The sequence below is a fragment of the Eudoraea sp. genome, assembly GCF_049669105.1.
GTDB lineage: Bacteria > Bacteroidota > Bacteroidia > Flavobacteriales > Flavobacteriaceae > Eudoraea.
In genome coordinates, this window is the sequence record NZ_JBATKE010000207.1 from 1 (window position 1) to 42284 (window position 42284).

At 37.7% G+C, this 42284-nt stretch carries 49 protein-coding genes; 24 read left to right on the plus strand and 25 right to left on the minus strand.

The features are described 5' to 3' along the window. The first annotated feature begins 37 nt into the window (after positions 1 to 37). The 4 genes from WBM60_RS15700 (at position 38) to WBM60_RS15715 (ending at position 3604) form a co-directional block, all read left to right on the plus strand. A complete protein-coding gene (locus tag WBM60_RS15700; protein WP_424283311.1) occupies positions 38 to 1372 on the plus strand; it encodes an MATE family efflux transporter in 1335 nt (444 codons plus the stop codon). Positions 1373 to 1392: 20 nt separating this feature from the next. Beyond that, positions 1393 to 2160: an enoyl-CoA hydratase/isomerase family protein gene (locus WBM60_RS15705; protein WP_424279083.1), complete on the plus strand. Its 768-nt coding sequence runs from the start codon at positions 1393 to 1395 to the stop codon at positions 2158 to 2160. Between the two features lie 201 nt (positions 2161 to 2361). Further along, positions 2362 to 2811 carry a 6-pyruvoyl trahydropterin synthase family protein gene (locus tag WBM60_RS15710; protein WP_299158853.1) on the plus strand — a complete coding sequence of 150 codons (450 nt, stop codon included), beginning with the start codon at positions 2362 to 2364 and terminating at the stop codon, positions 2809 to 2811. Positions 2812 to 2836: 25 nt separating this feature from the next. Next, complete coding sequence (locus WBM60_RS15715) at positions 2837 to 3604, plus strand: UDP-2,3-diacylglucosamine diphosphatase (RefSeq protein ID WP_424262781.1); 768 nt, start codon at positions 2837 to 2839, stop codon at positions 3602 to 3604. A 6-nt stretch (positions 3605 to 3610) separates the two neighbouring features. Here the strand turns inward: WBM60_RS15715 and recJ are convergent, their stop codons facing one another. Together recJ and WBM60_RS15725 are read right to left on the minus strand one after the other, a co-directional pair. After that, the gene (gene recJ / locus WBM60_RS15720) at positions 3611 to 5299 is read right to left on the minus strand and encodes a single-stranded-DNA-specific exonuclease RecJ (RefSeq protein ID WP_424283312.1); all 1689 of its coding nucleotides are present in this window, start codon (positions 5297 to 5299) and stop codon (positions 3611 to 3613) included. Between the two features lie 113 nt (positions 5300 to 5412). After that, positions 5413 to 5841: an OsmC family protein gene (locus WBM60_RS15725; protein ID WP_424262785.1), complete on the minus strand. Its 429-nt coding sequence runs from the start codon at positions 5839 to 5841 to the stop codon at positions 5413 to 5415. A gap of 39 nt (positions 5842 to 5880) precedes the next feature. Here WBM60_RS15725 and WBM60_RS15730 point away from each other — a divergent pair, with 39 nt between their 5' ends. Next, complete coding sequence (locus WBM60_RS15730; RefSeq protein ID WP_424262787.1) at positions 5881 to 6471, plus strand: carboxymuconolactone decarboxylase family protein; 591 nt, start codon at positions 5881 to 5883, stop codon at positions 6469 to 6471. Positions 6472 to 6530: 59 nt separating this feature from the next. On the opposite strand, the gene rsmI is transcribed toward WBM60_RS15730, so the two are convergent. Both rsmI and WBM60_RS15740 read right to left on the minus strand, forming a co-directional pair. Then, the gene (gene rsmI / locus WBM60_RS15735; RefSeq protein ID WP_424262789.1) at positions 6531 to 7208 is read right to left on the minus strand and encodes a 16S rRNA (cytidine(1402)-2'-O)-methyltransferase; all 678 of its coding nucleotides are present in this window, start codon (positions 7206 to 7208) and stop codon (positions 6531 to 6533) included. An 81-nt stretch (positions 7209 to 7289) separates the two neighbouring features. Next, positions 7290 to 7985 (minus strand): hypothetical protein, encoded by a 696-nt coding sequence (locus tag WBM60_RS15740; protein WP_424262791.1) that lies wholly within the window; start codon positions 7983 to 7985, stop codon positions 7290 to 7292. A 106-nt stretch (positions 7986 to 8091) separates the two neighbouring features. Here WBM60_RS15740 and WBM60_RS15745 point away from each other — a divergent pair, with 106 nt between their 5' ends. From WBM60_RS15745 to arfB, 7 genes are all read left to right on the plus strand, one after another. Beyond that, the gene (locus WBM60_RS15745; protein WP_424262793.1) at positions 8092 to 8736 is read left to right on the plus strand and encodes a thymidine kinase; all 645 of its coding nucleotides are present in this window, start codon (positions 8092 to 8094) and stop codon (positions 8734 to 8736) included. After that, positions 8729 to 9838: an alanine racemase gene (alr, locus tag WBM60_RS15750; RefSeq protein ID WP_424277383.1), complete on the plus strand. Its 1110-nt coding sequence runs from the start codon at positions 8729 to 8731 to the stop codon at positions 9836 to 9838. The genes WBM60_RS15745 and alr overlap by 8 nt, the downstream gene beginning before the upstream one ends. Before the next feature lie 83 nt (positions 9839 to 9921). Next, positions 9922 to 10323, plus strand: coding sequence for a large conductance mechanosensitive channel protein MscL (gene mscL / locus WBM60_RS15755; RefSeq protein ID WP_424262797.1), 402 nt, complete (start codon positions 9922 to 9924; stop codon positions 10321 to 10323). Positions 10324 to 10528: 205 nt separating this feature from the next. After that, the gene (locus WBM60_RS15760; RefSeq protein ID WP_424277384.1) at positions 10529 to 11518 is read left to right on the plus strand and encodes an aspartate-semialdehyde dehydrogenase; all 990 of its coding nucleotides are present in this window, start codon (positions 10529 to 10531) and stop codon (positions 11516 to 11518) included. Positions 11519 to 11607: 89 nt separating this feature from the next. Beyond that, positions 11608 to 13764, plus strand: a complete 2157-nt coding sequence (locus WBM60_RS15765) for a prolyl oligopeptidase family serine peptidase (protein WP_424259585.1) — start codon at positions 11608 to 11610, stop codon at positions 13762 to 13764. Positions 13765 to 13838: 74 nt separating this feature from the next. Then, the gene (locus tag WBM60_RS15770; protein ID WP_424259586.1) at positions 13839 to 14813 is read left to right on the plus strand and encodes an ABC transporter ATP-binding protein; all 975 of its coding nucleotides are present in this window, start codon (positions 13839 to 13841) and stop codon (positions 14811 to 14813) included. Between the two features lie 14 nt (positions 14814 to 14827). Then, positions 14828 to 15232, plus strand: coding sequence for an alternative ribosome rescue aminoacyl-tRNA hydrolase ArfB (gene arfB, locus WBM60_RS15775; protein ID WP_424259587.1), 405 nt, complete (start codon positions 14828 to 14830; stop codon positions 15230 to 15232). Between the two features lie 5 nt (positions 15233 to 15237). Here the strand turns inward: arfB and WBM60_RS15780 are convergent, their stop codons facing one another. From WBM60_RS15780 to pdxA, 9 genes are all read right to left on the minus strand, one after another. Next, positions 15238 to 16077, minus strand: coding sequence for a fumarylacetoacetate hydrolase family protein (locus WBM60_RS15780; RefSeq protein ID WP_424277386.1), 840 nt, complete (start codon positions 16075 to 16077; stop codon positions 15238 to 15240). 107 nt (positions 16078 to 16184) lie between these two features. Then, on the minus strand, positions 16185 to 16646 hold the full coding sequence (locus WBM60_RS15785; RefSeq protein WP_424283313.1) for a 3-oxoacyl-ACP synthase: 462 nt from the start codon (positions 16644 to 16646) through the stop codon (positions 16185 to 16187). Position 16647: 1 nt separating this feature from the next. Continuing rightward, positions 16648 to 17760, minus strand: a complete 1113-nt coding sequence (locus WBM60_RS15790; protein ID WP_424276283.1) for an NAD(P)/FAD-dependent oxidoreductase — start codon at positions 17758 to 17760, stop codon at positions 16648 to 16650. Between the two features lie 40 nt (positions 17761 to 17800). Further along, positions 17801 to 19153 (minus strand): acetyl-CoA carboxylase biotin carboxylase subunit, encoded by a 1353-nt coding sequence (gene accC, locus WBM60_RS15795; protein ID WP_424276284.1) that lies wholly within the window; start codon positions 19151 to 19153, stop codon positions 17801 to 17803. A 79-nt stretch (positions 19154 to 19232) separates the two neighbouring features. Then, entirely contained in the window at positions 19233 to 19730 is a 498-nt protein-coding gene (gene accB / locus WBM60_RS15800) for an acetyl-CoA carboxylase biotin carboxyl carrier protein (protein ID WP_424263655.1), read from the minus strand. Positions 19731 to 19736: 6 nt separating this feature from the next. Further along, entirely contained in the window at positions 19737 to 20747 is a 1011-nt protein-coding gene (locus WBM60_RS15805; protein ID WP_424283314.1) for a beta-ketoacyl-ACP synthase III, read from the minus strand. A gap of 170 nt (positions 20748 to 20917) precedes the next feature. Beyond that, positions 20918 to 21115: a 50S ribosomal protein L32 gene (rpmF, locus tag WBM60_RS15810; protein ID WP_424263651.1), complete on the minus strand. Its 198-nt coding sequence runs from the start codon at positions 21113 to 21115 to the stop codon at positions 20918 to 20920. 8 nt (positions 21116 to 21123) lie between these two features. Beyond that, positions 21124 to 21654: a YceD family protein gene (locus WBM60_RS15815; RefSeq protein ID WP_424263649.1), complete on the minus strand. Its 531-nt coding sequence runs from the start codon at positions 21652 to 21654 to the stop codon at positions 21124 to 21126. A gap of 115 nt (positions 21655 to 21769) precedes the next feature. Then, entirely contained in the window at positions 21770 to 22819 is a 1050-nt protein-coding gene (pdxA, locus tag WBM60_RS15820) for a 4-hydroxythreonine-4-phosphate dehydrogenase PdxA (protein WP_424260942.1), read from the minus strand. 58 nt (positions 22820 to 22877) lie between these two features. On the opposite strand from pdxA, the gene WBM60_RS15825 reads away from it, so the two are divergent. After that, on the plus strand, positions 22878 to 23468 hold the full coding sequence (locus tag WBM60_RS15825) for a riboflavin synthase (protein ID WP_424260940.1): 591 nt from the start codon (positions 22878 to 22880) through the stop codon (positions 23466 to 23468). 52 nt (positions 23469 to 23520) lie between these two features. Here the strand turns inward: WBM60_RS15825 and WBM60_RS15830 are convergent, their stop codons facing one another. Further along, positions 23521 to 24609, minus strand: coding sequence for an acyltransferase family protein (locus WBM60_RS15830; protein WP_424260938.1), 1089 nt, complete (start codon positions 24607 to 24609; stop codon positions 23521 to 23523). 4 nt (positions 24610 to 24613) lie between these two features. Beyond that, complete coding sequence (locus tag WBM60_RS15835) at positions 24614 to 26425, minus strand: sodium:solute symporter family protein (protein ID WP_424260936.1); 1812 nt, start codon at positions 26423 to 26425, stop codon at positions 24614 to 24616. 92 nt (positions 26426 to 26517) lie between these two features. On the opposite strand from WBM60_RS15835, the gene WBM60_RS15840 reads away from it, so the two are divergent. After that, positions 26518 to 27255: a sulfite exporter TauE/SafE family protein gene (locus WBM60_RS15840; RefSeq protein WP_424260934.1), complete on the plus strand. Its 738-nt coding sequence runs from the start codon at positions 26518 to 26520 to the stop codon at positions 27253 to 27255. Here WBM60_RS15840 and WBM60_RS15845 read toward each other — a convergent pair. After that, complete coding sequence (locus tag WBM60_RS15845; protein ID WP_424279820.1) at positions 27239 to 28090, minus strand: endonuclease/exonuclease/phosphatase family protein; 852 nt, start codon at positions 28088 to 28090, stop codon at positions 27239 to 27241. The genes WBM60_RS15840 and WBM60_RS15845 overlap by 17 nt on opposite strands. Positions 28091 to 28438: 348 nt before the next feature. On the opposite strand from WBM60_RS15845, the gene WBM60_RS15850 reads away from it, so the two are divergent. Further along, positions 28439 to 28771, plus strand: coding sequence for a TerB family tellurite resistance protein (locus WBM60_RS15850; RefSeq protein WP_424260930.1), 333 nt, complete (start codon positions 28439 to 28441; stop codon positions 28769 to 28771). Positions 28772 to 28906: 135 nt separating this feature from the next. Here the strand turns inward: WBM60_RS15850 and WBM60_RS15855 are convergent, their stop codons facing one another. Further along, complete coding sequence (locus WBM60_RS15855; RefSeq protein WP_424260928.1) at positions 28907 to 29410, minus strand: lipoprotein; 504 nt, start codon at positions 29408 to 29410, stop codon at positions 28907 to 28909. A gap of 298 nt (positions 29411 to 29708) precedes the next feature. Between WBM60_RS15855 and WBM60_RS15860 the strand changes: the two genes are divergently transcribed. Next, entirely contained in the window at positions 29709 to 30416 is a 708-nt protein-coding gene (locus WBM60_RS15860) for a DUF6090 family protein (protein ID WP_424260926.1), read from the plus strand. 111 nt (positions 30417 to 30527) lie between these two features. Here WBM60_RS15860 and WBM60_RS15865 read toward each other — a convergent pair whose 3' ends face one another. Continuing rightward, the gene (locus WBM60_RS15865; RefSeq protein ID WP_424260924.1) at positions 30528 to 31619 is read right to left on the minus strand and encodes a hypothetical protein; all 1092 of its coding nucleotides are present in this window, start codon (positions 31617 to 31619) and stop codon (positions 30528 to 30530) included. Positions 31620 to 31776: 157 nt separating this feature from the next. Here WBM60_RS15865 and WBM60_RS15870 point away from each other — a divergent pair, with 157 nt between their 5' ends. Beyond that, a complete protein-coding gene (locus WBM60_RS15870) occupies positions 31777 to 32289 on the plus strand; it encodes a hypothetical protein (RefSeq protein WP_424277429.1) in 513 nt (170 codons plus the stop codon). Between the two features lie 81 nt (positions 32290 to 32370). Continuing rightward, positions 32371 to 33705 (plus strand): YfcC family protein, encoded by a 1335-nt coding sequence (locus tag WBM60_RS15875; protein WP_424260920.1) that lies wholly within the window; start codon positions 32371 to 32373, stop codon positions 33703 to 33705. A gap of 31 nt (positions 33706 to 33736) precedes the next feature. Here the strand turns inward: WBM60_RS15875 and WBM60_RS15880 are convergent, their stop codons facing one another. From WBM60_RS15880 to WBM60_RS15910, 7 genes are all read right to left on the minus strand, one after another. Next, positions 33737 to 35893 carry a peptidase domain-containing ABC transporter gene (locus tag WBM60_RS15880; protein ID WP_424283315.1) on the minus strand — a complete coding sequence of 719 codons (2157 nt, stop codon included), beginning with the start codon at positions 35891 to 35893 and terminating at the stop codon, positions 33737 to 33739. A gap of 144 nt (positions 35894 to 36037) precedes the next feature. Then, positions 36038 to 36175: a bacteriocin gene (locus WBM60_RS15885; RefSeq protein WP_424260916.1), complete on the minus strand. Its 138-nt coding sequence runs from the start codon at positions 36173 to 36175 to the stop codon at positions 36038 to 36040. Between the two features lie 116 nt (positions 36176 to 36291). Next, a complete protein-coding gene (locus tag WBM60_RS15890) occupies positions 36292 to 37026 on the minus strand; it encodes a hypothetical protein (RefSeq protein ID WP_424260914.1) in 735 nt (244 codons plus the stop codon). A gap of 71 nt (positions 37027 to 37097) precedes the next feature. After that, positions 37098 to 37256 carry a hypothetical protein gene (locus tag WBM60_RS15895; protein WP_424260912.1) on the minus strand — a complete coding sequence of 53 codons (159 nt, stop codon included), beginning with the start codon at positions 37254 to 37256 and terminating at the stop codon, positions 37098 to 37100. Between the two features lie 37 nt (positions 37257 to 37293). Further along, positions 37294 to 37452, minus strand: coding sequence for a class IIb bacteriocin, lactobin A/cerein 7B family (locus WBM60_RS15900; RefSeq protein ID WP_424260910.1), 159 nt, complete (start codon positions 37450 to 37452; stop codon positions 37294 to 37296). Positions 37453 to 37473: 21 nt separating this feature from the next. Continuing rightward, complete coding sequence (locus WBM60_RS15905) at positions 37474 to 37626, minus strand: hypothetical protein (RefSeq protein WP_424260908.1); 153 nt, start codon at positions 37624 to 37626, stop codon at positions 37474 to 37476. Between the two features lie 118 nt (positions 37627 to 37744). Next, on the minus strand, positions 37745 to 38905 hold the full coding sequence (locus tag WBM60_RS15910) for an HlyD family secretion protein (protein WP_424283316.1): 1161 nt from the start codon (positions 38903 to 38905) through the stop codon (positions 37745 to 37747). A 339-nt stretch (positions 38906 to 39244) separates the two neighbouring features. Here WBM60_RS15910 and WBM60_RS15915 point away from each other — a divergent pair, with 339 nt between their 5' ends. The 6 genes from WBM60_RS15915 to WBM60_RS15940 all read left to right on the plus strand — a co-directional run. Continuing rightward, entirely contained in the window at positions 39245 to 40201 is a 957-nt protein-coding gene (locus WBM60_RS15915; RefSeq protein WP_424260904.1) for a hypothetical protein, read from the plus strand. Between the two features lie 108 nt (positions 40202 to 40309). Beyond that, a complete protein-coding gene (locus WBM60_RS15920; RefSeq protein ID WP_424260902.1) occupies positions 40310 to 40606 on the plus strand; it encodes a hypothetical protein in 297 nt (98 codons plus the stop codon). Between the two features lie 51 nt (positions 40607 to 40657). After that, a complete protein-coding gene (locus tag WBM60_RS15925; RefSeq protein ID WP_424260900.1) occupies positions 40658 to 41158 on the plus strand; it encodes a DUF1648 domain-containing protein in 501 nt (166 codons plus the stop codon). Between the two features lie 346 nt (positions 41159 to 41504). Continuing rightward, entirely contained in the window at positions 41505 to 41771 is a 267-nt protein-coding gene (locus tag WBM60_RS15930; protein ID WP_424277431.1) for a hypothetical protein, read from the plus strand. A gap of 3 nt (positions 41772 to 41774) precedes the next feature. After that, a complete protein-coding gene (locus tag WBM60_RS15935; RefSeq protein ID WP_424277432.1) occupies positions 41775 to 42071 on the plus strand; it encodes a DUF885 family protein in 297 nt (98 codons plus the stop codon). After that, the coding region (locus WBM60_RS15940; RefSeq protein ID WP_424283317.1) for a hypothetical protein at positions 42013 to 42284 on the plus strand (272 nt) is incomplete at its 3' end. The genes WBM60_RS15935 and WBM60_RS15940, both read left to right, overlap by 59 nt.

Consider the following 42284-nt stretch of genomic DNA (forward strand, 5'->3'; position numbering starts at 1 on the left):
TTATTGCTATGAGCTCGTATTGTAATCCATTATATTTTTGAAAACAGTTGTAAGTTTTAAAACCATAAATAGCTTAGCTATTCCTGCAACTATAGCCGGTATAGCGGAACCTGTACTATCTATAACGGATACTGCTATTGTTGGCAATATTCCAACATATGGTCTGGAATCACTCGCGGCAGTTGGGATCGTTGGTTCCTTTTTATCCATGCTTATTTGGATCCTTGGGCAAACCCGAAGTGCCATATCTGCAATTATCTCTCAATATTTGGGTGCAGGCAAGCTAGATGAGGTTAAGAATTTACCGGCGCAGGCCATTTTTTTTAACTTAACTCTTAGCGTATTGCTGCTGCTTTCTACCATATTTATTGTAGAGGAGATTTTTGAATTATTAAATGCCTCGGGGAAAATATTAGAATTTTGTGTTACTTATTATTCCATTCGTGTTTGGGGGTTTCCATTAACACTTTTCGTATTTGCCGTTATGGGAATTTTCAGAGGATTGCAAAACACATATTGGCCCATGCTTATAGCTATTACAGGGGCCCTGTTAAACATCGTTTTAGATTTTATTCTGGTTTATGGCATATCCGATATAATTCCTGCTTTAAACCTGGAGGGCGCCGCCTGGGCCAGTCTTCTCTCCCAGGGGGTTATGGCCATAATGGCATTGGTCCTCCTGCGATTAAAAACCAATATTAGCCTTATCCCAAGATTTCCAATACATAGGGAGTTGGGGCGCCTGGCGCTAATGAGTTTCAATCTTTTTATCCGTGCGATTGCACTTAATATTACGCTTATTCTTGCAGTGCGAGAAGCTGCAGCGCTGGGCGACAGATATATCGGAGCGCATACTATAGCAATAAATCTTTGGCTTTTTGCTGCCTTTTTTATAGATGGTTATGGTGCGGCAGGTAATATTATGGGGGGTAAATTACTTGGAGCTAAAGATTACAATACCTTGTGGAAATTAGCCAAAAAAATTGCTCTATATGGTGGAATGGTGAGTTTGTTTTTAATGTTGAACGGTTTTATCTTCTACAGACCGCTGGGACGCCTTTTTTCAAATGACCCTATTGTTCTGGAGACCTTCTACTCCATTTTCTTTATCCTTATCCTGGGGTTGCCAATGAATTCTATTGCCTTTGTTTTTGATGGCTTGTTTAAGGGCTTGGGTGAAATGAAATTTCTCAGGAATGTCCTGTTGACAGCCACTTTTTTAGGTTTTATTCCTTTGTTATCGTTAAGTAAAGTCTTCGGTTTTGGTCTGCAAGGAATTTGGATTGCACTTACCATGTGGATGATAATTAGAGGCAGTGCCCTCGTATGGAAGTTCCGTAGAAAATTTCGCCCACTATTACAAAAGGTTTAATTTTACAAAAAACAATTCAAATGGGCACAAACAGACCCAACGGGAGTCTTTATACCAAAATTGAGAATAGGACTGCTACTATAGAATTTGGCCATCCCGCAAGTAATTCTTTTGTCAGAGAACTTTTAAATCGATTAACTGATGAAATTAAAAAAATTTCTTCCAATGAGGCAGTTTCTGTTGTAGTATTAAGATCAGAAGGAGAAAGGGCTTTTTGTGCGGGTGCCTCCTTTGATGAATTGCTCGCCATATCCAACCCAGACGAAGGGACAACTTTTTTTAGTGGTTTTGCCAATGTTATTAATGCTATGCGAGAATGTACACAACCAATAATAGGAAGGGTACAGGGTAAGGCAGTAGGTGGCGGAGTTGGCCTTATCGCTGCTTGTGACTATGTCTTTGCTTCTGAAGCTTCCGCTATAAGGCTTTCTGAACTTTCTATTGGGATAGCGCCGCTGGTGATTGAACCTGCGGTTCAACGTAAAATAGGAATCGCTGGTTTTACCGAATTGGCATTGTCACCTACCGAATGGAAAAATGCCTATTGGGCTCAGGAAAAAGGACTATATTCTAAGGTTTTTAATTCCATTAAAGAAATGGACAAGGAGTTGGATTTTTTTATGGCATCTTTGGCATCCTATAATCCAGAAGCCTTAAGAGCTATAAAAAAGATTCTTTGGGAAGATACTACATCCTGGAGCGAATTATTGACCAAACGAGCTGAGATTTCTGGTAAATTAGCCCTTTCACCAGCTAGCAAGGAGAAATTAAAAAGTCTTAAGAAATAATAGTATGAAAATTTTTGAATTCCTAAATAGTGATCTTCTCTTTCCAGTGCTGGCTCTTTTGGTAGTAGCTATATATATTTTTAATAGAATTAGAAACAGGAGAAAGTTTAAAAAATAGGCATCTCTCCCTTAATATTACCACACAAAATAGTCTGTGCTCCCCTGTAAAGATTTTATACATTTGTAGAAGATTTAAAACGAATGCATAAAATTAGGATTACCAAACAATTCACTTTTGAAACCGGCCATGCGCTTTATGGCTACGATGGTAAATGTAGAAATGTACATGGCCATAGTTATAAACTTTCGGTTACCGTAATAGGAATTCCAATTACGGATACATCCAATGTTAAACTTGGAATGGTCATTGATTTTGGTGACTTAAAAAAAATAGTAAAAGAAGAAATTGTTGAGCCTTTTGATCATGCTACGGTATTTAACAAAAATACGCCTCATATGGAATTGGCAAAAGAATTAAAAGACAGGGGGCATAAAGTAATCCTTGCAGATTACCAGCCCACCAGTGAAAATATGGTAATTGATTTCGCTAGCAAAATTAAAGCCCGCTTACCTAAAGAAATACAATTGCATTCCATTAAACTTCGCGAAACAGAAACTGCCTTTGCCGAATGGCATGCCGGTGATAACTAGGCTGCATTATGTATCTTTACACTAAATGAAAAGCATCTCTGTTCCAATAGGTAAAAAGGTATATTTTGCCAGCGATAACCATTTAGGTGCCCCAACATGGGAACAAAGTCTTCCCCGGGAAAAGAAATTTGTGGCATGGTTGGATGAAGTGAAGGAGGATGCTGCGGCTATTTTCCTGCTTGGAGATTTATTCGATTTCTGGTTTGAATATAAAACGGTTGTTCCTAAAGGGTTTACACGAACCCTTGGTAAGCTTGCAGAAATTACAGACTCAGGCATTCCTATATTCTATTTTGTCGGGAATCATGATCTCTGGATGAATGGGTATTTCGAAAATGAACTCAACATTCCCGTTTATCATAAACCTCAACAATTCAAAATCAACAGCACTGTATTTTTTATTGGTCATGGGGATGGATTGGGGCCTGGTGATAAAGGATATAAGCGAATGAAAAAACTTTTCACAAATCGGTTAGCGCAATGGTGTTTCCGTTGGTTACACCCTGATCTGGGAGTTAAGTTAGCACAATATTTCTCCATAAATAACAAATTAATATCAGGGGAGGACGACATTCACTTTTTAGGAGAAGACAAAGAATGGCTCGTGCAATATTCGATAAGAAAACTAAAAGAAACGCACTGCGATTACTTCGTGTTCGGGCACAGGCATTTACCTCTTGAAATAACATTAGATGAAAAATCTACTTACGTAAACCTGGGCGACTGGATTTCTTATTATACTTATGGAGTATTTGATGGCACCAAACTATCACTGGAAACTTTTGAACAGTAGATGCCTTTATCTTAAATCCTTGATTTTCAATTGTAAGTTAACCATACCATTCCAGTGATTTTCTTCTAAAGAGAAAACGGCACTAAATGGTTTTCCATTCTGCACGACCGGAAGTTTATTTCCTAAATTAAACCCTATGGCCCCAACCGGACCAGCACCATTTTGAGTTACTGCAAGTTTAAGATGCCTATTCTCCTCTCCAACCCCTTTTGCATAGCCGGTATCCCGGAGGTTTTCTGAGATAAAAACAGGAGTCATATTACCCGGGCCAAAAGGGGCAAATTGTTGTATTATACGCAAGAGTTTAGGACTAATCTTATCTAAATCGAGTTTTGCATCAATTGTGATCTCCGGGGTTAAAAGATTTGGGTCTATCGTTTCAGCTACCACTTTTTCAAATTGCGTCTTAAATTTTTCATACTGTTCTTCAACTAACGTTAGCCCTGCAGCGTATTTATGACCCCCAAATTGCTCAATAGAATCAGAGCATCGTTCCAGGGCATTATAAACGTCAAAACCCTTGACAGACCTGGCCGATGCCGCCAGTTTATCGCCGCTTTTTGTGAACACTAAGGTTGGCCTATAGTAAGTTTCAGTAAGTCTGGAGGCAACTATACCAATGACTCCTTTGTGCCAGTTGTCTTTATAAACAACTGAAGTAAATCTATCTTCTTCCTTATTCTGGAGAATCATGGTAAGGGCTTCCTCTGTTATCTCCCGGTCCAACCCCTTCCTGCTGGTGTTAAATTCTTCGATTTCAGAAGCATATTTAACAGCCTGCTCCATATTTTGCTCTATTAATAGATTTACCGCATATTGACCATGTCTCATCCGTCCTGCCGCATTTATTCTGGGAGCAATTATAAAAACGACATCTGTAATGGTGAGTTTTTCCTTTTGGAGGTTTTTAATTATTGCCTTAAAACCAGTTCTTGGAGCTGAATTAATTACCTCTAACCCAAAATAAGCCAATACCCTGTTCTCGCCTGTTATAGGTACTATATCTGCCCCAATGGCGGTTGCTACCAGATCCAGGTATGGAATGAGTTTCTCAAAACTATCCTCTCTCTTAATGTTAAGTGCCTGTATAAGTTTAAAACCAATACCACATCCGCATAATTCATCATATGGATAGGTGCAATCGCTTCTTTTTGGGTCTAAAACGGCTACAGCATCTGGTATTTTCTTTCCGGGCCTGTGATGGTCACAAATGATAAAATCAATTCCTTTTTCATTTGCATAAGATACCTTTTCTATTGCCTTTATACCACAATCCAGTGCTATAATAAGAGTAAAATCATTGTCTTCTGCAAAGTCAATTCCGGCATAAGATATCCCATAGCCTTCCGCGTATCTGTCAGGAATATAAGTGGCCACATTTGGATATAGTGTGAGTAAATATGATGATAGCAAAGCTACCGCCGTAGTTCCGTCTACATCATAGTCACCGTAAATAAGGATGTTTTCATTTGCCAGTATTGCATTTTCTATACGTATAACAGCAAGTTCCATATCCTTCATAAGAAATGGGTCATGGAGGTCAGAGAGTTGAGGTCTGAAGAACTTTTTGGCCTCTTCATAAGAAGTAACCCCGCGCTGCAGCAATAATTGTGCAATCAGCCGATCTACTTTGAGTATTTCGGCCAAAGCTTTTATTTGCTCATCATCTTGTTTTGGTTTTAATGTCCAGCGCATTGTACCACGTTATAGGTCTATTGTAATATAAGACGAATTAGTGCATTTAAAATGCAGAAACAACTCTTTTATTTCTTTTTAGATGAATCTGTGCTCCCCCCCAAGAATGGGTGTCAATCTTTATGGAATATTGTTTTTATTTCAAGTTTTGCAAACTTCCTAAACATTTCCATTACCCCACAATACTTCTCAACTGAAAGATCTACAGCTCTTTGTAATTTTTTTTCGTCCAGATTGCCTCCCCAAAAGTGGTATTCTACGGTAACGGCGTCATAGTATTTTGGATGTTCATCCGTTAAATTAGCAATGGTCTCTATACTGAAGTTTTCCACATCAAGTTTCATCTTTTTTATAAGCATAGCTACATCAAGACCCGAACACCCTGCTAAAGCTGAAAGCATAAGCGCTTTGGGTTTAAGGCCATTGCCCTCTCCCCCAGCATCAGGACCAGCATCTATAGTAAAATTTAATCCGGATGGATTATTACTTTCAAAGGCCATCTTCCCTAACCATTTGGTGGTAATTTGATTTGTTGTGCTCATATTTTTTCGTTTCTTGTGGAGTACAAAAATACGACCGCTATGCCACTTGTACAACCTCTGGACCCAAACCATGATACTCAAACTAAAGAATTAGCAGAATTCTTCAATGAGACCCTTGGGTTTTGTCCAAATTCTGTACTCACCATGCAACATAGACCTGCAATATCCAAGGCGTTTATTAACCTTAATAAGGCGGTTATGGCCAATGAAGGAAAGGTAACTTCTGCTCTTAAGCGGATGATTGCCTGGGTCAGCAGTAATGCAACTGGTTGTCGCTATTGCCAGGCACATGCAATAAGGGCTGCAGAGCGTTATGGTGCAGAACAAGAGCAATTGAATAATATTTGGGAGTATAGAACCCATCCTGCCTTTTCGGACGCTGAGCGTGCTGCTCTCGATTTTTCTTTAGCCGCTTCACAGGTTCCAAATGCTGTGGATGAAAAAATCAAAGAGCAATTATACAAGTATTGGAATGAAGGTGAGATTGTTGAAATGTTGGGCGTAATTTCTCTTTTTGGTTACCTAAACCGTTGGAACGATTCTATGGGGACCACTATTGAGGATGGAGCTGTAGAAAGTGGAGAACTCTATTTGGGTAAATATGGATGGGAAAAGGGGAAACATATATAAATTGCTGTATTAAAACGAAAGTTGATCATCTTTTCGTCCGGATTTCAGAATGAAAATAATTATTTTTTTCCTGCAACCACGATTACAAATTCTCCTTTTGTTGGTTTGCTTTCAAAATGCGCTAATACTTCTGAAGTAGTACCTCTAATGGTTTCTTCATACATTTTAGTAAGTTCCCTGGAAACAGATATTCGTCGTTCCGGGCCAAAACAGCTTACAAATTGTGATAAAGTCTTTAGAAGCTTATGTGGAGATTCATAGAAAACCATAGTTCGGGTTTCTTCCGCCAGATCAGTTAATCTGGTTTGTCTGCCTTTTTTTATTGGCAGGAAGCCTTCAAACGCAAAGCGATCGTTGGGAAGTCCGCTATTTACAAGTGCAGGAACAAAAGCAGTTGCTCCCGGAAGGCATTCAATTTCTATTCCCTGTTCAATACAGGCCCGACTAAGTAAAAACCCCGGATCGGAAATAGCGGGAGTACCTGCGTCAGAAATTAGTGCAATTTGCTCTCCACTTTTAAGTTTTCGAACAATACCATCTACCGTTTTATGCTCATTATGCATATGATGGCTCTGCATTGGGGTATTTATGTTATAGTGTTTTAAAAGTTTATTGCTTGTGCGGGTATCTTCAGCCAATATTAGGTTTACTTCCTTAAGAACTTTAATTGCTCTTAAGGTAATATCCTCCAAATTTCCAATAGGAGTTGGAACAATAAATAACTTGCCTGTCAGCACTGTTTTAAGATCTTACCTTCTTTTTGAAGAAGTATGAGCAATATACATTTCTTATAATCGCAGTAAATCCGGTAATAGAAATTATGAGAATCTACGCTCTATAAGAGCAAGAAACCTGGTTTCATATTCTTCCTTTCCAGCCCATTGATTGTAATCTGGTTTAACCATATTATCAATGAAGGCCATAGAACGTTCATGAGAATCAATGGAGTTCAGTTGGGAAATTACCCTGTTGAAGTCTTCTGTACTATCATTAAAAAGGTGTTTAACAAAAGCAAGCCTATCATTTAAACCCACCGTTATTTGCTTATTTGTGAGTTTATCATTCAATGATTTTGGCTTAGAAACTTCTTTTATTTCCTGAGAAATATTTGCCGTGGCTTTGTTATTCTCAGCCTTAGCGGTTTCAGGTTTTGCCACAAATTCTGCAAATAACCTGTCATTATCCTCACTGTTTGGCATTTCAGATACCATGCCTTTTATGGTATCAATACCCTGAGTAATAATATCTTCTTCGTGGGGATTATTTTCAGGAACCAGTTTACTTTCATTCAAAACGGCATTCGCCATTTTTTCAAACCTGGATGCCAGAACATTTTTGGATACGTCTATTTCAATATCGTTGAGTTTTTCATCAATGAACTTAAGAACGGCCAATTTTTCGTATAAAGTTCTCGCGGCTTCATATAATTCAGGTATCTCCATCTCTGTAAGACCCCTGGAGGTAATTATATCTGTGGACATCTTAATTAATTCCTCTTTTAGTTTTCGCTTCATTTCTTTTTGTTTAGACTAAACAGTAAAGGTCTATCTTTTTTAATACTTTTATATTTCGTTTCACAAATAAGGGAATAAACCCCTTACTTTGGTTTAAAATTACAAAATGTTTCTCGAAAACACTGTTAATCATAAGGAACAATTCGGTTGGATAGAGGTTATCTCTGGCTCAATGTTTTCCGGGAAAACGGAAGAACTGATTCGCAGGCTTAAAAGAGCCCAGTTTGCAAAACAAAAGGTAGAAATATTTAAGCCAATTGTAGACACCAGATATCATGAAGAGAAGGTAGTCTCTCATGATGAAAATGAAATTCGTTCCACGCCTGTCCCAGCAGCGGCAAATATCCGCCTTCTGGCAGATAACTGTGATGTAGTGGGAATAGATGAAGCTCAGTTCTTTGATGATGAAATTGTGACTGTATGCAATGATCTGGCAAATATGGGAATACGTGTTGTTGTTGCCGGACTCGATATGGATTTTAAAGGTAATCCTTTCGGACCAATGCCTGCTTTAATGGCTACTGCGGAATACGTAACCAAAGTCCATGCCATTTGCACGCGTACCGGCAATCTTGCCAACTATAGTTTTAGAAAATCTAATAATGATAAATTGGTGCTACTGGGCGAAACCGAAGAGTACGAACCTTTAAGTCGGGCGGCATTTTACAAAGCTATGCTTAAAGAAAAAATTAATAAAATGAAGGTAGAAGCCGAGGAGATAAAACAGGGTAAAAAAGATACCAATGCCTAGAGTTAGAGAGACTACATTGGAGTTGGATCTTGTAGCTTTAGAACATAATTACAATTATATAAGAACCAAAATACATACTTCAACCATGTTTCTAGCCGTGGTAAAGGCTTTTGGCTATGGTAGTGATTCTGTGATCATCGCAAAAAAACTGGAGAAACTTGGGGTAGATTATTTAGCGGTGGCTTATGCCCATGAAGGGAAGGTTTTAAGGGAGGCAGGGATTAAAACCCCTATACTTGTATTGCATGCACAGCCTTGTAATTATTCAATGGTTATAAAATATTGCCTGGAACCCAGTCTATATTCCCCCAGAGTGCTCCGAGAATTCATCAAGGCTTCAAAAGCACAAAAGCAAAAGGCTTATCCTGTCCACTTAAAATTCAACACAGGCCTTAACAGGCTTGGATTTTGGGAAAATGATATTGATTATATTGCCGATGAGCTTAAAGACAGGGATGAATTGAAAATAAAATCAATTTTTTCTCATTTGGCTGCCTCTGAAGACAAATCTGAAGAAGAATTCAGCAAAAATCAAATCAGATCCTTTGATAAGATTGCTAAGGAATTTTCTTCTAAATTAAGAATTAGTCCATTTATGCATATTCTTAATACCTCCGGGATATTCAATTACCCTGAAGCACAATTCCAAATGGTTAGAAGTGGGATTGGCCTTTATGGCTATGGAAATGAAGCCAGGTATGATGATAAGTTGCGGCCTGTGGCAACATTAAAAACAATAATCTCCCAGATACACCATATAAAACCAAATGAAAGCGTAGGTTACAATAGGGCTTTTACTGCTGAGGAATACAAAAAAACTGCAACCCTGCCTCTTGGGCACGCGGATGGAATTGGCAGACAATATGGTAATGGAAAAGCTTCAGTTTTAGTGAATGGTAAGGAGGCGCCCATTATTGGAAATGTTTGTATGGATATGATCATGATAGATATAACGGGCATTGAATGCAAGGAAGGTGATGAAGTTGTTGTCTTTGGAAAAGGGCATTCCGCAGAGACTTTTGCAGCAGGAGCAAACACAATTTCCTATGAACTTCTAAGCGGTATTTCTCAAAGGGTTAAAAGGGTAATTACAGGAACCTAATTAACTAATTGACATATTGTTACGAATGCTATTTTGATTATCTTGTGATCGCATTTATTATCTAACCATTTAAAACAAATAACATGTTAAAAGAATTTAAGAGTTTTATTATGACCGGCAATGTAATTGATTTTGCAGTTGCTGTAATTATGGCCGGAGCCATGGGGCTTGTTATTAATGGCTTTGTAGCCGACATTATTATGCCAATTGTAGGTGAATTTGCAGGAGGTGTAGATTTTGCCAATTTAAAATATGTCCTCACAGAGGCTTCCGGGACTGAAGGAGAAGCTGGCTATGTAGCAGAAAATGCTGTTCGCTGGGGAGCATGGGTAAATACTATTGTTAATTTACTTGTTGTAGGATTTGTAATGTTTATTATTGTTAAGGCTTATAACAAAACAAAAACGCCACCTGCACCGGCTGCTCCTGCGGGTCCAAGTCAGGAAGAACTATTAACACAAATAAGAGATTTATTGAAAAAATAGTCAGAAATAAAACTTCCTTTCCGGGAGATACCGCTACATTACTAAACTAACTTAAAAGCCACCAATTCGTTTTCTCAAACTGAATTGGTGGTTATTTTTTTATATTTGTTCTAATTATAACAATTTGTTATATTTTTATAAATGAAACAAAAAGTCTTGTTCATCAACATTGGTTGCAATACCTTTGGGTCCTAAACAATAAAACATGAAGGTAGCTGTAGTTGGCGCAACCGGAATGGTTGGCGAAGTAATGCTAAAAGTGCTCAAAGAACGGAGTTTTCCAATAACTGAACTATTTTTGGTCGCCTCTGAGCGATCTGTAGGTAAAAAAATATCTTATAACGGGCAATCTATCAGCGTAATAGGCCTTGCTGATGCCGTAGCTGCTCGTCCGGATCTGGCTATTTTTTCAGCCGGAGGAGATACATCACTAACATGGGCGCCAAAATTTGCGGCGGCCGGCACCACGGTAATTGATAATTCGTCTGCATGGAGAATGGATCCTGAAAAAAAATTGGTCGTCCCGGAAATCAACGCAAATAAATTAACCAAAGAAGATAAAATAATTGCAAATCCCAATTGTTCTACTATTCAACTTGTTATGGTACTGGCGCCCTTGCATGCCAGATATCAAATGAAACGGGTGGTAGTTTCAACCTATCAATCCGTTTCGGGAACAGGGGTGAAAGCTGTTAAACAGTTGGAGAATGAAATGGCGGGAATACAAGGTGAAATGGCATATCCATATCCTATCAACAGGAATGCCCTGCCCCATTGTGACGTTTTTATGGAAAATGGGTATACGAAAGAAGAAATGAAATTGGCCAGGGAGCCACAGAAGATACTTGACGACCGCACATTTTCAATTTCAGCAACCGCCGTACGCATTCCTACCGCAGGAGGTCATTCTGAATCCGTTAACGTTGAATTTGAATCTGACTTTGAACTAAATGAAGTAAGAAAAATTCTAAGCAATACCCCGGGAGTTGTTGTGCAGGACAATCCGGATACCAACACTTATCCAATGCCGGTTTATGCCCATAACAAAGACGATGTTTTTGTGGGACGAATACGAAGAGATGAAACACAGCCAAACACCCTAAATATGTGGATAGTTGCTGATAATCTCAGAAAAGGTGCTGCTACCAATGCCATTCAAATAGCGGAATACCTGTTGCACAAAAAACTTATTTGACGGCTCTATTATAAAAACTGTTAAAACCTTTTGGTGCATTCGTACTAAAAGGTTTTTTTATGGTATTTTTGGTCCTTAAAAATTTTATTATGAAAAATACTGGAATTATTTTACTTCTTATTTTAATTAATTTTTCTTGCAAGAATTCAGAACAAAAAGATGGCATTGCCGTGAATTATCCGATGACTAAAAAAGCAGATACCGTTGAAAACTATTTTGGAACTAAAGTTAACGATCCGTATCGCTGGTTAGAAGATGACCGGAGTGAAGAAACGGAAACATGGGTTAAAGCAGAAAACGCTGTCACTTTTGACTATTTGGAAAAAATACCGTTCAGGAAAGATCTGAAGAACAGATTAGAGCAACTATGGAACTATGAGAAAATTAGTTCCCCCTTCAAGGAGGGTGATTATACCTATTTTTATAAGAATGATGGTCTACAAAACCAATTTGTATTATATCGTCAAAAAGAGAATCAGGAAGCCGAAGTGTTTTTAGATCCAAATAGTTTTTCGGAAGATGGAACTACTTCATTAATGGGGTTGAGTTTTACTAAAGATGGTTCTATGGCAGCATACTCCATTTCCGAGGGAGGAAGTGACTGGAGGAAGGTAGTTGTAATAGAAACTGAAGGGAAGACTATTGTTGAAGACACCCTCATTGATGTTAAATTTAGCGGCCTGTCCTGGTATGGTAATGAAGGGTTGTATTATTCAAGTTACGATAAACCCGAAGGCAGTGAACTCTCTGCTAAGACAGACCAACATAAACTGTATTACCATAAGCTGGGTACCCCTCAAAGTGCTGATGCACTAATTTTTGGAGGTATTCCTGAAGAAAAACACAGGTATATAGGTGGAAGTGTGACTGAGGATAATAATTATCTACTTATTTCAGCTGCAAATTCTACCGCAGGCAATAAGCTTTATTTAAAAGATCTGAGAAAGCCGGGTAGTAAACTGATCACAATATTAGACCATGAAGATTCAGATACCGATGTCATTGAAAATGTAGGATCAAAGCTTTACCTAGTTACGAATTTAGATGCGCCAAATAAGAAGATCATCACTGTAGACGCTTCAGGCCCAGGCCCGGAAAACTGGGAAGATTTTATTCCTGAAACAGAGCATGTTCTTAGTCCAAATACCGGTGGGGGTTACTTTTTTGCAGAATATATGATAGACGCTATCTCCAAAGTATTTCAGTATGATTATGATGGCAAGCTAATCCGTGAAATAAAGCTTCCTGGTATAGGAAGTGCAAATGGCTTTGGAGGTAAAAAAGAAGAAAAAGAATTCTACTTTTCATTTACCAATTACAATACTCCAAGTTCATCATATAAATACAATGTGGAAACGGGTAATTATGTCCCATACTGGAAACCGCAAATTGATTTTAATCCGGATGACTATGAGTCCAAGCAAGTATTTTATACTTCTAAAGATGGAACAAAAATCCCAATGATTATTACATATAAAAAAGGACTAATTCTTAATTCTAAAAACCCCACTATTCTTTATGGTTATGGCGGGTTCAATATAAGTCTTACCCCTTCTTTCAGTATTGTGAATGCCGTTTGGATGGAACAAGGAGGTGTTTATGCTGTACCTAATTTGCGAGGAGGTGGAGAATATGGGAAAAAATGGCACGAATCGGGTATAAAAACCAAAAAGCAAAATGTGTTCGACGACTTTATAGCTGCTGCGGAGTATCTTATAGAGAATAAATATACCTCATCCGAAAACCTGGCAATCAGAGGGGGTTCTAATGGCGGTCTTTTAGTAGGGGCTACCATGACCCAAAGACCCGATCTTATGAAAGTAGCGCTACCTGCCGTAGGCGTTTTGGACATGCTACGTTATCACACCTTCACTTCAGGAGCAGGATGGCATTATGATTATGGCACTTCTGCGGATAGTGAAGAAATGTTTCAGTACCTGAAAGCTTATTCGCCCGTTCACAATGTAAAAGAAGGAGTAGAATATCCTGCCACCTTGATTACAACAGGAGATCATGACGACCGTGTTGTGCCTGCCCATAGTTTTAAATTTGCGGCAGAACTTCAGGAGAAGCAGTCAGGTCCTAACCCTACTCTTATTCGTATTGAAACTAACGCCGGACATGGAGCAGGGACTCCTGTTAGTAAAACAATTGAACAATATGCCGATATTTTTGCATTTACCCTTTACAATATGAACTATAAGGAGTTGCCAAATAAGGCTGTGATAAAGGAATTTAAAGAGTAACTATCAATAATTCAGAACAAAATCCGTTTCTGTAGAAACGGATTTTTTATTAGAAGTCGTTTAAGAGAATAATCATGTTAAAAATAACCGGTCTATCTTTTGCCTATGACAAGGATTCGGTACTGGATGATATTAACTTTTCTGTTGATAGAGGTGAACATCTGGGCATAATGGGTGAAAGTGGTTGTGGTAAAAGCACCCTATTACAACTGGTTTATGGATCTCTCCAGCCGGCCCAAGGAGATGTATATTGGGGGAGGAAACAAGTTAAGGGGCCTCTTTATAAGCTTGTCCCCGGAGAGTCTTACATGAAGTATATGTCCCAGGGGTTCGACCTTATGGGAGCTACTACAGTAGCCGAAAATATTTCTGAATATCTATCCGTATTTTATCCCAAAGAACTAAAAGATCGTACTGAGGAATTGCTTGAGATTATCGAAATGAAAAGGTTTGCAAAAACCAAAGTAAGGCATCTGAGCATTGGACAGCAACAGCGCGTTGCTCTGGCCAAGGCTCTGGCTCAGAAACCTGAGGTGTTGCTATTGGATGAACCATTCAGTCATATAGATAATTTCAGAAAAAACAGCTTAAGAAGAAATCTATTTAACTATCTGAAGGAAGAGAAGATAACCTGCTTAACGGCTACCCATGACCACAATGATATATTGCCATTTGCAGACCGGGTACTTGTACTTAAGGATAGACAAGTATTAGCTGAGGAACCCATATTGGAGATGTATAAGAACCCGCGAAATCTTTACATTGCTTCGCTTTTTGGTGAAGCTAATCTGGTTCCAATCAATATTATCAAATCATACGCAGATACCAAACGAAAAATTATTGTCTACGCCCATGAGTTTAAAATATCCCGAAATTCCGGTCTTCCTGTGTTTGTAAAAAAAACATATCCGATGGGAAGTCATTATCTGGTTGAAGGATATACGGAAGAGCAAATAATATACTTCCATTCAGAACGGGATATAGAGATTGAAACAAGAGTTTTTCTCAATATTTCTCTTGAAACAATTAACCAAAGGCTAAAACTCTAATCGCACTTTGCACGATGAACAAAGACTTGCTTTTACAGGAATTAAAGTTCAGAGCCGTCCGAAGCGGGGGTGCAGGTGGCCAGCATGTTAATAAAGTATCTACAAAAGTGGAACTTTCCTTAAACCTTGATAGTTCCAGGGCGTTTAATGAATCTGAAAAGGAACGCTTATATAAAAAACTCAATAAACGACTTACATCCGAAAACAAACTCCTGGTTCAATGTGACGAATCCCGGAGCCAACATAAGAATAGGGAAATTGCAGAAGACCGTTTACTGAAATTAATTGAGGAAGCACTTAAAGTTCCAAAAAAACGAAAAAAAACTTCTCCTTCTAAAGCTTCGGTAGAAAAACGATTAAAAACTAAAAGAGTAGTGGCAATGAAGAAAACAAGTCGACAAAAACCAGGAGATGATTGAATAAACTACCGGTCAACAGTATTTATTAAGGTGCCAATTCCATCAATTTCAATTTTAATTTCATCGCCTTTTTGCAAAGTAAAATCGGTAGACGGAACTATCCCGGTTCCTGTCATTAACATGCTGCCGTTAGGGAAAGAATTTTCCGCATAGAGGTAACTTACCAAATCTTCAAACTTGCGTTTAATTTGATCAATCCCTATCTCCCCGCTGAAAACCTGTTTGTTTTCTCTGCGTATTTCAAGCCTTATTTTCGTTGTTTTAGGAAGAGGCCCTTCAATAACTAAAATACAGGGACCAATAGCAGCGGACCCATCGTAAGTTTTTGCCTGGGGCAAGTACAAAGGATTTTCTCCTTCAATACTCCTGGAACTCATATCATTCCCAATAGTGTATCCAATAATTTTACCGGTGGAGCTAATTACAAGTGTTAACTCGGGTTCTGGAACATCCCAGGTAGAATCTTTTCTTATTCGGACCTTTCCTCCGGAACCTATCGCTCTGTACCCCATAGACTTAAAGAACAATTCCGGCCGTTCTGCCACATATACCCGGGCATAAAAATTACTCCCTCCTTTTTCTCTTGATTCTTCTTCACGTCCCAGTTTGCTATTGAAATAGGTGACGCCACTAGCCCAGATCTCCTGGCTCTCAACCGGAGCAAGGAGTCCCTTTTTTAAATAAGCTTCCGGATCTGGTAAAGGCTCCATCCCGGATATCAAATGTTTAATCTTCGTAAAAAGGTTATTGTCATTAATAAATGAATCCCAATCTTCCCCTTCCAGAAGATAAAAGATTCCTTTATTTTCAATCAGAATCCCTTTATATACCTTATAAACTTTCATGTCAATATGGGTTATGTAATTATTTAAAAGTTACCGGTGGCACATAACAATTTATTGAAAAAAAATGTGATTCCGAGTAGTTTTAGGGAATTCCTTTATTAAAAACGTTACAGAACCTTTTTAATACAAATCGTTTTTTGATTAAAATCAAAACAATGGCCCTGGGATTTCCCCAATAACTTTTTTCCAATAGGGCTAAGTGAAGAAACGCAATAAATTAGGGTAGGGCCGTTTTTGAAGGCTCCTGCTGAAATTGAAATGTAGTACATGCCATCTGAAGTAATCACAAGACTGCCCTGACCAATATTTGCAGGGCTTGCCAAAGTAGTAATTCCAGCTAAAGCCTGTCTCATCTTTTCCGCTTCATATAGCTGATATCCCAGCTTCTCCCTTTCAAGTTGAATCATAGCCCTTCCCGTCTCATGTTTATCCCCGGCGCTACTTTTTGTCTCGGATTTTAGAGATTCGTTAATGTTATTTATATTATTTTGGATACGTCCAATCCTATCTTCTGCGAATGATTCACAAAATCTGCGCAATTCATTCTTGATGGCCACTGAAATTTCCATATCAGGTTAAATCAGCTAAATTTTTTCCCACCAAACTACCTATAGCAATTCCCATACCCCCTAACCTCACTCCACATATTAAGTTATCTGAAAGTTGCTTTACAATTGGTTTCTTTGTATTTCCTATCCCCATAATACCACTCCATCTGCGTTCAATCTCAAAATCTGTGTCAGGCAATATGATTTCGCGTAACATGCTATCCAATCGATTCTGAATCAGTTCTGTCTGTCCAAATTTTGATGTTTCTTCCGTTTTAAAATCCAGATTTCGCCCACCCCCTAAAAGAATGCGATTTTCTATATTTCTGAAATAATAAAAACCTTCGTCCAGGTGAAAAGTCCCCTTAATCTGAAGATTTTTGATGGGTTTTGTAATCAATACTTGTGCCCTTGCCGGCTTAACTTCTTGATCTAAAAGCTCATTAGCAAATCCATTTGTTGCGATAATAAGTTTTTTTGTCTCAAATTCGAATTGATTGGTGTAAACCTTTACACTTCCCTGGCTGTCATCAAAGGAAGTAACAGCAATAGAATTCAAAATATTTACCCCTGAATGACGGACCAAGGACAGCAAAGAATTCATCATGGTTCCGGTATTTATTTGAGCTTCAAACTGACTGGAGATATATTGATTGACAATGTTATTAAACTTAAAAGTGTTTCGATGGAGAAAATATGCATCTTCACCATAAACCGGCTTAAGTAGCTTATTGATGTTACTCAGAGCTTCAGAACAATCATTAAATAATTTAGTGTTTTCCTTTAAAAAAAGTTCATGCCCTCCATGTTGCTGAAAATCCATTTTGGAATCCCCCAGAGTAGTGCGCAATAATTGAATCCCTTCCCATCTGCTTCTGACCAGTTCCAGCACTTCTTCCTGAGAATGGGTTTTAAGGTCGCTAACAATTTCCGAGATACTTCCAAAACACGCAAATCCGGCATTTTTTGTGCTTGCGCCTTGGGGTAACGTCCCTTTTTCAAGAATGAGGATTTTTGCTTTTGGGTGTTTTTTGCTTAAATAATATGCGCAATTTAGACCAACAATACCACTCCCAACAATAGTAAAATCAATGTTGGACAACCATGTCTTATATTCCCAATAACTAAGATTCATCGTGTTATAAAAAACTCCGACGATGGCCGGAGTTCATATTCTATTCTTCTGGTTTAGGATCCATTTTAAAATCTTCCATGAATTTAGTGGTATAATTCCCTGCCAGGTAATCCGGATGGTCCATTAATTGCCTGTGAAACGGAATAGTTGTTGCGATACCTTCAATTACAAATTCGTCTAAGGCCCGTTTCATTTTATTAATTGCCTCTTCCCTGGTCTGGGCCGATGTAATAAGCTTGGCAATCATAGAATCATAATTAGGAGGAATGGTATACCCGCTGTATACATGGGTATCCAATCGAATCCCATGACCTCCCGGGGTGTGCAATGTGGTTATTTTACCCGGTGAAGGCCTGAAATCGTGATACGGGTCTTCGGCGTTGATCCTGCATTCAATAGCATGAAGTTTGGGAAAATAATTTTTACCTGAAATAGGCACTCCACCAGCTACCAGAATCTGTTCCCTAATAAGGTCATAATCCACTACCTGTTCGGTGATGGGATGTTCTACCTGAATACGTGTATTCATTTCCATAAAATAAAATTCGCGGTGCTTATCTACCAAGAATTCCACGGTGCCCGCACCTTCATATTTTATATACTCCGCCGCTTTTACCGCTGCGTTTCCCATAGCTTCCCTCAGGCTATCTGTCATAAAGGGGGAAGGAGTTTCTTCGGTAAGTTTCTGATGTCTACGCTGGATTGAACAATCTCGTTCTGAAAGGTGACATGCGTTTCCATATTGGTCCCCGATAATTTGAATTTCAATATGCCTTGGTTCTTCAATAAGTTTTTCCATATACATGGCGCCATTTCCAAAAGCGGCCGTTGCCTCCTGAACAGCACTTTCAAAAGCCGCTTCAATATTCTCTTCCTTCCAAACCGCCCGCATACCTTTTCCACCACCCCCAGCAGTAGCCTTTAACATCACGGGGTACCCCATTTTCTTCGCTTCTTTTTTGGCATGCGCAACATCTTTCAGCAAACCTTCCGAGCCCGGAATTGTCGGCACACCGGCCATTCTCATGGTTGCTTTAGCCGTAGCCTTGTCGCCCATTTTATCTATTTGTTCTCCGGAAGCACCAATGAATTTAATTTCATGCTCTGCACAAATTCTAGAAAATTTTGAATTTTCCGATAAAAATCCATAGCCGGGATGAATTGCATCTGCATTAGTAATTTCTGCTGCTGCAATTATATTGGGTATTTTCAAATAGGACTGGCTACTTGGTGCCGGGCCAATGCAAACGGCTTCATCTGCGAACCGCACATGCAAGCTCTCTTCATCCGCCTTGGAGTAAACAGCCACGGTTTTAATGCCCATTTCCTTGCAGGTCCGTATAATACGCAAGGCTATTTCACCTCGGTTTGCAATTAGTATTTTTTTAAACATAGCTTTTACTAAAGAATTCTCAAGGACCCGAATTCAAATACATAGAAGTGTTTTTGATTACAAGTCCTTCTAAATAAACTTATGAGGGATCTACCAGGAACAAAGGTTGGTCAAATTCCACAGGAGAAGAATCCTCAACTAACATTTTTATGATTTTCCCTGAAACTTCAGATTCAATATCATTGAATAATTTCATTGCCTCAATTACACACAATACATCACCCTGCGCTATAGTATCGCCTACTTCAACAAATGCTGGTTTGTCCGGAGATGGTTTTCTGTAAAAAGTCCCAATAATTGGAGATTTGATAGTAATATATTTGGACTCTTTCTCTGATTCACCAGTATCTGCTTTAGCTCCTGAAGTATCTCCGCCAGCAGTTGGTGGAAGAGTCATGGGAGGAGCCGCTGCCGCAGTACCTACGGGTATTTGCTGTAAATAGGTAGTAGTTTCCGGAGCAGAAGCTAATGCTCCAGTTCTAATAGTGATCTTAATATCATCGGTTTCAAGTTTTACTTCACTAGCTCCCGATTTAGCTACAAATTTTATTAGACTTTGAATTTCTTTTATATCCATGGAATTCTATTTTGATTCGTTATTGCCATTATATGCCCATTTTAAATATATGGATCCCCAAGTAAATCCACCACCAAAGGCTGCAAATACCAGGTTATCTCCTTTTTTGAGTTTTTTTTCGTAATCAGAAAGCAGTAGTGGTAATGTTGCCGAAGTTGTATTACCGTATTTTTCTATATTCATCATCACCTTTGAAGGTTCCAATTCCATTCTGTTTGCCGTAGCATCTATAATTCTTTTGTTCGCCTGATGCGGTATTAACCAATCTATATCATCATGTGTGAGATTATTACGTTCCATTATTTTGGCAGCCACATCGGCCATATTTGAAACAGCAAATTTAAAAACCGATTTCCCGTCCTGATAAACATAATGTTTTTTGTTTTTGACGGTTTCTTCAGAAGAAGGCATTAATGAGCCCCCTGCTTCAATCTTTAAAAACTCTCTTCCCGTACCATCAGATCTCAAATATTCGTCCTGCAATCCTAATCCCTCATAATTGGCTTCAAAGAGAACCGCTCCGGCCCCATCACCAAAAATAATACAGGTGGTTCTTTCAGTATAATCAAGAATAGAAGACATTTTATCCGCTCCTATCAAAAGGACCTTCTTATACTTACCAGATTCTATATAGCGTGCTGCTGTAGACATCCCAAATAGAAAGTTTGAACAGGCAGCCTGCATGTCAAAGGAAAAGGCATTTACGGCCCCAATTTGCGAAGCAACATAGGCTGATGTTGAAGCAACTGGTAAATCTGGTGTTGCCGTTCCAACAATAACCAGATCAATTTCAGCAGGGTCCAAATTAGACTTACTAATTAAATTTTCAGCCGCTTTAATAGCCAGGTAAGAAGTCCCTTTATCCTTATCTTTAAGTATTCTTCTTTCTTTAATTCCAGTTCTGGTAGTAATCCATTCGTCTGTGGTATCCACCATGGTTTCCAACATTTTATTGGTTAACCTGAAGTCTGGTACGTAAGCCCCTACAGCTGTAATTGCTGCTGTTATTCTACCCATAGTAAGTTTGGTTTTTATCAAGAAACCTTAAAAAATGGTCGAAAATTCGTGAAAAATAGTCATTTTTTAGGACTTTTTGCCTAAAAAGTCAATTTTTAAAGATTTTAGTATACCCCATAAAAAAACTCCCAACAATTAAAAGTGGGAGTTCATAATTATAGCAAGGTATGCTATACTGTTTCTTCTTCTGTCTTATCAATTAGAACCTGTCCGCGGTAATACAATTTACCTTCGTGCCAATGAGCTCTGTGATAAAGATGCATTTCTCCTGTTGTTGGATCCTTTGCAAGAGTTGGCGCTATCGCCTTATAGTGAGTTCTTCTCTTATCTCTTCTTGTTCTGGATATTTTCCTTTTAGGATGTGCCATTTTGTAATCTATTTATCCGTTAGTAATTTTTTTAATGCTTCCCATCTGGGATCTATTTTATTTTTGTCTTTCTTATTCTCTTTTGGTTGCAATTCTTCAAGCCTTTTAAGTGCTTCTGAATTTAATGTCCCGTCTAATACCCCAGGGTGAATCCGTTTGGAAGGTACTGACAATACTATCATTTCGTAAACGTATTGCGCAATATTTACCTGATGTTCTCCGTGCGGGATAATGAGTATTTCATCATCTTCATCATTGTAAACCTCCCCAAACTTTACCAAAAGTTTTAAAGACGCTTCTATTTTTTGATCAAAAGGTTCATTGGTGAGGTCGCAATAGAGATTCACTGTACCCTTAGCCTTCATTTCAAGCTCAAGAACTGTTGACATTCTGTCTAAGACAATGTGCAGCTTAATGGCCGCATCATTAAATTCATTGTAATCAAAAGATTCAAAGAACGTATTGTCTATTTGATATTCAAACTTGTGCTTTCCTTGTTTTAATCCTGCAAAAGGAATATTGTATTCCTTATTCTTCATCACGTTTTACACTAGTTTAAGGCGTGCAAAGATACTTTTTTTTTCTAAAACCCCAATTAAAAAGAAAATATATTTCCTTAGAATTCTACTAAAAACTATTGGAGTTAAAACAATATCATGCTCGTTTGATTTTCTGTTTTTGCAATGGGTTTTTGATGAGTTTTTGAAACTCTTTCCTTTTCCTGAAAATATTTATTGCCATAAAAACTGCTTCCTTAAATGAACCGGGATCAGCTTCACCTTTACCCGCTATTTCGTATGCCGTGCCATGATCAGGGGATGTACGCACTTTTGACAGACCTGCAGTAAAATTGACCCCCTTCCCAAAAGAGAGCGTTTTAAAGGGGATTAAACCCTGATCGTGATAAGCTGCAAGAATTGCATCAAAGCTCTTATATCCTTCAGATCCAAAAAAACTATCTGCTGCATAAGGGCCATATACCAAGTGCCCCTCATCTGATAAATCACGAATAGTTGGTTTTAATACTTCATCATCCTCCTTGCCAATGACGCCATCGTCTCCACTATGTGGATTAATCCCTAAAAGGGCTATTTTTGGTTTTCGTATGCCAAAATCCATAGTTAAGGCTTTTTCCATGATCCGGACTTTATTACGTATAAGTTCAGGTGTAATGGCCGCAGGTGCATCTTTTACGGCCAGATGATCTGTTAGTAATCCTATCCTTAAGCTCTCAGTAACCATAAACATTAAACTTTCTCCTTCCAGTTCACTCGCCAGATAATCTGTGTGTCCCGGGAAGTTAAAATCCTTGGTTTGAATATTGTTTTTATTTATTGGCGCTGTAACAAGTAAATCTATTTCATTCTTTTTTAAGGCATTTACCGCTGCCCTAAGGGACTTTAAAGCATATGAGCCACTTTCTTCGGTAGCTTTTCCGTAGAGGATATTTGGAATCTCATTCCAGACATTTACCACATTAACTTTACCACTTATAGCTTTTGAAGCCTCTTTAATTCCATTGTAATTAATATCGATTCCGAGGTCATTCTTCTGTTTAGATATGGTCTTGTTTGATGCAAAAATAATTGGGGTGCAAAAATCTGTCATTCTAGGATCCTCAAATGTTTTAAGCACAACTTCACATCCTATTCCATTTAAATCACCAATGGATATCCCCAACCTTATTTTTGCCTTTTCCTCCATGTTATCAAACTCTTTATTTCTACTTTTACAGAGCAAAACTACTTATTTTAAATGATACATGTTTACAGGAATAATTGAAACTTTAGGTAAAATACACAGATTGAGAAAAGAAGGGAGCAATCTTCACATAACGGTTAGTTCCCTTATTACCGACGAATTAAAAATAGACCAAAGTATTTCACACAATGGGGTATGCCTGACAGTGGTCCAAAAAGAAACGCCTTATTACACAGTTACAGCTATAGATGAAACTCTGCAAAAGACAAACCTCTCAGAACTAAAGGAAGGGCAGGTAATTAACCTTGAAAGAGCTATGGTCATGGGATCAAGACTAGACGGGCACCTGGTTCAGGGCCATGTAGACCAAACGGCTGTTTGTAGAAAAATAACAAGAAATGATGGTAGTTGGATGTTTACTTTTGAGTACGATCCAAAGCTTAATAATATTACCATAGAAAAGGGGTCCATTACAGTAGACGGGGTTAGCTTAACAGTCGTTAATTCTGAAAAGAATGCTTTTAGTGTCGCAATTATACCATACACTTATGAGCATACGCGATTTAAAGAATATGAAATTGGTAGTTTGGTGAACCTGGAGTTTGATGTAATTGGCAAGTACGTAGCCCGGTATCTGGAATTACAATCCTGATTATTAAATGTTTTTAATATCTCCTATGCAAGTTTGAGCTTTTCCGGCAAGTTTAAACCTTAATAAAAATTTTACGCCTGTACATTACATATGCTAAGAGCATATAAAATGAAACTACCGTTAATCCATATAGGAGCGAGGATAACTCAACCTGCATAAAATCGTGAAGGTATATGTTCTGAAACAACCACTGATGAAGTGTTGTTTGCTCATCAATTTTTATCGAATAAAATATTTTGGTTATAAAGCTTGATAAAAAATAAACCGTAATTGCGTTAGAGCCAGCGTACCGGAAAATACTTCCAAATTTAAACCCCTTAACATCGGTCAAATAGTAAATTAAGGCCAGAAAAATATTAGCCCAACCAGCTGTAACTAGCACAAAACTGCTGCTCCATAGAGCCTTGTTAATTGGAAATATAAGATCCCAAAGATGTCCTGCTACAACAAGAGCTGCTCCCAGAAGAACTAGTACTATTTCTTTTTTTGCCTGTTTAGATAAAAGTATCAACCCGGTAAATATGCCCATCAAAGAAGTGGCTATAGAAGGAAGTGTGCTCAATAATCCTTCTGGATCATAATCTTCTTTGTACATATGGGTGCCAATTACATTGAGGTCTATATAGTTAGCCCAGTTATTAGGTGCCCTGTCAAAAGTAGGCTCCATCCCATTAATTGGAATAAATCCCATCCATATCCAATACCCAAGTACTATTGTTATGCAAATTCCAAGAAGTACCTTCCAGTTAAAATTTATAAATAAAATTGCTGCAAAAAAGAATACTATTCCAATGCGTTGCAAAACACCCGGAAACCGAATATTTTCTAAATCCTTAAAAAAAGGAAAGTGGATTGTAAATGCCCCCAGAAAGAGCCCTAACCCTATTAGCTTTAAAGCTCTTACCGTAATTTTCTTGTAGGTAGCCGAAGTTGCAGTTTTATTATTATACGCAAATGCTATGGAAGTTCCCACTATAAAAAGAAAGAATGGAAAAACCAGATCTGTTGGGGTATAACCATGCCATTTGGCATGCAAAAAAGGTGCATAAACATGAGACCAGGTTCCCGGTGTGTTTACCAAAATCATAAGGACTATGGTAAGGCCTCGAAAAATATCAACGGAAATAATTCGTTCTTTCACACTGCTATAAAATATTTTCTTTCATCCGGTTCCACACTCGCGCCAATAAAATTCCAGAAACAATTGCTACTACCGTTAATATGGAGGCCAGTTTAATTTCCCCGTAAATCCAATACCCTGTGGCAAACATGCAAGTATAAATAAGCACACAACCCAAAACCATTGCCGAAATTCCTTGCGGGACGCTCCATTTTTCATTGGGATCAGAAATTACGACCCCATCGGAGTTTGCATCCTTAATAACTTTCTCCCAGCCTGGGCCTCCTGGCTGTATTTTTTTATAGAAATCTCTTAGCACTGTTTTTGATTCCGGCTGAGTCATAAAAGTAGCCGCAAGCCAAATGATAGTAGTTACCAAAACAACAAAAATATACTCAGACCAGTCCGGGAAAACGCCGGTATCTGCTGCAAATAAAAATGGGCCCACTGCGGTAAGTTTGAGAACAATAGATATTATTCCGGAAGCAAACATTGCAGTAATTTCACTCCAGGCATTAATGCGCCACCAAAACCACCTTAGAATAAATATTAAACCCGTGCCCGCACCAAAAACTAATAGTACTTCAAATAATTGAAGTGCATTTTGCAGCAGCAAAGCAAGAAGGGCACTAAGTATCATTAGGCCTACTGTTGACAATCGCCCTACTGCAACCAATCTTTTTTCCGAAGCCTTTGGATTGATCTGTTGTTTGTAAAAATCATAGACTATATAAGAAGACCCCCAGTTTAACTGAGTGGAAATCGTACTCATGTAGGCAGCAATTAAAGAAGCTAAAACCAATCCCAGAAGCCCGCTGGGCAATTTTGTAAGCATAGCAGAATACGCCAAATCATGTCCTAATTTATCATCCGCTACGTTTGGGAAAGCTTCATGGATACTCGCAATATCCGGATAAATCACCAATGAAGCCAAAGCTACAAGAATCCACGGCCATGGCCTTAAAGCGTAGTGCATAATATTAAAGAAAAAGGTAGCACCAATAGCATGGTTTTCATTCTTGGCGGCCAGCATTCTTTGCGCAATATAACCTCCGCCACCAGGTTCTGCTCCGGGGTACCATGAACTCCACCATTGTACTGCGAGGGGTATAATAAAGAGTGTAATTAACGCCTGCTTATTGCTAAAATCTGGTAGAATAGAGAGTTTGTCTTTTACATTTTCGTTAGCCATAATTGCCTCAATCCCTCCTACTTCGGGTAAATTTACCAAATAATATGCCGCGCCAATTGCCCCTCCCATTGCTACAAAAAATAATAAGAAATCTGTATAAACAACACCCTTAAATCCGCCTAATGCGCTAAAAGTTACAGTAATTAATCCGGCGCTTATTACAGTCTGCCAGGGTTCCAGCCCAAGCATTATTCCTCCAATTTTAATGGCTGCCAGTGTAACCGCAGACATCGTGATTACATTAAAAATAACCCCGAGGTAAACAGCGCGAAACTTTCTTAAAAACCTTGCCGGCGCACCGCCATAACGTAATTCATAAAATTCGAGATCTGTATTTACATTAGATTTTCTCCATAGTTTGGCATAAACAAATACTGTTAGCAGACCGGTAATAAGAAAGGCCCACCAGACCCAATTTCCTGATACGCCATTTGTCCTTACAATATCGGTCACCAGGTTTGGAGTATCTGTAGAAAAGGTGGTTGCTACCATGGAGAGTCCTAATAACCACCAGGGCATAGTCCTTCCGGACAAGAAAAATTCTGAGGTATTCTTCCCTGATTTTTTGGAAACAAGGATCCCGATAAGAAGAACAATTGAGAAAAATACAATTATAAACGAATAGTCTAAAGTGCTTAGTTCCATAGTTTGGTTTTGGTGGTGGTATAAAGATATTATTTTTTAGGATACATTTGTTTTTTGTTCTTTAAACCTAATAATCTCTTTAAACTCCAGTTTTGGAAATCACAACAACCTCCTGGGTATTGGCGTTTTTTGCTTCGGTAATCCTGGGGATTTCTAAAGCAGGACTAAAGGGTATCGCCATTATTATTGTTACCCTTATGGCGCTCGCCTTTGGGGCCAGAGAATCTACAGGTCTCATTGTACCTTTACTTTTGGTTGGTGATATTTTTGCCGTAATTTATTACAACAGGCACGCACAATGGAAGTATATTTTACGCTTTCTACCCTGGACGATATTAGGGTTGTTGATAGGGGTTCTGATTGGAAAAAACCTTCCCGAAAAGGCATTTAAAATTGGAATGTCGGGCATTATTCTGGCAAGTGTATTGCTTATGTACTGGTGGGATTTGCGCAAATCAAAATCTGTCCCATCACATTGGGCTTTTGGCGGTTTTATGGGGGTAATGGCAGGCATTACCACTATGATAGGAAATTTGGCAGGGGCTTTTTCAAATATCTATTTTTTGGCCATGCGACTTCCTAAAAATGTATTTATAGGCACTGCGGCATGGTTGTTTCTGATAGTAAATGCCATAAAACTTCCTTTTCACATTTTTGCCTGGAAAACTATTAGTTGGGAAACATTGGTTATAGATTTAAAACTAATCCCCGGAATCATATTAGGGTTGTTTATTGGTGTACGGTTGGTTAAAATTATTCGTGAAAGTTTTTACAGGAAATTGATCCTGATTTTAACCGCCATAGGGGCTATCCTCATTCTGTTTCGGTAATAGATAATTTTGCGAGAACTGGGAAATGATCTGAAGGATATCTCAAGTCTTTCGAATCGCTCAAAATACCATATTTAAGGAGCTGAAAACCTGTTTTGGACAGGAAAATATAGTCAATTCTTCGGGTTATAGGTTCTGAAAAATTAAACCCATTAAATGTTCCTTCAGGGCCAAAAGCCTTATCCCCGGCAAGCAGATGGGTATCCTGCATGGCACTGGAGAGCAATAAGATACTCGGGTGATCCGGTTCCAGGTTAAGATCCCCTGTCAGTATTACCGGGAAATTCTTCGTATTTAATTTTTGTATTCTTTCAATAATCTGGAATACACTTTCCTTTCTTGCTTCTTCTCCTATATGATCGAAATGCGTATTGAATACCCAGAAGTTTTGGCCTCCCCCTTTGGTTTTAAATAACCCGTAGGTACAGACTCGTTTTATGGCTGCATCCCATCCTTTTGATGGTATTTCCGGCGTTTCGGAAAGCCAGAAAGTGTTTTCTTCCAGTAATTCCAATTTCTCCGGATTGTAAAATATTGCCGAAAACTCGCCATTTTTAAGTCCATCCTCTCTACCTTTTCCAATATAGGTATATCCGGGCATCCCATTCTTAATTTCCTCCAACTGATGCAGTAACCCTTCCTGGATTCCAAAAACCTCGGGTTCATGAAAGTTGAGTTGACCAATTAAAAAGTCCTTTCTATTATCCCAACGATTCAGGCTATCAGAAGCCACATCCAAACGAATATTATATGAGAGCACGGTAATATCCTGTGCATTCAAAGTTAGTGCTGTCAGCAAAAATAACATCGGCCATAAAAGCTTTATTTGTTTCATAATTCAAATCGTTTGTTCTTGAACCTTACCTAACAATTCGGCATCTGTAATAAACTTCTCAGCCCGCACTTGTTACACATTTATCTTATCCTCAAAAGTATTCTGCTCGTTACAGCTTCGAAAAAGTAATAGGTAGTCCAGGCCATGGTTTCAGGCCAAATGATTGTAAACTTATTTAACGTGTTTTACTACTACGAGTTTTTATCAGTTAAGTTACAAAACCTTTTTTAATTGTACTTCCTATCGGAAAGCAGTTAAAAAGGACAGAAGAATGACTTTTTTTAATTACCTTGTATATCATATTCTATTAACGGAGAATCATCATATCAATTCTTATAAAAAGAAATAATGAAATTTAATTTAGCTGAAAAATTAGCCATAGTAAAAGCCATTGATGAGGTTATTCTGGTAGACGGAAAAGTTCAAAAAAGTGAAATTGACTTCCTTACCCAATTAATGGATATTCTAAAATTTGACCGTGTTCTTATTGAAGAAGCCAGGAAGATTACCGCTAAGGAATGTATACAAGTCCTTAAGGCAATGCCTGAAAATAAAAAACATGCATTAGGAATAATGTTGAGTGAGATGGCCAACGCGGACGGAGAGTTTAATGAGGATGAATACCGCCTTATTTTTAATCTTTTACTGGAAGCAGGTATTGATATTGAATCTGCACTTTAAGTACCAGACTACTCAACGTTATTAACAAATCGAATCAAAAAATTTAAAATCCGACTTTTCGTAAAAAGTCGGATTTTCTATTAGGAAATATTCTCCTGCACAGAAAGTAAAGTGCCTGGAAAATGAGATGTATTCCTAAAATTCTTTAGACAGATCTGCGGTGTCATACCATTCTGCCTGATGCGTAATTTTCCCTGCTTCATTAAAAAAGTAGACGGCATAATATTTTAATCTAGAGTCTTTTCCTGTTTCAGCATTGATCGACTTCCAGAGTCCGTAAACTCTGACATCTCCATTGGGTTTTTGATCTTCTCCCAAGCCGGCAAAATATTGAGCATCGGTTAATTTTTTGTTGTCAAACGTCTTCATAAATCCTTTCATGGCCTCTTCCCAGGTAGCTCTGGGTAAGGAGTCGCTGCCCACACTTGGCGGTGACCAGATAAAATCTTCCGTAACATAAGATCCAAAGTTAAGGGAGTCATTGTTAGAAAAAGCCTCCAAAAAAGCTTTAGTAGTTTCAACGTTCTTATGGAATTTTTCCATATTCGGATCTGGCATAGGTGCCTCGGGTTCCTTCACTTTTTCCTGGCAACTGGCCAGAAGTACAATAGCAACGAATAAGAGAATGATTTTTTTCATGTTTTTGTATAATAGTTTTATGGTTAATAAGTATATCTCAATGAAAGGATATGTTGCTAGGATATAACTTATAAGGATATAATCATAACCTTTGTGGATGAAGGCCTGTATTTAATGTCCGAATGCCCTCTTTTTTTTATCCGTAGAAAAAATACTTCACTTTATCATTAATTTGTTTCGGGCTTTTTTTTTCCTCTCATTAAAAAAAACCAAGTAACAAAACTTTGGTTCCCCATAATACTTTAGTAATTTCATAAAGATTCGTATTCTTTAGATCTGCTTAAATATTTAAATAAATATGAAATTATTTAGAGGTTTCAGACAACAATTAATTCACGATAAGAACCTTAAAAAATACCTTTTATATGCCATCGGTGAAATATTACTGGTGATGATAGGTATTACACTGGCTTTTCAGGTAGATAACTGGAATGAAAACAGGGAGAGAAAAGTTGCAGAAACAAGAACCTATGAAAATATCAGAGACCAAATTATTGGAGATAAAGAACTAATTCAGAATCAAATAGATTATAACAATTACTACATGGCCCAATTTGAATATGGCAACAAGATTATTATGGCCAACGATCGTACCCAGATGGATACCCTGGGGGTTATAGTTGGAAATCTTACCAATTATTCAGATTTTGACAGAGAAGGCAATATATATGAGACTTTGGTAAACAGCGGGGAAATACAATTATTGCACAATCAAAAGATCGTCGATCGGGTCCGGGTGTTGGAACAGCGCTATAATTATATTAACAGAATGGAGAGTATTCATTATGATGTAATGATAGACTACGCGGCTCGCAGTATAACCTCTGTTATTAATTTTGCGTCTGCTGAAGTTGTTAAACCCGAACTTATCTTTACCCATGAGTTTCAAAACCTTATCTTTTTGCTAGTGAAGATTATGCGAGAAAAAGACAACACTTACCTTTCTGCAATAAATGAAATTGATGGAATACTTGCATTAATTGATGAGGAGCTTAAAAATAGCTAAATCCCTAAAATCAAAATTGGAATGCCCTATTGATAATTATAGTAGTTAAGATAAACTATATTACCCCATCATCTTTAAGCCAGAGAGGAGTTTTTACTGAGATGTAGTTCCTTATTTAAGCCTGGTGCGGTTAACTATATTTCTTTCAAATTTTTTGTCATTTCCCAGGATTTCAAAAAAATCCGCAACAAATTCTTTGGCCATTAAAAACTGAGCACGGTCCTGGAAATACTTTTCCAAACTTTCTATGGTAGCATAAATTTGTTCTTTATTATCCAGGTAAGTTTGGCGTACCTTTTGGAATACTGCTTCATCACGATTATAACCCTTGTAAGCACGCTGTGTAACTATATCTATTTGAGTGGGTATATTCTGGATATTCGATACAGTAGCATAATGGGTGTTCACCAGTCCGGACATATCAAAATCATAGGGAACCGCTACTATTTTATCCTCTATAAACAAAAGCCGTTGATTATGTTGAACCCTTGCAGAATAGTCTGTATTTCCAATTAAATATTCGAAAAACGCATTTTCTACTGCAAAAGTAGGGTCGTGCTGGAGTGGATGGATAACCCTTTTGATCTGCTTTCCATGTACACGTTCTGCTACATTATCAATATCTTCTATTAGGAAGCCTTGTATTTGATGCTTTTTTATTCGTTGTCCTTTCTCTTCAAGGAATTCGAGCTCCAATAGTCTGGTTTTGAAATGATAGGGCGAAATATCTTCATATAACTTGTAGGCTAAATACTCTTTTATAACATAGTCATTGCCGTTTCTCCCCTCCAAACAGGGCAGCACAACCTTAAGTTTTTTGTTTCCTTGAAAAATCGTTCCTTTTGTAGCAGATTTTTTTAGTTTAATTCGTAATGGAACATAATAACAGTTGTCTCGTCTAAAATTACCCCGGGCTCTGAGTTGTATATTCATTGAATCCCACGTTACTCCTTTATCCTTGTACCATAACATTGACATTATATAGGTGCTGTCGTTGGTATTCTCCCTGAGATTTTTAGCTGAGAAATTTAGTTTTAAAGACAGTTGTTCCTGATTTTTAAATAACTCCGTAGTTTCTTTAAAACTTTTGTTGTCATCCTGCTGAGGAAACATGAAATGTCCAGAGAATAAATAAAGCAGGAGAAAGATAAGTGTAGGATGGCTTTTCATATTTCCATTTTCGGCCTTCTTAAATATAATCATTTAAATTTCAATAGTATTTGGTTTGGCTGTTCTTTGGCTAATTGTTTAAAATTCTAAATTGAAAATAACTGATTTCCCTTAATATTTTATCGGGAATTTCCATTGCAAAAATTATAATTGCTAACTTTCTGACTTAATCAACCTAAAACTCAACATTATGAGAATTCTATTTTTTTATCTGTGCTTTGCTTTCCTTTTAATGGGATGCAAAACTGAAGTTGACAATTCTGCAAACGAGGCTTTTGAAGCAAATTCTAAAACGGTATTGGCCAATCTAGATGGGTTTCAAAATGAAAATTTGGACTACTCAATGTATGCAAAAGAATTTTCCATGCTCGAAAATACCTTTGGAGCCGAAAAAGAATCCATCACCCTGGATGAAATGATAGCCAATGACATGCAAATGTGGGAAACTTTTGATTTTAAAATGCTAACAGATCCACCCGTTTTATTGCCTGGTGTTAATCAGAATACTAAAATGCCAGACGGTTCAGTTAGACATTACAGTACCTGGGAAGTGACTCGTCCTGCAACAGATTCGACCGAAGCCAAAACCGGCGTTATTAATTTGTATGAGTCTTTCGATTTTGACGCGGAGGGTAAAATCTTAACGCAACAGGTTTACGGAGATTTCACTGGATTGATGATGTCCCTAAGCAGCAATAATTAATTTTATCTTATTTTAAAAACTGAACAAGCCTTCATAAGACAATGAAGGCTTGTTTTTTTAACCCTAAAACCTTCCAACTAAATGAAAAAGTTTCCGAATGCCCTTGTTATCATGATTGGGTTTATTTTGTTTTCTGCAGTACTAACCTACATTGTTCCTCAGGGTGAATACGAAAGAATCATTAATCCAGATACTAACCAGACAAAGGTAATTCCGGGGTCTTACGAGCAAATAGAAGCTCCGTTAGTTTCTGTTTTTGATATCTTATTATCCATTCCTGAAGGGTTTATTGACAGAGCAGATTTAATTGCTCTCATTTTATTAATTGGAGCCAGTTTTTTTGTTATTGAAAAAACCGGTGCCTTAAAAGATGGCATTGAGTATCTGACCATGCTTTTAAACGGCAGGGAAGAAGTTGCCTTAATAGTAGTATCACTGGCTTTTCTTGCCGGTGGAGCATTGAGCGGACTTCAGGAAGAAATTATTGCCATGACCCCGGTGCTTTTATATCTGTCATCCCGTATGGGCTACAATTCCTTTGTTGCAGTAGCTATAAGCTACGGCTCGGCTATATTAGGCGCGGCGTTTAGCCCTATCAACCCTTTTGCGGTAGTAATCGCCCAAAAAGAAACGAATCTGGAATTTTTATCGGGCAGTGGTTTTCGTTTAGTGGTGATGGCGGTTGCGTTTTGTATTTGGATGTTTATGGTAATAAGATATGCCAATAAAAATAAGATAGTAAAAGAAGATGAACACCTATTTGTAAAGAAGAACCTCAACCTGAGAAGCGCGCTCATCCTGGGAATGGTGGCACTGGCCTTTGTGATATTAATTGTAGGCATCCTAAAGTACAATTGGGGTTTTAATGAAATGTCAGCCGAATTTTTTGTGATAGGCATACTGGTGGGTTTAATAGGAAAACTGGGCTTAAACGGAACGAGTGAAGCCTATATTGAAGGTTTTAAGGCTATGATCTTTGCCTCGATGATTGTGGGGCTATCCAGTAGTATTTCCATTATCCTTGAGCGGGGAATGATCATAGATTCGCTAATTTACGGCCTCTTCACTCCTATGCAGTATTTGCCTACCAGCCTGTCTGCTATTTCCATGATGGTTTCTCAGTCATTACTTCATTTGGTTGTTCCCAGTTATTCCGGACAAGCCGTTTTAACGATGCCTATTCTGGCACCTTTATCAGACTTAATAGGGCTTTCAAGACAGGTTTGTGTATTGGCCTATCAGTACGGTGCGGTGATGACAGATTTAATCATACCCACCAACGGAGGGCTTATGGCTGTTCTTGCAATTGCCGGCATCTCTTTTGATAAATGGTTTAAATTTGCCATTAAATTCGTCCTGGTAATTATGGGCATCAGCGCAATTGCCCTGGTGGTTGCTATAGCTACTAATTTGTAAATCGAAATAATCGTTGTAAGCAGCTAATAAATTATACTGCTACCGGCATTTGCTGTTTCCAAAGCCTGTAGTAATATCCCTGCGAATGAAATAGAAAATTATGTGAGCCTTCCTCCAATACCCTACCTTGATTCAATACTACTATTTTATCTGCCTGCAATACCGTGCTAAGTCGATGTGCAATCATGATTATAGTTTTGTTGGCTTCTCTGAGGCTTACGACAGCTCTTTGGACATAGTTTTCTGAACTGCTATCCAGGGAGGAAGTTGCCTCATCGAGCACTAAAATTTCCGGTTCTTTGTAAAGTGCCCTCGCAATAGCTATCCGTTGTTTTTGTCCGCCGGAGAGGGTAGCCCCATTCTCTCCCAGATAGGTGTTAAATCCGTCAGGTAGGCTTTCTATAAAATCCAGAATTCCAATCTTCTTACAGATATGAGTAATCCTTTCCATTTCCGGGGCAAATTCACCAACGGCAATATTGTCTATCACATTACCCGCAAACAAATCGATTTTCTGGGGAACTACAGAAACAAGTTCCCTAAGGCTTGTATTATCGGTATATTTCAGATCAATTTCCCCTATGGAAATGGTTCCTTTTTGAATGGGATATAGGTTTTGCAACAAAGCTATAAGCGAAGATTTTCCAGAGCCACTTTCTCCCACTATGGCCGTAATCTTACCCTTGGGAATAACCAAATTTAATTTTTTAAAGACCTGAACCCTCGTTCCATATCTGAAGGCTACATTTTTAAAAAGTATGTCCCCAAGATTTTCCTTTTTAATATGAATCTTATTTTCAGTATCCTCCCTTTCCAGATCCATAATCTCAAATAACCGGTCGGCTGCTATCAGCGCATTTTGTATTTCCCTGTTCGCCCCGATAAGGCTGGCCACAGGTCCGGTAAAATAGCCTACAATAGCATAAAAAGACATCAATTCTCCTGGAGTAATATCTCGCTTTAGGACAAAGTAGGAACCGCTCCATAAAAGTATGATGGTAAATAATTTTGATATTGAACTACTACTTACTGAAGAGAAAACCGAATTTAGTGCAGAATTATACCCGGTTTTCAGTAAACTAATAAACTTGGTTTCGGTCTTGATATTGGCGAAGCTTTCCAGCCCAAATCGCTTTATGGTTCCAACGGCATTCAGGGATTCTACCAACTGACTTTCCAATTCTGCAGATTTTTCCATGATCTTTCGTTCTGTTTTTCTGTTCAGCCTGTTCACCGTAATATATACTATGGCATACACAGGAATAACTGTAAACATGATTAGGGCTAGTTTCCAGTAGAACGAAAACATGAGGGTAAAAGAAAAAATAATAATAAGCACGTTTACGGTAAGATTCAATGAAACCCCATTAATAAAGGCCCTGATTTTTACCGCATCATTGATACGGGATATGATCTCACCGACCCGCATTGTGTCAAAGAACTGCTGGGGTAGTTTAAAAAGATGTTTGTAATAACCCAGGATAAGACGCACATCAATCTGCTGACCCGATTTTATCAAAAAAACATTCTTAAATATCTCAATTAGCATCTGAAGTACAAGTAATACCACCATGATGACCCCTAATAAATTCAATAGCCTGGTGTTCCCGCCAACAAAAACAAAATCAGTTAGTTTTTGAATATAAATAGACGTAGAAAATCCCAAAAGTGTATACACAACAGCTCCGGCAAATGCCTGTAAGAGAATCCATTTATGAGGTTTTAAGAGGAACCAGAAACGTCTGTAAACGGAGACTGTTTCATTGCCTTTTACAAAATTCTCTTCAGGTTGCATGAGCAACAAAACACCTGTCCACTCTTTTCGAAATTCATCATGGGTCTTTTTTTGGAGCTTCCCGTAGGAAGGATCCATGATGGTGATATACTTTTTAGTAACCTCATAGATTACCACATAATGATGCAATACTTCTTTTACTATAACATGTGCTATGGACGGCTTAGGTATTTTAAAAAGACTGTCAAAATCTCCCCGTACTCCTTTGGCTACAAATCCCAGTTTTTGAGCAGCTTCTAAAAGACCTAGTATATTGGTGCCTTTTTTATCGGTGCCTGCATATTGCCTGATTCTGGCAATTGGGATCTGTAATTGGTAATGGGCCGCTATAGATGCCAGACAGGCCGCACCGCAATCTGTAATATCGTGTTGTTTGATAGTTATTCTGGCCATACCTGGAAATCGTTATGGAACAAGGTAGTGTGACTGGCTGCAGAAGGGTTGCAAATTGCACTTAATTAATATAAAAGAAAACCGCCTCATATAAAAGGCGGTTATGTTACTTGTCATTTTTGCAAATCAGCTAGATGGAACATTCTAAAGGTATAAAAAGGGAAACATTATTAGTATATATTCTCTAAATTCAATGCCAATACTGCGTCCATTATTGTAATCCTGTTTAGTGCCACCATTAATAGTTTGAAGATCCTTAATTTTTAACTCTTTTGTTGTCATAATTTCTATTTGTTTTAATTAAACATGTATTTCTGACCCCATTGCGCACCTGGATGTCCATATCAGCCAATATAATTGCATTCACTGCAAAAACTGGTCATATTACATGAAAACTATCATAAGTGAAATAAACCAGGTAAGGTATTATTTAGGCCATGAAATAAGCAAGAATATATAAACCCGTATTTAATTCTGATATAACCGTTGATAGTACCAGACAGTAATTGAGGAAATGTAAGAAATGGAAAAAGTAAGAATTTGTTAAAAGTTAATTCTGTAAAATCTAAATGAAGTAATGCAAAAACGATTATAGAAAAATAGTAAATCCATCTGAAATTTATATCCCAAAATTTGGCGAAATTAGTCGAATATCTTTTGGATAAAAAATAAGTGATCATCGAAATTAGAACTGAAATGATAATTCTAACCCATAAATGCTCTTCAATATCTAAATGACCTACTCCGTAACCCAATCTTGAAATAAGGACATAGGAAAGGAGTAAAATAGAAATTGATAAATATTTTGGTTTAAAAACAAGGGATAATCTAAATATAGTTTCCTCCAGAATCGGTCCAATAATTAACGCATATAACATAAAATTTAGGGGAGACATCATTTCCCTAATTTTAGAAGCTGCAGGACGGTGTAAATCAACCAAGGGGGTTACTATTATCACCCAAAGAATAAGAAAAAACAAATGGATCAAATAAAATGCTAAAACAGATCTGAAATTCTTTTTTATATCGTAAGATCTGGTCAGATTATTATCCGGTTTCTTTACGAAATTGATTATTGTTTTTATTTTCTGAAGTATAGTTTCTTTGAAAATGATTTTATTTTGATTATTCATAGAGCGAGAATTAAAGTGATGAAAAAGTCACTCCAAATAACCGGAGTGACTTTTAGTATCTATAGATTTAATTAACCATGAACTAAACCAAAAAACCATTCTACAATATCACCAAAGGTCTGAACACCATGTCGAATATGATCTCCAACGGCATGGCCAAAACCATAGTCGCTTTTGGTGCCACCATTGATTCCTGTTAGTTCATGTAACTTTAAATATTCTAATTCCATATTTATTAAGTTTAAAAAGTTATAAAATTCAAATTATTTAGTGTCTTTCCACGCCATTAATTCCATCCCAAAACCCATGGGCAAAATCAAGTCCTCTCCCAGCCATATCTCCTGCCATAAAGGCCAATATTTCATACCAGGCAGGTTTATAACCCCCTGATATATTTTTTAATTCATTTTTATCTAAATTTCTCATTTTCTTTATGGTTTTATTAAATTAAAACAATTCCGTTCCATTTTTAAATCCGCTCCACCAGGCACTGGCAGTCTTGCCCACCGCTATGGAAACATTTATTATAAACCTTGGTGGCGGACCAATTAGCACCCCCCCTTCTGTGTTTCTTAATTCGTATAAAGTCAATTCTTCCATTTTTTCTAATTTTTAATTACACATTTAGTTATAAACCCTCCATTGCGCACCTGGATGATCTGATCTATGCTAAGATCATGACATACACCGCATAACGCCTGCATTCAGATTTAAAATTTTAGTGAGCGATAGAATTATTAGCCGGATTTAACCAATCGTCCATTTTATCGTACAGCAGTTCAAACAGGCTTCGCCTGCTCAACATAAAATTCGCGTTCAGGGTCATCCCTTTTTTAAGGTTTCCCTTAAATCCGTTTTTTAGAAGAAGGTATTTCTGGTCGAGGCTGCAGCGTACCTTAAAAACAGATTGTTCTTCTAAAAATTCAATGTCTCTGCCTATCTCCAGTACATGCCCCGTAGCCAGACCCCATTGATTGTAATTATAGGCATCTATCTGAAAGTTTGTGTGATCCTCTTCTTTGATGAGCCCAATGTCTGACGGACTCACATAACACTCCACCAGTAAAGAGGTACTTGGAGATATTTGAGCCAGAACAGTTCCGGCGTTTATAAAATTACCGGCCTCCTGCTGCTGCACATTTAACAAGGTGCCACTGGCCGGGGCAGTGATTATGTATTGCTTTTTTTGTTCCACAAGTTGGTTATCATTAGCCTGCAACTCTTTCAGGGTGTTGTTGTACATGGTTAAATCTGCCTGCCATGAATTTTGTTGCTGTTTTCTGTGCTGTACTATTTCAGATACGGCCAGGTCAAATTCAAATTTGTAATTATCATATTCTGCTCTGGCAATTACCCCTTTTTCATATAAAACTTTGTACCTCTCAAAGTCCCGTTTTATCTTTCGCAACCGAATCTTAAGTTCACTGAGTTTTTGATGGTATTGCAGGTAAACCTTTTGATATTTAGGTGAAGAGAGTTCTGTAAACCGGACAGATTTTTGATTTAAAAGCAGCCTTAGGTCATTAATATAGGAAAGAGCTTCCTGGCTTTGAAAGGCAGATAAGGTGAGTTTCTGGTCTATCCCCTGATTCTCCAGCACCAAAAGAGTGTCTCCTTTTGTTACCTTTTTATTATTGACAAGGCGGCTATAAAGCACCTGGCCAGAGATTATAAGGCTAAGCCCAAAGCGTTCCTTATTAGGTTTAATAATTCCCCTGGCGGTAGCAACCACATCTACTTTTAAAAAAGGAAGGGTCATAAAAAACCCCAATAGCAGTAAAAGCAGGAGCAGGTAGATAACCTTACTTTTTGTACTGTGCTTAAACCGGTGTACCTCTGCGGTATTTTCCAGAATCTCTTTGGGAAAAACCTGTTTCATAATGCTCATAATTGATTCTATTTTTCCTGAGGGTTGGTATAACAATATATGGGCGAATACTGCAAAGGAGGTGCAAAATGGTAAGAAGTTCTTAATCGGAACCCAAAGAGAATTGGAATTGACTGCAATAATAAAAAGATTGTCGTAGACTACCACGACTATAATTCATAGCGGCATTTTTCTATACCTTTAAAATTCTTATATTTATTACACTTGATATCTCAGCGGAATAATCCTGGTGGCAGTGCTCCAAATCGCCCGCTGCTTCGCAGATGTCTTTACAACCAAGTCTTGGCATGGAACATTGGTAATTAGAAACAACCAAATAAAAACACTAGTATGAAAAAATTACATCATCTGACAAGCGTTAAAATAATAGTTGAATTTGTACTGTTTTTTTTTATTTTCCAGGCTTGCAAAACTGAAAAGAAAGATGCCATCAAAGAAACGGATAAAGAGGAAGTAATTGAAATTACTACCAATACGATGGACTTTCAAAGCATCGACACCATCTCCTCGGGATGGAATACGTTCAAGTATATCAATAAATCTGAGGAAACACATTTTTTTTTATTGGAAAAATATCCGGTAAATAAATCGATAACTGATGGGAGAGTTGAAGTTTTTCCGGTGTTCCAAAATGGTATGGATTTAATCAATGATGGAAAACCCGAAGAGGCCTTAAAAGAATTTGGCAATCTGCCGGAGTGGTATTCAGAAATTGAATTTTCCGGAGGTTCCGGCCTGGTTTCCCCCGGGGAAACGGGATTCACAACCTTAAATATGAAACCGGGCTATTATGTTATGGAATGCTATGTTAAAATGGAAAATGGAATATTCCACTCTGTAATGGGCATGTCTAAACCTATTGTTGTGACAAATTCTGAAAGTGGCAATTCTGAACCCAGTGAAAATTTCAGCATTTCCATATCAAGTGCCCAGGGTATAACTTATGACGAAGAAAATTTACCGCTAAAAGGAGCACGATCATTTGAAGTTACTTTTATTGACCAAATTACTCACGAAAATTTTGTTGGGCATGATATAAATTTGGTGAGATATGATGATGATGTTGATCTTAAGGTTCTCGAAAGCTGGATGAATTGGGCAGATCCAAAAGGGCTAATAACACCGGCTCCACAAGGTATTACATTTTTGGGCGGAGTGAATGATATGCCGGCAGGCAGCACTGCATATTTTCAGGCAAATCTTAAACCGGGAAATTATGCATTGATTTCTGAGGTGCCTAATACCATAAGTAAAAACATGCTTAAAACATTCAAAATAACAGAATAGACCAAATCAAATGACTGAGACATTAACTTTTAAGTGGTTGAATTACCTTGAGGGATAAAATAAGTTCTGGTTAACAAATTCTTGTACCAAAAATAACCAATGTAAACTATGAGTGGATCTGGACATGTTCAGGATATGAATAATCGGATAAAGCAAAACCGAGCACAACGTCCGTCCAAACGACCAAAATTCAAAGAAAATAATCGTGAAAACATCTATCAGGATTCAGATAAAAAAGTTAATCGCCCGATTTTTAAAACCGTCCCGAAAGAAGAACTGATTGAAATATTAAAACATATTAGGGAACGTGCCGAAAAAGAAAGGAAAAGAGCGTTCCTAATTTACGGGATTTTCTTCTTTACGGGACTGGCAGTGATTGTTGCACTTTTGATTTGGATGAATTAAATAGCCTTTGTAAAACAATGTACAAACGAAATTAGCACAGCAACAAAAATTATGACTGGGCGACCCAAAATAAAATTAGAATTAGACAAAGCAGACAAAATTCTTGAATTGTTGGGCTGGGTTTCCTTAATTACTATTTGGATTTTGACATTAATGAATTATTCCAATTTACCTGAAACAATTCCGACTCATTATAATGGAGCAGGAGAAGTCGATGGATTTGGTGCAAAAAGCAATATTTTAGCATTACCTATAGTCGCAAGCATTATATTTTTAGGGTTAAAAATTATATCGAAATATCCTCATATTTACAACTATCCCACAACCATTAGAACTAAAAAACCCTCTGAGCAGTACACCAATGCAACAAAATTGTTGCGGTATTTAAACTTCATTATTGTTCTAATTTTTGGCTTAATAGTGTTAAGGACAATACAGTATTCGAATGGAAATGCAGACGGCCTTGGAGTTTGGTTTCTGCCTTTAACAATGGGATTAATTTTTGTGCCTGTGATATATTTTGTAAAAAAGTCAATAAAAACTGCTAAATAAATCAATAGTATAACAAAGGTTCTGGTCGATTCCAGGAACTTTGGTTGAAATCATAGCCGAACCTCCAGGAAAAATTTAAAATGAACTCAACTTCAACCAATCAAAAAATAAACACTAAGCAAAAAAAATAATATTCTACATATTCATAGGAATTTTCGTTTTAGTCGTCGTAATTGTTGGCAACATCGGCTAAGATGCCAGGCCAGTTTATTCTTTTGCCAGCTTTTACTAAATTAGTTCTCGCAAGCAGCTTGGAGACATATCTTAATGAACCACTTTTACAACCTCTTAACAAAAAACATTGTGTTTCATACAATACAAAGTGACAATTAAATGAAAGTAATAAATGTATTTTTCTTTTTTTGTTGTTCTGATTACACCTTGTAAACTGCCAATTAAGGACCAAAATCCTATCTTGGCTAAAGAGCTATGGAGTAAAGAAGACATTAGTCATAATAATTATCTTATCCCTTCTCTTATTGTCACCAAGAAAAACACTTTTAAACAACAGGTTGCAGAAGAAATAGGAACTACGGCCTTTGGTGCTTATCAAAATCTTATTGATTACTTCGAGCGACCTGATGAAAAGGCTACCACAGATGATGGTGTTTAGAACTTGCCAGATGGAGAAGTATACTATCGTCATCGGTTAAAACAACGCACTACTACTAATCTGGATCCAGAGGAAGTGCACTACATAGGATTATCTGAAGTTGCTAGAATAAAAAAGGAAATGAACGTTATTCTTTTGAATGAAGGATATGCAGACAATTTGCAAAAACCTCTAATTAAAAAATTTCGCAAATGTGACTTTTATCACATTCCGGATCAAACTGGCTTTATAGTTTTGTTATGTGAAATTGTCCAGCCTGGTTATATCGACCCTGTTTTTAATCATTATTTTGGCGAATAGCTTCAAAATAGTTGGTACAATAGGCTATTATGGCCTTTTTACCCAGGACTTTATCGAACGATTTTGTGAGAACAAAGATAAGCCAGAACTCCAATGTGATGGTAAATGCGAATTGTCCAAAATGTTGTTGCAACAAACAGAAGAGGATAAAACACCTATTAATCTTGAGTTATTAAAAAATGAGATTGTGCTATTTTTTAACACCATAAATAC

Excerpts from the sequence above, each read along its gene's own strand:
- WBM60_RS15705 (WP_424279083.1), top strand. The coding sequence starts at position 1,393 with ATGGGCACAAACAGACCCAACGGGAGTCTTTATACCAAAATTGAGAAT.
- WBM60_RS15710 (WP_299158853.1), top strand. The coding sequence starts at position 2,362 with ATGCATAAAATTAGGATTACCAAACAATTCACTTTTGAAACCGGCCAT.
- WBM60_RS15715 (WP_424262781.1), top strand. The coding sequence starts at position 2,837 with ATGAAAAGCATCTCTGTTCCAATAGGTAAAAAGGTATATTTTGCCAGC.
- recJ (WP_424283312.1), bottom strand. The coding sequence starts at position 5,299 with ATGCGCTGGACATTAAAACCAAAACAAGATGATGAGCAAATAAAAGCT.
- WBM60_RS15725 (WP_424262785.1), bottom strand. The coding sequence starts at position 5,841 with ATGAGCACAACAAATCAAATTACCACCAAATGGTTAGGGAAGATGGCC.
- WBM60_RS15730 (WP_424262787.1), top strand. The coding sequence starts at position 5,881 with ATGCCACTTGTACAACCTCTGGACCCAAACCATGATACTCAAACTAAA.
- WBM60_RS15740 (WP_424262791.1), bottom strand. The coding sequence starts at position 7,985 with ATGAAGCGAAAACTAAAAGAGGAATTAATTAAGATGTCCACAGATATA.
- WBM60_RS15745 (WP_424262793.1), top strand. The coding sequence starts at position 8,092 with ATGTTTCTCGAAAACACTGTTAATCATAAGGAACAATTCGGTTGGATA.
- alr (WP_424277383.1), top strand. The coding sequence starts at position 8,729 with ATGCCTAGAGTTAGAGAGACTACATTGGAGTTGGATCTTGTAGCTTTA.
- mscL (WP_424262797.1), top strand. The coding sequence starts at position 9,922 with ATGTTAAAAGAATTTAAGAGTTTTATTATGACCGGCAATGTAATTGAT.
- WBM60_RS15760 (WP_424277384.1), top strand. The coding sequence starts at position 10,529 with ATGAAGGTAGCTGTAGTTGGCGCAACCGGAATGGTTGGCGAAGTAATG.
- WBM60_RS15765 (WP_424259585.1), top strand. The coding sequence starts at position 11,608 with ATGAAAAATACTGGAATTATTTTACTTCTTATTTTAATTAATTTTTCT.
- WBM60_RS15770 (WP_424259586.1), top strand. The coding sequence starts at position 13,839 with ATGTTAAAAATAACCGGTCTATCTTTTGCCTATGACAAGGATTCGGTA.
- arfB (WP_424259587.1), top strand. The coding sequence starts at position 14,828 with ATGAACAAAGACTTGCTTTTACAGGAATTAAAGTTCAGAGCCGTCCGA.
- WBM60_RS15780 (WP_424277386.1), bottom strand. The coding sequence starts at position 16,077 with ATGAAAGTTTATAAGGTATATAAAGGGATTCTGATTGAAAATAAAGGA.
- WBM60_RS15785 (WP_424283313.1), bottom strand. The coding sequence starts at position 16,646 with ATGGAAATTTCAGTGGCCATCAAGAATGAATTGCGCAGATTTTGTGAA.
- WBM60_RS15790 (WP_424276283.1), bottom strand. The coding sequence starts at position 17,760 with ATGAATCTTAGTTATTGGGAATATAAGACATGGTTGTCCAACATTGAT.
- accC (WP_424276284.1), bottom strand. The coding sequence starts at position 19,153 with ATGTTTAAAAAAATACTAATTGCAAACCGAGGTGAAATAGCCTTGCGT.
- accB (WP_424263655.1), bottom strand. The coding sequence starts at position 19,730 with ATGGATATAAAAGAAATTCAAAGTCTAATAAAATTTGTAGCTAAATCG.
- WBM60_RS15805 (WP_424283314.1), bottom strand. The coding sequence starts at position 20,747 with ATGGGTAGAATAACAGCAGCAATTACAGCTGTAGGGGCTTACGTACCA.
- rpmF (WP_424263651.1), bottom strand. The coding sequence starts at position 21,115 with ATGGCACATCCTAAAAGGAAAATATCCAGAACAAGAAGAGATAAGAGA.
- WBM60_RS15815 (WP_424263649.1), bottom strand. The coding sequence starts at position 21,654 with ATGAAGAATAAGGAATACAATATTCCTTTTGCAGGATTAAAACAAGGA.
- pdxA (WP_424260942.1), bottom strand. The coding sequence starts at position 22,819 with ATGGAGGAAAAGGCAAAAATAAGGTTGGGGATATCCATTGGTGATTTA.
- WBM60_RS15825 (WP_424260940.1), top strand. The coding sequence starts at position 22,878 with ATGTTTACAGGAATAATTGAAACTTTAGGTAAAATACACAGATTGAGA.
- WBM60_RS15835 (WP_424260936.1), bottom strand. The coding sequence starts at position 26,425 with ATGGAACTAAGCACTTTAGACTATTCGTTTATAATTGTATTTTTCTCA.
- WBM60_RS15845 (WP_424279820.1), bottom strand. The coding sequence starts at position 28,090 with ATGAAACAAATAAAGCTTTTATGGCCGATGTTATTTTTGCTGACAGCA.
- WBM60_RS15850 (WP_424260930.1), top strand. The coding sequence starts at position 28,439 with ATGAAATTTAATTTAGCTGAAAAATTAGCCATAGTAAAAGCCATTGAT.
- WBM60_RS15855 (WP_424260928.1), bottom strand. The coding sequence starts at position 29,410 with ATGAAAAAAATCATTCTCTTATTCGTTGCTATTGTACTTCTGGCCAGT.
- WBM60_RS15860 (WP_424260926.1), top strand. The coding sequence starts at position 29,709 with ATGAAATTATTTAGAGGTTTCAGACAACAATTAATTCACGATAAGAAC.
- WBM60_RS15865 (WP_424260924.1), bottom strand. The coding sequence starts at position 31,619 with ATGATTATATTTAAGAAGGCCGAAAATGGAAATATGAAAAGCCATCCT.
- WBM60_RS15870 (WP_424277429.1), top strand. The coding sequence starts at position 31,777 with ATGAGAATTCTATTTTTTTATCTGTGCTTTGCTTTCCTTTTAATGGGA.
- WBM60_RS15875 (WP_424260920.1), top strand. The coding sequence starts at position 32,371 with ATGAAAAAGTTTCCGAATGCCCTTGTTATCATGATTGGGTTTATTTTG.
- WBM60_RS15880 (WP_424283315.1), bottom strand. The coding sequence starts at position 35,893 with ATGGCCAGAATAACTATCAAACAACACGATATTACAGATTGCGGTGCG.
- WBM60_RS15885 (WP_424260916.1), bottom strand. The coding sequence starts at position 36,175 with ATGACAACAAAAGAGTTAAAAATTAAGGATCTTCAAACTATTAATGGT.
- WBM60_RS15890 (WP_424260914.1), bottom strand. The coding sequence starts at position 37,026 with ATGAATAATCAAAATAAAATCATTTTCAAAGAAACTATACTTCAGAAA.
- WBM60_RS15895 (WP_424260912.1), bottom strand. The coding sequence starts at position 37,256 with ATGGAATTAGAATATTTAAAGTTACATGAACTAACAGGAATCAATGGT.
- WBM60_RS15900 (WP_424260910.1), bottom strand. The coding sequence starts at position 37,452 with ATGAGAAATTTAGATAAAAATGAATTAAAAAATATATCAGGGGGTTAT.
- WBM60_RS15905 (WP_424260908.1), bottom strand. The coding sequence starts at position 37,626 with ATGGAAGAATTGACTTTATACGAATTAAGAAACACAGAAGGGGGGGTG.
- WBM60_RS15910 (WP_424283316.1), bottom strand. The coding sequence starts at position 38,905 with ATGAAACAGGTTTTTCCCAAAGAGATTCTGGAAAATACCGCAGAGGTA.
- WBM60_RS15915 (WP_424260904.1), top strand. The coding sequence starts at position 39,245 with ATGAAAAAATTACATCATCTGACAAGCGTTAAAATAATAGTTGAATTT.
- WBM60_RS15920 (WP_424260902.1), top strand. The coding sequence starts at position 40,310 with ATGAGTGGATCTGGACATGTTCAGGATATGAATAATCGGATAAAGCAA.
- WBM60_RS15925 (WP_424260900.1), top strand. The coding sequence starts at position 40,658 with ATGACTGGGCGACCCAAAATAAAATTAGAATTAGACAAAGCAGACAAA.
- WBM60_RS15930 (WP_424277431.1), top strand. The coding sequence starts at position 41,505 with ATGTATTTTTCTTTTTTTGTTGTTCTGATTACACCTTGTAAACTGCCA.